Genomic DNA, 57,671 nt, shown 5'->3' on the forward strand with positions numbered 1-57,671 from the left:
GCTCGGGATCGAGGCAGATTATTTTCCCGGAAGCGATGAAGAGCTGAAGCAGCTCCTTGGAAAATTCGAATGGGATTACGTCATCGGCTCTGTACACTATATCTATGGCTGGGGATTTGACAATCCAGAGACGAAAGAGCAATTTGAAAATTACAATCTGGCAGATTTATATAAAAATTTTTTCAAAGTAGTAGAAGAAATGATCCGGAGCGGAATCTTTCAATTCGTGGCACATCTCGATAACCTGAAAGTATTCAATTACCGCCCAGACGAAGCATTGCTAATGCCGCTCTACGAAAAAATCGCACAAGCGCTCGTAGAAACCGACACTGCAACGGAAATCAACGCAGGCCTATACTATCGATATCCCGTACAAGAAATGTGCCCAAGCCCTAAGTTTCTAGACGTATTAATAGAAGCAGGAGTCCCATTCACCACATCATCCGACTCCCACTTCCCCGACGACATCGGCGCATACATCGACCAAAACACCAACACCCTGCTGCAAAAAGGAATCACCAAAATCGCCACCTTCCAAAACAAGCAGCGAACCATGAAACCCCTCGGATGAAACAAGGCGAACATGGGGTGCGAACATGGGGACGGTTCTCATGTTTCATATGAAAACTAGAGTGAAACAAAAGAACCGTCCCCATGTTTCAACTATAAACACGTAGGTGACTATATAAAAAAGCCGGCAGAAGAAAGGAACCTGCCGGCAAAATCACGATTTTATATTTTCTCCCGGTAGGGCATGTAAGGCGGAATCGGGACATTTATGATGGATAATGGTATTTCTAGCGTTTGCCCCATGGAGATTTGGTAATCGTTTGTGAGGCTGTTTGCTTCTTTTAAATCGGTAACGGACAAACCGTATTGTTCGGCAATGTATTCGAGTGACTCGCCGTCATCCACTTTATGCTCCTGGCGGATTTTTTCTATTTTACAGGCTGATTGCTTGAACACTGGTTGTTTGGATAGCGGGTCTGTGAAATCAGCGGTCAGCTCGTTTGCCGCCTCTTTTTTCTCCCAGCTTCCAAAGTGGAAGGGAACGAACACTAATCCTTTTTGGACGGAGTCTCCAACTCGGGCGGGAACCTGGATCCATCCCCTTGGTGAAGAGACTTTGACGGTCTCCCCTTGGACAATCGATAATGCTTTTGCATCCTCCGTATTGATTTCCACGTAGCCGTGCTGCGCTGCTACGTGAAGGTGAGGGGAGCGGGCGGTTTTCGTCCGGGTATGCCAATGCCATACAAGCCGGCCCGTTGTCAGCCAAATTGGATATTCATCATTAGGCTGTTCAGCAGGCTCCAAGTAATGGGTTGGATGGAGTATGGCTCTACCGTTTGCATTCTTCTGTTCAAATTCTTCCTTTGTCAAAGCACGGCCTGTAAACTGATCCTTTCCGAAGCTTTGTGTATAATCCACTGTTGTCGAGAAGTTAAAATCAGCATAAAGCCTTGGTGTCCCTTTAGATTGTTCATCTTTAACCGGCCAGCGAAGCCCTCGTTCCTTTTCAAGCCGATCATAAGACATTCCTGTTATGTCGCAAGGACGTCCCTTGGAAACCCTTTTAAATTCCTCGAAACATTCTTCAGGTGTGGTGTAAGTGATGAGCGGGTTGCCATCTTTATCTTTAAAATCCATCCTTCTGGCAAAATCAAGCAGGATATCAAAATCGGACTTTACACCTTCGGGCGGTTCGACAGCCTTTCTGACAATGTTGATCGTACGGTCTGCGTTCTCCATCGTCCCTTCTTTTTCACCCCACAATGCTGCAGGCAGCACCACATCTGCAACGGCAGTCGTTTCTGTTAAAAATGGATCCTGGACGACGACGAAGGTATTCTCCATCGCTTTTCTGGCACGCTGTCGGTTTGGCAGGGAAACCATGGAGTTTGTGCCAATATTCCAGAATAAGCCTATCTCTCCTTTTTCAATCATCGAAATTTGCTCTTCAATTCCTTTTTCCGGCCCGACTGGCAGGGTCATCATATCAACATTCCATAGTTCAGCGATCTCTCGAATATGTTTTGGATTTGAATGGTTGCGCTGAGCAGGGTAGGTTCCAACTCCTCCAGCTGTCCGGTTTGCTGACGAGCTCGGCTGCCCGGCCATATGAAGGGGACCAGATCCCGGCTTGCCAATTAAACCGCGTATTAAATGTAAATTATTGATACCAACGCATGCTGTTGTAGCATCAGCACTTTGGAACGTTCCCTGGAGAGTGGTGGAGACTAAGGAAGCTGTTGTTCCTAATTGGTGTGCAGCTTTTTCAAGCGTTTCAATCGAAATTCCCGTCACCTTCGAAGTTTTATCGAGGTTCCAATCGGCTACTGAAGCCTCCATTTCTTCGAAGCCAATTGTATGGTTGCTGATAAACTCCTCATCTACGTTTCTACTTTTTAAAATTTCGTTTACCAGCCCATTTAACAATGCGACATTGGTGCCTGGATAAAGCTGAAGATGAAGGTCCGCTTCCTTCGCTGTTAACGTTTTTCGTGGATCGACAACGATCAAATAAGGCTTGCCGGTCTTTTGCTTCCGCTCCATGATTCTCTCAAATAAAACCGTACCCGTCTCGGCTACATTATGACCGAACAGCATTAACGTATCGGTTTCATCTATATCATCAAAAGAAGCAGGGGTGCCATCTGCACCAAATGATTGCAGCAGACAAAACTCAGTTGTCGCTGTACAAAGTCTCGTATTGGCATCAAGTAAATGCGTCTGCAGCCCTGCTCGTCCAATTTTTGCGATTGAATAGTAATCTTCCATAAAACCCTGTCCAGTAGAGTAAATCGCGATGCTGTTCGTTCCTTTTTCCTTTATTGATGCCTTTGCCTTTTCGGCGATCAGATTCATGGCTTCATCCCAGGAGGCAGGTTTCAGCTTTCCATCAGCATCCCTGATCAACGGTGTTGTCAGCCTGTCCGTACTGTTATTGGCGTACCACTGGTTTTCCCCTTTAGGCCCCAGTCTTCCACGATTGGTCGGATGGTCTCCGTTTCCTTTAATACCGACTATTTTTCCATCTTTTACAGCAGTGTAGCAGCCGCAACCTACTGAACAAATGTTGCAGGTGCTATAAACCCACTTATCGACTTCCCCCTGACTGTAAACATTCATGTCAATTCTTTCATTTTGCCAAGCCATGTCCGATCCCTCCTAGCGAAGCGTCGGGATATAAAAGGACGGTACGACGAACTTTATATCTTCCGCTCCGTAAATATTCTCCAATTCAAGGGCAGCCTCTTCGAGATTTTCTTTCATCTTTTTAAATAATGGTTCCAAGTCAGAAGCTACATCCTTTGCAGGGAGCTTCATCCAATTCACAGCACGTTTCCATGCTTCGAACGTTGGCATTGCAATCTCATGATCATGATACACAATACTGATCCATTCTCTGATTACAGACAGCTTTGCGTTTTCTTCATCTCGTAATTCTGGCAAAAGCTTTTCAAGTGTGGCTCTTTGCTCTGTTAATATGGCTTTTAATCTGGCCAGTAAAGGATGTTCGTATTGATTCACACCATCAAGCACCGTATCTGTTTGGCTCAAAACATCCGAAAACAAACGCTCAAGCTTGGACATCTTCGCACCCGCTTTCAAAAATTCTTCTCCTTATCATCAATTCCCTTAATGATTTTTGTATAAACGAGATGAATTCATGGGGACGGTTCTCATGTTTCAATTGAAAACTTGAGTGAAACAAAAGAACCGTCCCCGTGTTCCTGAAACTTTGTGATTGACTTACTCGATGTGTGATGATAAATTAATCTCATTGGAAAACTCGGAATTAAATTTTCTTTTTCCGATTTACTGATAAAAAGGCTGTTTTTGTGGGAAATTAACTGCAAATTATGGTTGAAATTTAGGAGGATGTTAAATGAAGAAATTATCATTTCTTTTAGTGTTGATATTGTCTGCTGTTCTGCTTGTCGCAGGCTGCGGAACGCAGGAAAGCAAGAAGGATGACGTTCCTCAAGGGAAGGATGCTTCTGATAAGGAAAATGCTGTTCTTGCAAAGATTGAAAAGGAAGGAAAGCTTCTTGTTGGGACAGAGGGCACATACCCGCCGTTCACTTTCCATGATGAGAGCGGAGAACTGACAGGCTTTGATGTTGAGATTGCGAAGGAAGTAGCCAAGAGACTTGGTGTTAAGGCTGACTTCAAGGAAACTCAATGGGATGCGATGTTTGCCGGCCTTGATGCAAAGCGTTTTGATATGATTGCCAACCAGGTAGGAATCAAGCCTGAACGTGAAGAAAAGTATGCGTTCTCTAACCCGTATATTACATCTACAGGAGTTCTGATCGCTCACGAGGACAATACTGACATCAAGGGCTTTGAAGATTTGAAGGGTAAAAAAGCAGCACAATCGATGACGAGCAACTATGCGACTATGGCGAAAGATAATGGCGCAGAAATCGTTGGGGTGGAAGGCTTCAACCAGGCGATTGAGTTGATTATGTCTAAGCGTGCCGATGTTACGATTAATGACAACCTTTCTTTCCTTGATTTTAAGAAGGCAAAGCCAGATGCGAAGGTTAAAATCGTTGCAGAAAGCGAAGATGCTTCAAAGAGCGGCTTGATGTTCAGGAAAGACAGCGAAACACTTGTTGAAGCTGTAAACGGCGCTCTTGCTGATATGATCTCTGACGGTACGTATGACAAAATCTCCAAGAAGTGGTTTGGTGAAAATGTACTTGAATAATATCTTTGCCGACCCGGAAAAATTGGCGAGGCTGACGGAAATTGCCCAAAATTCATTGGTCCCCCTCCTGCAGGGGGCTATTTTTTACACCATCCCGTTAACGCTGATTTCATTCGTGTGCGGTTTGGGGCTGGCCATTCTGACGGCACTTGCGCGGATATCGGATGTAAAAATCCTGCAGATCATTGCCAGGGTATACGTATCAGCGATTCGTGGAACACCGTTGCTTGTACAGCTATTCATCCTGTTCTATGGTTTGCCGACCATCGGAATCGTGATCGATCCATGGCCGTCCGCAATCATCGGCTTCAGCCTGAATGTAGGGGCGTATGCGTCTGAAATCATCAGGGCTGCGATCCTATCGATTCCGAAAGGGCAATGGGAAGCGGGCTATTCCATCGGCATGAGCAGCAGGCAGGTGCTGAGAAGAATTATTTTTCCACAGGCAACAAGGGTGTCCATCCCGCCATTATCGAATACGTTTATTAGTCTTGTAAAAGATACATCTCTTGCATCAATGATTCTTTTAACAGAAATGTTCCGCCGGGCGCAGGAAATTGCTACCACGAATTATGAATTCCTTTTACTCTACACGGAAGCCGCACTCATTTACTGGGTGATCTGTTTCATCCTTTCCATCGCCCAGGGAAGAATCGAATCTAGGCTGGACCGGTATGTATCAAGGTAAACCAGAGAGGAAAGGAGGATCTTCATGATATCAATTAATGGCTTAAAAAAATCATTCGACCAGCTGGAAGTTTTAAAAGGAATTGACCTGGATATCGAGAAAGGGAAGGTCGTCGTCATTATTGGCCCATCCGGATCTGGTAAAACCACGTTTCTCCGCTGCCTGAATGTCCTTGAAACACCTACAGAAGGCAGAATCACAATTGGCGAACAGAGAATGGACTTTTCGGCAAAGGCTGCGCCAAAAGCTGTTTCCTCCTTCCGCCGCCTGACAGGGATGGTTTTTCAAGGGTATAACCTGTTCCCGCATATGACGGCGCTGGAGAATGTGATGGAAGGGCCGGTTACGGTAAAAAAAGAGCCGAAGCTCAAGGCGCGCCAGAAAGCGGAATACTTCCTTGAGAAAGTCGGGCTCTCCGACAAAAAGGATTATTACCCGTTCCAGCTATCAGGAGGCCAGCAGCAGCGAGTTGGGATTGCGAGGGCGCTTGCGATGGAACCAGAAGTCATGCTGTTCGACGAGCCAACATCTGCCCTGGATCCAGAACTGATTGGCGAGGTATTGAAGGTCATGAAAAATCTCGCCAACGAGGGCATGACCATGGTCGTCGTCACCCATGAAATGCGCTTTGCAAAAGAAGCAGCCGATGAAGTCATCTTCATGGACGGCGGCGTCATCGTCGAACGCGGAAAACCCGAAGAAATCTTCACCAATCCAAAAGCCGAACGGACAAAACAATTTCTGCGTATGATCCAGTAAGGAAGCATGGGGACGTTTCTCATGCTTCCTTTTTGTGTTTAATGAAGCGCAAGATACGTCCCCATGCTTCATAGGTTAGATAGGATAAGGTGAAGACGAGAAAGGCGTCGAGGATGTTCAGGATTAGGTGATGGGAGCTTTGCTGTAGTCCTAATTTTTTGAACATCATGTCGTTGAGATCGATGAAGAAAACATGGATTGCATAGATTCCGAGGGCGTTGCCGCCAATTCTGGTGATGAATGACCCTTTTCCAAGCTGCGGGCTGCTTAGTGCGAATGAAAAAAGAAAAACGGTAAGGAAAATCGTTGATAGAAAGTATTCCCCATGCTTTGCTTCCAGCGTTTTTTCCAGTGCATACCCTTCAGCAAATTGCAGGGCGGAGAAGCAGATAAACCAAAACAAGTATATCTTCGTATTCAATGACCGGATGTTTGGCTTAGCAAAGGCAAACCAGAATCCTAAAGTCGTATAAAACAGACTTATGTATAAGGCGGCCCGGGTCGTGCTGACTGGCAATGGGTCGAAAATGGAGTAGGATTGTCCAAACAGACCCAATAGATTGAGGCAGAACCCGATGACCAGCAGCAGCTTTATCTTTTTCATTCTGTAAAAGAAGTATAAAATGACCGTACTCCATACCAGCGAAATCACAAACCACAATTGATAGCCGCTTGTCCCTTGCCCGTAGTAAAAGAGATTCAGCGGGGTTAATCTCTCTATATATTTGGCCAACTCGATTTTCACATGATGATTCCCGATCAAAATCTTCATGACATCATAAGCCATATAAAAAACAAGCCAGGTAAAATAGATTTTAAGGATTTTTATGGTGTATTTTTTAAAATAGGCCAATGATTTTGGGTTATTGATTACCTTTAATCCGAACAAATAGCCAGAGGCTGCAAAGAAAAAAGGCACTGCAAACCTGGCGAAATTATCGAGAATGAAGTATCCAAGCTGATTGTCGCTCGGAAATGTGTGGATGACCACAACCGCCAGGATGGCAAAGAATTTTATAAAATCGATCGCGTAGTTTCGCTCCATTTATCTGCCTCGAATCTTATTTATAATCGGTGCTTATATTATTTCCTGATTGTGGGGTCTTTATTTTTCAGGATTTGTTAAACTTTATTGTTTGATAAACAGACGAAAAATGGAGGGAACCGTAATTGACGGTTCCCTCCAGCGTGCTGATTTTAACCAAAAGCCAAAGAGCTTATTCGGTGATGAATCGAAGGTACGATTGCTCGTTCGAGAACTGAGCATTTCGAATAAAATCTTCTGAAACAATGTAGGTTCCATACAAGCTGCCCTTCTTGATGTTGAAAAAGCAGACATCTGTTAAAATCGGACTTTTCTGTGGCTTTATTGTATCCCTTGCAATTTCTATCCAATTATCATCATTTTGATTTGTATCTTCTTGTGTAATTCGTTTACCCCATATTGTCCCATCGCTTTTTAAAAGGATTGCGATATTGCGTTTCTGCAAATGACCAGGATTCATATGAGCCACAATTGGATCTGCGTATGCGGCAATGAACCCGCCAACACAGTCTACCTGTTGTCGATCAATCACTTCCTGAATCATGATGGAATCCACCTTAATCAAATTGTATTAATCATCTATATAATAACACCTTTTTGAAATTTTGTGGGAATTTGTGGGAATGAACAGAGGGGATGTGACTTTCTTCATGAAATGAAACAAAAGCTTCAACAAGCTGCGAAAGGTTTGCTCATGCCTTTAACCCCAGGATATTTGTGATGATCTCCGTTTTGCAAAGATCAAAGGCTTTTATCAAAGATCAACATTTACTTTTCAGAGGCATTTTTAAAAGGGAATATCAAATAGTAGATATAGGGATAATAGGGCTGTGAAATACTTGATAGGCAGGTGGGCAACAGGTGGCTACGGATAATAGGCAGCAGGACAAAGCAGCAGACAGAAAAAAAGATACATTACCAAACCAGAAAGACAGTAACACAAATCCTCAAGCAGACGGATTCCGTTATGATTATGACGATTCTTCGGATGTAAAATAAAATAAAAAGAGGAAAAGCGAAGAAGTGTCTTCGTTTTTCCTCTTTTTAAGTCAACGGAATTGGGCTCTGAAAAGAATCGCTACAGTTTGCAGGTTAATCGCTACGAAAATGACAGTATTCACTACGAAATCATTGATATTCGCTACGGGTTACGCAAGAATCGCTACGGTTTTAACGATAATCGCTACTTCATCCAACTGGTGGAAAAGATATGGTAACCTCTTTTCACAACACTACTTTTTTCAACTGATAGAAAAATGACATGCTACCCTCTTGTCACCACATACGACTCTTTCCGCACTCGCCCCCGATATACAAACAGACCGCCATAGAGCAGCAATGTTCCCATCATCAAGATGATTCCAATGTACACACTCATCATGCTCGGCACTAAAAAGGCACCGACGATAATGGTGGAACGTGCGATCAAATCGGCACCGTTAAAGCTGATTCCGGAGAATGCGGAGTAGGAGCCGCGTTTATCTTCTGGCATCATGTTGGCTTTTTCAGCATTGGCAATCGGAGAATAGATGAGTTCGCCGATGGTTGCCACCAAATTAAATAGAAGCAATGCATACCAAACGTTGGCTGAAGTGATGACTGTATACCCGATGCCATACAAGATCAGCCCGGCCAGCAGCATTTTTTTCTTATCAAACTTGTCCGTGATTTTCGTGACGATAAACGTGAACAAGACTACGAGAAGCATGTTTTGGATGTTCAAAATACTCAGCATCCGGACACCTGAGATTTCAAAGCCTCCTAAAAACAACGGGCGGAACTCATCGGCTAATCGAACACCGATATAGCTGTTCAGTGAAAATTCGGCAGCGTAAATGCACATTCCGCCCACGACCGCCATGACAAACGGCTTATCCTGAAGCGCTATCTTGTAGTTAGCCAGCAGGTCGATAAAAATGTTCTTATGCTTTTTCATAAGTTGCAGGACGGTCGTATCCTGTAGCCAGATTCCATAGGCAATCGGCAGGCAGGCAGATGCAAAAGTGAGCACCAAAAATAATGTCAGCTGGTGATGGGCGTAAAATAACCCGCCGAGTGCTGCGCCAATCGCCATGGATAAATTCGTGAACCAATAGTCCAAAGCATAAATCGCTTTCCGGTTTTCAGCAGTGGTCGAATCGATAATGATTGCCTGCATTGCCGGGCGGCCAAGGCTGCTGGTGCCCATGAAAACCACATAAGCCACCGCGAAGACCGTAATCCATTTTTGCTCAGGAACTAAACTTGCTGCCATAGCACCAAACATGAGCGCGCTGAGAGTAGAGGTAATGAGCAGGATTGTTTTGCGGCGGAACCGGTCAGACATATAGCCGCCGATCAAATTGCCAAGGAATCCAATGAACACATTGAAGCCCAAGAATAGTCCCGCCCAGACAGCTCCTTTATGCTGGGCAAAAAACAGTGCCATGAACGGTAAAACAGCACTGGAAATCGCGCGGTTAAAAAATGAAGTAATAAGTCGGACTTTTAAATTTTGTGGGTATTCTTTCCATTTCATATTGCCAACCCCTTTCGATAATTTGTATATTAAAGGAGACGGAAATGATTAAAAATATCCTTTTTAAATAAATATGTCCACTTTTAAGGAGCAAGGCAAATGGATCATTATCTTTTAACTTTATGGAATAAGGTGAAATCGGGGCACATAAAAGTAGAAGAACTTTCGAATCAAATATTCCTCAGTTCAAAGCAAACTCGCCGCAAGCTGCAGCAATGGCAGGAGGAGGGTTGGCTTACTTTCCAACCGGGACGGGGAAGAGGGCATACTTCTTCGCTGAAATGGCTGCGGGATGTCGAGCAGGCGTATGAGCAGGATTTTTTTAAGAGACTAGAAAAAGAAGCGATTGAAAACGTGAGCAAGCTGTTGGTATTAGACTGGTCAGTAGAAGCGAAGCAGCGATTAATGACTGCATTTCAATCGAAGCTGGGATTCCATCAGGAAGGGCAGGACAGCCTGATCATCCCTAGGTTTTACAAGGTCGCAGCCGTCCACCCGCTCGAGGCAGCAGACGTCCATAGTGCGAACATCGTGAGTAATCTTTATAACAGGCTAGTGACCCTGACTGCAGACAATACGGTTACAGCTGAACTCGCCCACACCTGGGAATATACGGACACATCACTGCTCCTGTATTTACGCAAGGATATAGCCTTTCATGATGGTTCGATCCTCAAAGCGGAAGATGTGGTTCATTCATTACAGCGGATGAAGAAGGATGTCCATTTTAGTAAACTATGGGAGCCGATTACGAGGATCTCCACCCCTGCACCCCTTGTTTTAAAATTGGAGTTCCCGGCAGGATGTTCTTATGCTCTCCAGTTATTAGGGCTGATTTCGGCAAGTATTTTTAAAGAAGTAAACGGCAGATTGCTGGGGACCGGCGGCTTTTACCTTGGTGAAAACACCTCCGAAAAAACGGTGCTGTGTGCGTTTAAGCAATATTTTGGCCATCGTCCGCTGCTTGACCGTGTGGAGTTTATTCATATACCGAAAGAATTTCAGGTCGTCTATCATGGCGGGCAGGAAACGGAGGAAGTCGATACTTTTGAGGTTGAAAGTGATTCAGGGTTTGGGATTGTCATTCTGAATCCTTATCGGAACACGGATATGGCGCGAAAAGAAGTTAGAGATTACATTCATATGCTCATCGCCCACCACCGGCACGAGCTGCATGAAATCAATTCGCGAATAACCGGCAACAATGAAGGCTGTTTGATCGGGCAGTCAAAGACGTATACGATGCCCGAAATCCCAAAGCCAACCATCAGCAAACCACTGAAATTCAGATGGGTCAACTATACGACTGATACATCCCTTTGGCTAAAAGAAAAACTCGAGCGGGCGGGCATCGAAGTCGAGATGGAGGAAATCTCGTTTCACGATTCCCTTTATAATTTTGAGCTTAGGGCGGATACTGATTTGTTAATCCATGGAGAAATTTTTGAAATAAACCAAAGTCTATCTTACTTTTTCTTTTTGAAAAACAGTTTCTCACCAATTAACTTTCTAGTGGAAAGAGATAGATACTTGCAGGAAAAGGTCGAGGCATATCAAACGATTCCATTTGCAGACTGGAATGCCCATCACCTGAGGATTGAACAATATTTGCAGAGCGAATCCCTGTGCGTGCCGCTGTATTATACGAAACGGCAAATCCCATTTTCTATTAATCTTATGAATGTAGAGATCAAGCACTTTGGGTATGTAGACTTAACAAGACTGTGGACGAAACCGGAAGTTTAAATTTGCTCTATAAGAAAAAATGCCGATCTCTTGTTGGAATTCTAAGAGTCCGGCATTTTTCTTATTTTTCAATAGCTAACCTGAATACCAAAAGAGAGAGCAAGATCGTTAATGGAGTCATGACAATCGTTTCAAAGCTGGAATTAGAGGCGAAATTGCCGATTGTATTAAGCACCATCATTCCAAACAATACCCATGTACCGACATTCACCGTCTTTTTAAACCTACCCCTAAAAACATATCCTGCTTTTGCAGCAATAATAAAAATAAATAGGGTTTGCATAACGATGGAGATGCTTTCGAAAAGGATTAAATCTTCCTTACTCTTAAGGCGTCCTCCCCAGACAAAACCATGCGGCAATATATGAAAAAGAATCAGAACATGCATCAAAACCGCTATTGAATTAATTGTGATTATGATATTGCTAGCAAGTGGAACACTAATAAATTTTTTCATTATCCACCCCTTATACAAATTCAAATACGTTTATTCTCTAATGGATTATATTCAACAATTGAGGGTTTATGATTACTAGAAAAAGGAACATGGGGACGGTTCTCATGTTCCTGAAACGTGAGAACCGTCCCCATGTTCACCATGTTCAAGAAGGTGTTTTCTGTCATTTTATCGAAATATAGATAGGAAATAAGTTTGTATTTGGGGGATTTAGAAATGTACTTAGAAACAAATAGGTTATGGATTCGCAAATTTGAATTAGATGATTTACAGGCTGTATTGGAATATACTTCGGATGATGAAGTGATGGGATATATTCCTGAAGGTGTTTTTACTGAAAAAGATGCGGCCGATTTTATTGATAAAAATATGGGGGAAGGCGCTCAGAAATATGCTGTTGTTTTAAAGGATGAGAATGTTCTGATCGGCCATATCGTTTTTCATAAGTATTTTGGCGACCATACTTATGAGATCGGCTGGGTGTTCAACCCTAAATATTATAATAAGGGTTACGCTTCTGAGGCAGCATATGCCACATTGAAATATGGCTTCGAGGAATTGAAACTGCATCGGATTATCGCAACCTGCCAGCCGGAAAATACGGGTTCCTATCGTGTGATGGAGAAAATCGGCATGAGGAGAGAAGGCAATTTTATAAAGTGCATTCCTCATGGTGATGGATGGTGGGATGAGTACTATTATTCCATTTTAGAAGAGGAATGGAAGAGCTAGACCCTTGATACAAGAGGAGGAAGAAAGGTGACTAAAAAGAACCTTGTTTATTCAACAGTATTCATCATTCTCCTCGTCATACTTTTCACGATTATTTGGGCATATCATCACAAAATCATAGATGGTCATTATACTAGATTAACGATCAAGGAGATGGGCGGAACAACGAAGAGTATTAGCGATATCGACGAGATTAACAAAATCATGGACGACATCAATAATAGTCCGAGATCATTCAATCCGAACAATGGATTCCGATATGATTATTTGCCTCATGGCGTGTTAATCTTTGAAAATGCAGAGGAGAAGATTGAGCTTGGGTTCGTCATTTCCAAGGGAAACGTCGTAACGAAGAATTGGGAGATTGAAATAGGGTTTGAGTTTGAATAGAGCATGGGCTCGGAAGTTTAGGTGTGAAGCTTGCTGTTAAGCAAAGGAAAAAGTAGATACGAACTTTTATAGTACCAAGACCCATCTAAGGGTATACTGGCGGAAAGGATTTGAGACAAATTATGAAAGCGGATACGGCAGTTCTTTTAACAAAAGAGTACGCACAGCAATTGGATCAGGAAAATCCTCTTCAAGGATTCCGGGATGAATTTTACCTCCAAGAAGGGACCCTCTATATGGACGGGAATTCCCTTGGATTGCTGTCAAAGCGGGCGGAAAAATCGCTATTAAACTCATTGGAAGATTGGAAGAATCATGGTATTGATGGATGGATGTCTGGTAATCAGCCGTGGTTTGAGTTTTCGGAGAAGCTTGGTGCGCTCAGTGCTCCGCTTGTCGGTGCGAAAGCAGGAGAAGTGATTGTAACTGGTTCGATCACAACGAATATTCATCAAGTGCTGGCGACTTTTTACAAGCCAGAGGGTTCTAAAACGAAAATCCTTGCAGATGAACTTAATTTTCCCTCTGATATTTATGCGATAAAGGCACAATTGAAGCTGCATGGACTCGAACCGGATCAGCACTTGATCCAGGTGAAGAGCAGAGATGGCCGCACGATTTCCGAAGACGATGTCATTGCTGCGATGACCGAGGAAGTCGCGCTCGTCTGGCTTCCATCTGTCTTATACCGAAGCGGCCAACTGATGGATATGAAGCGATTAGCAGAAGAGGCGCATAAAAGAGGGATATTAATAGGTTTTGACCTGGCGCATTCGATTGGTGCGGTTCCGCATTCATTAAATGACTGGGGTGTGGATTTTGCTGTCTGGTGCAACTATAAATACTTGAACAGCGGTCCGGGCGGAGTCGGCGGGATGTTTGTCCACGAACGGAATCTCGGGACAGCTCCTGGACTTGCAGGCTGGTTCAGCTCGAAAAAAGAGAAGCAGTTTGATATGGAACACACCCTGGAGCATGCAGAAACAGCAGGAGCCTATCAGATTGGCACACCGCATGTGCTGAGCATTGCCCCGCTGCTAGGTTCTCTCGAAATGTTCGAAGAAGCAGGTATTGCTAGAATCAGAGAAACATCTTTAAAGATGACGGATTATATGATGGCTTTGATTGAACACGAGCTTGGCGATTTCGGTTTTCAGATTGGGAATCCAAGAGAGGACGAACGACGCGGAGGACATGTTTGCCTGGAGCATGACGAGGCGGCAAGAATCTGTAAAGCGCTTAAGGAAAACAAGATCATCCCTGATTTCCGCGCACCTAATGTGATCCGCCTGGCTCCAATCGCACTGTACACAACCTATGAAGATATCTGGAATACGGTTCGGATTTTAAAGCAAATCATGGTGAAAGAAGAATACAAAAACTTTGAGAATACTAGAAACGTAGTGGCTTAAACGGAACATGGGGACGGTTCTCGTGTACCAATTTTTTATTGGAGCATCAGGCTTAGGCTTGATGCCCTTTTTTATGAAAAAACTCTCCTGTTAAATCTATTTCTACTAATCAACTTGTCTCATCTCCTCTCTAATCTCACAGTGAAATCTGCGAAACTCTTCATTCATTCACACATTTTTACCATTAAAGAGGACAAGTTCCTATACACCTCCTTTCTGACTTGCATTGTATATAGCAAGAAAGGACAAGGAGGTGAGAAACAATGAAATGGAGTGATTTTTCTAAGTTCAAACAAAAAGGAGGAATTCAAGGAAAGGAACAAAAAAGTGCATTGCCAGCTGAGGTTATGAAGCAGATGATTGAAAAATTTGATGGGATCGACAAGGGAGAATTGAAACTGGGACAAGCCGCAGATGGTTCTTGCGAGGATTACTGGTGGTCACCTGTGTGTCTAACCCTTTGCGCCCCTTTATCCGGACTTCCTTTTGGATTGGACTTTACCTTGCAGACTGTTGATTGTAACTATGATGGCCACTGCAATACTCCTCAGATTTATATTGAGGGTGATAATGTTTGTGTCGTTCTTCCGGGATATGTATTCTACACAGTTACAGTTGGTGATGATCTAAGTATCTCATGTGCATACGCAGGCTTCTACTATGGCCTGTAATAATACCAGACTCAAATGACAACAAGGGTCCCAAAAGTATTTCTTTTGGGACTTTTGTTTTGTCATGGGGACAGTTCTTGTGCTTCGGTTTGGCAGGGGAAAGTTCATTAAAGCGGAATGCAATAAGTGTTTTATTGAGTAGTCTCTACAAACACTGTAAATTGGTTAAACGACTCTGTCCGAGTGGTTTCTTTTTGTTTGAAACTTTTATAGAGTGTCAACCGTTAATATATTTATCCAAATTAAAAGGGGAAAAAAGCATGAAGAACTTTTTTAAGGTAATTGCCGCAGTGGTTGTAGGTTTGCTGTTTTCTGGCGGGATAGACTTGGACGATCTGAAATTCAAAAGGAATATTCGGAAGCTGAAAAAGGAAAAGTGGTTTAAGGAACTCTGTGATGATGGGAGGTATTATGAAAGTATTTTTCAGAATGAAGAATTAAAAGACTATTTAACAGAAGAACGGATTGTAGAAAAAATCTTACATAATAATGAGGAAAAAGAGCGGTTTTTAAGCTTTATTTCGAGAAAGTATTAATTCTTTGAATGCTTGAATCTGAGAAAATTTTACTTTTGGGAAAATTAAATAGGATTTGCAGTGTTTTTTGGAAGTTAGCGTAAATGAATTTAGTGAAAATGATATGGAATATGGCAAGGCGATCCTCCTTACATTGGGAAATTATCAAATTAAACGATTCTTAACATTCCGTCAACATTTGTGTGCTAATTTAGTTAGGAATACACCAATAAGGAGTGAAAGCATGATTCGTCGAAGGTTCTCTATTTTTGCATTAGTCGCTATGCTTGTAGCACCGTCTTTGTACTTTTTTACACCTTTTGTATCTGCTGAAAATGCACTCGACCCTGCACCGCAGCTGCAGCCGGTCGGAACTGCGAATGGAAAGAAAATCTTATTTGATAATACCCATGGTCAAACCGCAGGTGCGGCTGACTGGGTATTGGATGGGGGATTCTCTGATTTTGCCAACGCTTTAGCGAATGATGGCTATTATGCAAAAGAACTGAGGAAAGCTACACCGATTACGTATCAGGATTTGCAGGACTACGATGTATTTGTCATTGGAGAAGCGAACGTTCCTTATAAGGCGGCTGAACAGGATGCGATGCTTCAATATGTTCAGAATGGCGGAAGTATCTTTTTCATTGGCGACCATTACAATGCTGACCGCAATAAGAATCGCTGGGATGCTTCGGAAGTATTCAATGGCTACCGCCGTGGTGCCTATTCTGATCCTGCCAAAGGGATGGGAACAGAGGAAGCATCATCTGCAGCGATGCAAGGTGTGACGGGTTCGGACTGGCTTTCATCTAACTTTGGGATCCGTTTCCGCTACAATGCGATTGGCGATGTCACAGCGAATGATATCGTGGCGCCGAGCCAGGCGTTCGGAATTACAAGCGGTGTATCCACAGTGGCCATGCATGCAGGATCCACATTAGCCATAACTGATCCAAACAAGGCGAAGGGGATTGTTTATCTGCCTCCGACAACGGCAGCCTGGGGCAATGCGGTCGACCAGGGTGTGTATAATGGCGGCGGAAGAGCAGAAGGCCCTTACGTAGCTGTTTCTAAAGTCGGTGCAGGGAAGGCGGCATTTATTGGAGATTCGTCTCCAGTAGAGGATGCTACCCCTAAATATCTCCGTGAGGAAACGGGCGGAAAGAAGACTACTTATGATGGTTTTAAAGAACAGAATGATGGTATACTGCTTGTAAATCTTGTAGATTGGCTGGCACAGCAGGAAAGCTATACATCCCTTGCGCAGGTAAGCGGCTTGCAGCTCGACCAGAAGACGACTTTACTTTCAATGGAAAATCCGCAAACCTCTACCGAACCTCAGGCGGAACCTTGGTCAGCTCCTGCTGCAGGCTATAAATGGTACGATCCTTCTACGTTCAAATCTGGTTCATATGGTTATGGTTCAGATGGATCTGGTGGCGGCGGGACGGCCACATTGAATGAGAAATTCGAATCTGGCACTAAAACAGCCTATACTTCCGGGAATGTTACATTATCAAGCGGATCTTGGTATTTTGATAATGCGCTGATCGGTAATTTAAGTACGGACAAGAAAAATGGCACCCAGTCCGCGCGTGTTCGAGCGAGCGGTGCCATTACGATGAACTTCAACGTGAGCGGGGCAACAAGCGTCCAAATTTCACACGCCAATTTCGGCTCTGACACTGGAGCCCGATGGCAGCTGCAAATGTCAACGAATAGCGGTTCCACATGGACGAACGTAGGCAGCTTGAATACGAGCACATCAAGTTTGCAGGTAAAAACGTTCACGTTGAGCCAGGCAACATCAGTCCGCTTCCGGATTGTTGTATCCGGCACTTCTGGGCACAGGCTTAACTTTGATGATATTGTGATTAGTAATTAAATAAATCAATAATAATAGGTTCAAACAAAAAAGCTTGCAGATGAGGCGAGAACGTCCTCTGCAAGCTTTTTTTTGTAGCAATTGAGTAGGATTAAGCGAAGAACCATTTAACATTTTATAAATATTATTTCGAGCCAGAAAAAAATAGATTAATCGCTTCACGATGGGATTAATTAGACATCTTCAGAACATAAATAATAAACGCTGTTTAGTATAAGAAGGTGAGTCAGGCTATTTTCCCAAGAACCCGTTACAGGCGAGCCGAATTCGGGATGGAACGAGAATAGAATAAGTTTTCCTTCCCCCGCAGTTGCTTCGACAGCGGCTGCTTTTCCTTTCAGGAACGAATTAAAACGCTCTTGTGATAATGGGTTGCTCCATTCAAGTGAATCAACAGCACATTGATTTTCTGAAACTGACCAGTTGGGCTTATCGCTTCCTGATGCAAGGAATTCTTTATAGGTAGCAAGGATTGTTATGTTGTCTGCGTCAATTGTTTCAATCCCAGGTCCTTCCCAATAGATAACATCCATCGTGCTAGGGTCACCATAAGAAATTCCGTACAAGCTGGGGTGATCATGCACATTAAGATTAATGCGCACAAACCCGGTTCCAGTTCTCCAATAATCGAGTCCTGTTGAGTCAGTGGCATTAATAATATTTAACCACATCCTAGATTGTGGTGTGCCCGGTTTTGCGGATAAAGGAAGGTAGGCACCTGCGCAGGAAGCCAGGTATTTCCCGCCATTTAAAACATACTGGCGAATTTCTTCCATTCCTTTTTTTCCTAGTCCAGCATAATAGGATTCCCCGGCATCTGGACCACCGGGAACTATAAATAAATCAATGTTATCCAATGCTCCTTGTCTAATCTGTTCATCAGATAGTTCTTCAAATTCAAGTTCGAATAAGTCCAAGACTGACTTGTAAGGATCAAAGCAGAAAGGTGCGCTGTTCAAACCATTGTAAACTCCAATGCGACTTGGAAGAGTTAATCTTTTTACTGAAACAAAATATTCATTTTTCCAATCAGTAAAATCAACAGTGATATCTGCTGGAGGAGTAATGTCAGTGTCCGCCAGGATCGTTCCGGCAGGGTAGATATGACCTTCAGGGAAATCGTTTGTTACTACTTCCAATTCATGTTTTGTTTGGTAAACGTTGCAGCCACTTTTCATTAGACTATGAATCCATTTATATGCTTTTATATGATTGGCTTGTCTGTTCGCCATTCCTAATCGTTCGAAGGAAAGTAGAAGCATGTCCTCACCTCGTTTCTATGCAGAAATATCGTTTTGTGATTCTTCATCAGACATAAGGCGCTCTGCAATCCGTGAAACTAATGCAGGGTTTAAAGCGGTAATTATTACACCAAGAACGATCCAGCCAATAACGATGTACGGGAAATAATTAAACGGTGCTGCTGGAATTGGGAATACGTTTGAATATAAACTATAGCCTAATCCAATTACTGCTAGTGCAGGAAGAATAAGAATAGGGCCCTTCCAAATCTTATTCTTAACAAAATAACGCATGCCGCCAATTGTTGTGACTAAATAGGTTAACAAGAGCGATAGTACTCCGATGGTGCCTAAATATCCAAAAATCAATCCCCCATCAAGGCCGATTCCTTTTAGAGGGAATAATGCAATTAGAGAAATGACCATGATCACACTCAACGCAATATATGGTGAGTGATATTTCTTATGGGTTGCCCCAACTTTTTGATGGATAAAACCGTCACGGCCCATTGAAAAAAGCATTCTTGAACCTGCTGTGGCACTTGCCAGCGCACAAGAGAAAGCAGATAAAAAAGCACCAAACATAATAGCAGCTGCGAATCCTCTCGACATATACATGTCAGCAAGATCAGCAAGTGGTGCAGATGATTTGGCGAAATTCCCGTTGCCTTCACTATCTAGACCAAATCCAATCGTAGTCGCGAAACTCACTATGATATAGAATAATCCTGTTAAAAATACTGCAGAGATAATGGCGATTGGGATGGCCTTTTTAGGATTCTTTGTTTCTTCACCTAAACTGGAAGCACCTTCAAACCCTGCGAAAGAAAGGAAGGCGAAGACAGTTGCTAATGCAATGGCAGGAATTGTGTTTTGTCCTGGTGAGAATGGTTTTACAAAAGATTCGCTGCTGAGATCAGCCTTGCCAAAAATTACGAAAACAAGGATTAAAATAAATAAGACCGAAATGCCTTCTAAAATTAAAAGGGCTCTTGTCCCAATTTTCACATCAGCAAAGGCGAAAATCCAAATAAGGACTGAGCTGACAAGGGCGATAGGGAACCAGTCAATTTCTATATTTAAGAGAGAGAAGAAGCTTTCGGCGAATGCACCTACTTCAGCAATGGAAGCAATTGTAAACATAACGTAGGTAAGCAGCAGCGCCCAGCCTGATAAGAAACCCATTTTAGGTCCTAAGGATATCCCAGTAAAATAATAGACAGAACCGCTATGTGAAAACTGTCTGTTAAATTGGATGAATGTGACTGCAACTAATCCAATTGTAATCATTGCTACCAGGAAAATAAGGGGGACTGATACTCCTGCTATACTGGCTGTCAGCGAGGTGTTCAAAGCCATAGCAGCCGTTGGAGCCATAATTGCAACTGATATTGCCATAGCTTCTACATAAGAGAGTTGATTTTTCTTGAGTTCACTCATAAAATTACACTTCCTTTCGATCTATTAAATTCATAATCTTTAGAAAAATAAATCAATCATACTAAAAAGCTTGCAGAGAGAAGAGGATTCCTTTACTCTGCAAGCTTTATGTTTTTAAGCCACGGAGTCACCAGTAAAGACAATCTTTAATCCAAATCAAGCGAAGTATCTTTTCTAAATACTTTCAAGACAATCAGATAAACAATGCCAATTCCGAGCCATACGAATCCTAGCTGTTTAGATAGTGGGTCGAGAGAAATCCACACATAGCCGATGATGATGAACCCGATTAATGGCAGCACAAGGTGCTTGAAGTAATCTTTACTCTTTTGCTTCTTGATAAAATAAATGACAACGGATGCGTGAAGGAACAAGAATGCTGATAATGCACCGAAGTTTACGACGGATGCCAGGGCACCGATGTGTGAAGCAAAGAATGCTGTTACAAGCAATGAGATTACTGCAACAAGCAGGGTGCTCACGTATGGTGTTTTGAATTTCGGGTGTACTTTGGACAGGATCTTTGGAAGCTTTCGGTCACGTGCCATGCTGTATAGGATACGGGAAATAGCGGCTTGGGCTACAAGAGCGTCTGCAATTCCCCATGCAATGGCTGTTGCAATAATCGTTGTCCATTTTAACCATGGACCGCCTGCAATCTCGGCAATTTGATAGAAGGCAACATCAGCATTTTCAAATGATGTATAATCTGGCCAGATCAACGCGGCTACCCATGTTTGAACGATGAACAGGACGCCGACTACTAGTAAGGAAAAGACAATAGCTTTACCAATTGCTTTACTGCCGCCTTTTGATTCCTCTGCCAATGTAGAAATGGCATCGAATCCTAAAAAGCTCAGTACGGCGATTGATACAGCTCCCATTACAGTACCCATGCTAAAATTATCTGCATCGTATAAAGGTTTAAAGGTAAACTCCGCTCCGTTAACACCCTTCATAATAGCGAAAATGCCAACGGCTACAAATACCACAAGAACGATAAGTTCTAAAATAACAATGATCTTATTTGCTTTGGCGGTAAATTCTATTCCCAGAACGTTTACTACTGTGTTGATTGCGATGAAAACCACGAGCCAAAGTAGAAGCGGTATTTCAGGAACGATATCGTGCAATGCAGCAGCACTGACTAAGTAAAGGAGTGCAGGAACAAAAATATAATCCAAAAGGATGAGCCAGCCCGCTATGAATCCAACAGAATCATTAATCCCGCGCTGTGCATATGCGTAGACTGAGCCTGCGATAGGGAAGGCCTCGGACATTCTAGCATAGCTTAAAGCTGTAAAAATCATCCCAACCATCCCGATGAGATATGCGAGGGCAACCATTCCGTTCGATCCCTGAGCTACAGCACCATAAATGCCGAATGGAGCGATCGGAACCATGAAAACTAGTCCGTAGATGAGCAGGTCCCAAAATGTTAAAGAACGTTTTAATTCTTGCTTATATCCCATGTTAGTCTGGGTTTGTGTTGTTTTTGAAAGTTCAGCCACAGTTTATTCCACCCCTTTGTTAAAAAGTTCGATATTGTAGGCTTCAAGGATGGATCTTGGCACAAAGAATCTTGCTGTCTTAAGAGGATCGACAATTTGGCTGATCTGGGCTTGGCCCGCTGCACTCATTAGCATCGTAAACTCTGCTAAAGATAGATCTGTCTGCGGCTGTAATAAATCGATCATCTCTTCTACAGCTACATTAGCTGCTTCATCCAATAATTCTTTCGAAACAAGAGTGGCAACGCCTTCTTCATTTTCCAAGACTGGATAATTCAAGCTGTATCCTTTGATCACTTCCAAAGTCACTTTTACTTTCGCGGGGATTTCAATACCAGAAACGCTGATTTCTCCGTCACCCATCGCTGCATGCAGGTCACCTAATGCGAAGAGTGCTCCTTCCTGAAAGACAGGGAAATAGAGGGTAGCGCCTGTAGTAATTAATTTTGTGTCCATGTTCCCGCCGTGTGGCCCTGGAGTACCGTTGTTAACCGCGTCTCCTTCAGGAGCAACGCCGATTACACCAATCATTGGGTTGAGGGGCAAGGAGATTTTTTCATTAAAAACGGCTTTTCCATCTTTTACAGGGATGATCTTCACTTCAAAATCTTTCAAACGATGTCCCATAACGCCGAGTTCAGGACCTACTACCATGACACCTTGAGTTCCTAATCTGATGTCATCAATCGTTACTTTTAAAATATCTCCTGGTTGAGCGCCCTCTACAAATACTGGTCCTGTTGCAGGATTGATTTGATTCCAGTCAATTGCGTTGAAGGTCGTATCTTCAGATGTAATCTGATCCTGGAAACAATCAAACGTTTCGATTTCGACTTGAGTGCCAGACTTCACTGTAAGAGCAGGCTCATTGTTTTTATCCATAGCATAAATATATGTTTGGGTTGATAACTGTGCAGTCATCGATTCGCCTCCTTAATCTTTTGTATTTTCTGAATACTTAAAATTCTAAATGTTATCGATTCGATATGTTTGCATAATTTCAATCTCTTTTTACAGGATTTTATCTATGTTTGAAAGATTTTGAACCTCGAGACGATCATCTGCACGATAAAAGAAAGGAGGGCGGATATCGGTGCGATCACCCAAATATTATCAATGCTGGCATTCATCCATAAACCGGTGATTCCCATCAGCCCAACAATTAGATTGTATTGCTTTTGGTGAAAGCTCCCTTTGAAGTAGGCAAAAATAAAGGGGACGCCCGCAGACGAAAAGAAAGATACAAAGTAGGGGAGCCATGCTTTGATATTAGGAGATAGCCAGACTGCAGAGAATCCTGTCATGATGGATAATATTATTCCTGCTAAATATGCTTGTTTTAATAATTGATGTGAACCCAGCTGTGTTTGTTGTCTGGATTTGGCATACAAAAATAGACTCACAAGTGAATAGAGTGAATGACCAGTTCCTATAGCCAGCATCGCAATCACAATATAGATGATAATATGGGACAATAAGCCGTTTATTTGCACCAATTGGGACAATGGCAATGCCTTAGATTGGACAACGATGTAAATCGTTAAAACGGCAAATGCTAACGATAAAGCAGCCCAAGAAAATAAAGAAAATCTTAGTGCTGACAAACGATGATTTGATTTTACATTATTAATAGAAGACCAAAAGGAAAAACTCGTCAGGGTATGGCCAAGCATGATAAAAAGGAAAGTCAAAAAGAATAATCCGTTTTCTGTAAAACCTCCCGTGAAAATCCCGTTCAAATAATAGTTGAATTGCTCATAAACCAGCCCGATACCTGTGCGTAGATAGAGTGTAAGCGCAGTAAAGGAAACGACGAAAAATATCGCAAATGAAAGCAAGGTGCCAATTTTGTTGACGCCATAATTTCCACCTAAGCCAAATAAAATAAATCCAAAGCTGAGGAAAAGAAAAACACCCAGGATGGGGGAATGATGAAATAAATCGCGAAAAATAATGGCAACCAGGGATGTGTGAATCAAAAAGCTTCCAAGGCTTGAAAAAGCGAAAATCAAAAGGTAATAAGGTGTTGCTTTCATTGAAATGTCTAGCTGAAACGGGAAGACTTGATTCAGCAATTCCTGGCTGGACGTCAATTTCACCAGCAAAAAATAAAGAAGGAAAGGGACTGTGCTCAAAATAAAGAAGCTGGACAACCCTCCTTTTTCAGTCAGGATAAACGGAAATAGGAAGGTTGCCCCAGATAGGAATTGAGTGAGCAATGAGTAGGTCCCTTCACTAAGCCCCATTTCTTTGCCTGGGTTCATGTAATCATAAATCGTTCGATGGCTGCCAATCTTTTCGAGAAAAAGAATAACGAGAGTAAAAGCAATGAATATCAGTAAGTACCAATCAATCATGAATGTTTCTCCTTAAATTGGCTTGGGGTGATTCCTTCGATTTTTTTAAATAAATTACTAAAGTGATGCTGGCTTGAAAACCCTACTTCTTCAGCAACCTGTAACAGACTCCATTCAGGATGATTAGTCATAAGCTGCTTGGCCTTTTGTATTCTAAAATTCGTAATATAATCGGTGAATTTGACTCCTGTCACTTCGGTGAATTTTTTACTCAAATAAGTCGGTGTGACGAACACCTTTCTCGCAAGATCAGTCAGCTGAAGTTTTTGACCATAATCCTCATGCACAATGTCCAGCACCTTGTTGATCAGGACAGATTTTGTTTCCATATAAGCATTCTTGGCTAAAAAATCCTCAATCACTTTGAGCAGTTCTTTTTCAATAACGGGTTTGACTAAGTAATCGAGAACATCCAGACGAATAGCTTGCTTTGCATAGCTGAAATCCTGATAAGCTGTAATGAGTACGACCTCTGTATCGTAATCATTTGTCCTTAGATATTCACAAAAATCCAAGCCGGTATCACCTGGCAGCTGAATATCGACAAAAGCAAGCGGAAAAGAGTGGGTCTTTAATAATTGCCTTGCTTCAAACGCATCCTCTGCCGTAAAGATGTCCCAGTTAGGGTATTGTTTCTTTACCAAATACGAAAGCTGTTCAAGCTCTAATGGTTCATCATCGATCATTAATAGTTTCATATTGTCATTCCCCCGGAGTATAAGGCCAGACTGCTTTTACTTCTGTCCAGTCCTGCTTTCGTTTCATTGAGACCTCTGTATATAAATCAAAAAGCAATTCCATCCGTTTGCGGATATTTTCCATTCCCGTCCCATCCCCATGGGTACTGATTCGTTCCAGGTCATTCTCACCATTATCCGTTACCTTTAAAATGACCCAATTACCATCCCGGCGGAGGTCAATAATCAAACGTTTTTCACCACGTTTGTTTTCCAGTCCGTGCTTGAAGGCATTTTCAACGAATGTCTGCAGAGTATAGGGAGGGAGCAAGGCATGAAGTGCGTTTTCATCAATCGAGAAGGCTATTTCAAGCTTTTGTCCAAAACGTAATTGCTGGATGGCTAAGTAGTTTTTCGTATGTTCCAATTCACTTTCAAAAAGAACAAGCGAGGTTTTGTCTTTATTTTGATATCTTAAAAATAATGAAAACTTCTCCATCGAATGAATGAGATCTTCATTACGATTTAATCGGGCCAATGACATCATGGCATTTAAACTATTGAATAAGAAATGCGGACGAATCTGCTGGCTAAGCTGTAAGTACTCCATCTGGTGCAGCTGTGTTTCTAGCTGGATCTGTTTATTCTCCATCTGCAAATAATCGAACTCTTTTTCCAATAGCTTCAGAATGCTTAGCATGACTAATGCAATAATAGGGAGAAGTAAGCATAGAAAGATGATAACCGAGAATATAGATGCGGCGCTAATCATAATTGATTCATCCTTTTTACTGGATTTAGCATGTTCCTATCAGAATAAGATTTAATCTGCAGAGACTCATTTAAGAAGTGATGCTGTTATTTTTATCTATATTACTCTTTTTTCTGGATGTGGTACAACCTATCATATAGGTGCAAATGTTTAATGAATCTGAAACTATTTATAAATTTTTCCAGAATCATTGTATAATACAAACTATCCACATTTTACATATAAAGAGAATTGAAGATAGACAGGGGGAGAGCGAAAATGGAATTATGGAATGTCTATGATCAATACAGACACATAACAGAGCGGATTCATGAACGCGGAGTTGAGATGAAGGACGGGGATTATCATATTGTTGTCCATGTTTGGATCTTGAATGACAAAGGACAATTCCTCATTCAAAAGAGGCAGCCGTGGAAAAAGGGCTGGTCGGATATGTGGGATTGTTCGGCTGCAGGGTCGGCCATTCTTGGGGACTGCAGTGAACAGGCTGCGGTCAGGGAAGCTAAAGAAGAGCTTGGAATCGATCTGGACATCGCTAGCGGGGAAAGGCTGTTTACAGTGAAATTCTCCTGCGGCTTCGATGATATCTGGCTGGTCAGGCAAAATATTGCGATTGAAGATTTGATTCTCCAGGAAGAGGAAGTAGCTGACGCTAAATGGGCAAGTGCGGACGAAATTAAGGATATGATCGCTGCTGGCGAATTCATTCCGTATGCTTATATTGATCTGCTGTTCCAGATGGCTCAATTACCAATATCCCTGATGAAGGCATCAAGCGAGGATGCTGAAGAATTGCTGGAGCTGCAGAAGGAAGTGTTCATGCCGCTTTATGAAAAATACAACGACCACGAAACAAGCCCAGTCACGCAGACAATGGAGAGATTTTTAACCCGGTTTGAGCGCGGGGATTATTACAAAATCACCTATGAGGGCCAATTGGCAGGAAGTGTGAATGTCTATCAGAAAACCCCGGGGCTAATGAGGCTTCATATCATTAATATACGCGATGCTTACCAAAACAAAGGCATTGCCCAGGAAGTGATGACACGCCTGGAGCTCATGTATCCGGAGGCAGAAGCATGGGAGCTGGGTACGATTCTGTCCGAGGAGCGGAATTGCTATCTGTACGAAAAAATGGGCTACAAACAGCACGGTGAGCTTAAGGTCATCAACGAAAAAATGACCCTAGTCAACTACCGCAAAGAGAAAAAGATAGCAAGATTACAGAGTCTTTAACACATTAAAGCGCCGGGGGTCTGACCCCCGGCGCTTTAATGTGTTAAAGTATTGTTATTTTATGCCTTTCATGTAGCCTTGGATTTTAGGAGCTAGCATGAACAGGATGATTCCCAGGACGATGGATGCTCCACCGATTGTTCCGAAGTATGTCATTTCGGTTTCTGGTGAGTAGAATTTAACGATTTGCGCGTTGATTGCTTGTGCTGCGGCACTTGCAAGGAACCAAAGGCTCATTGTTTGTGCTGAGAATGCTGCAGGCGCAAGTTTCGTTGTTGCTGACAGACCAACTGGGGAAATCAGCAACTCACCGAATACAACGATCAGATAGCTTAGAACAAGCCAGATTGGGCTAACCAATGCATCTGTACCTGTTAAATAACCAGGGATTAAGATGACTAGGAATGACAGACCAGCGAAAATCAATGAGAAAGAGAATTTCTTCGGTATTGATGGCTGGCGGTCACCCATCTTCACCCAGAATCCTGCAAAAATCGGTGCAAAGATAATGATGAATAATGGATTCAATGATTGGAAGAATGCTGGTGAAATTGTCATGCCAGCGAATTCTAATTGCGTACGCTTGTCCGCATAGTTAGCAAGGATTGTTGAACCCTGCTCCTGGATTGCCCAGAACATTACTGCTGCAAGGAATAGCGGGATGTATGCAAGTACCCTTGAACGCTCAACCTCTGTTGTTTTAGGGCTGCGGTACATCACGATGAAATAGATTGTCGGAATGACAATACCAAGAATCGTCACAATGTTGATAAAGCTTTCGAATGTTAAAAGTCCAGCTGGAACCAATACTGCTACAAGGATGGCTAAGACAACAAGCCCAATGCCAATCCAAGTGAATGTTTTCTTCTTTTCTTCTGGTGATAATGGATTTGCAACCATTGTACCTGCAAGGCCAAGGTTCTTTTTCTTTGTAAGCATGAAGACTACAAGTCCGACGAACATACCGATTGCAGCAATCGCGAAACCATAGTGGAAGTTGAATTTGTCAGATACTGCTCCAACGATTAGCGGTGCTAGGAATGCACCTGCGTTGATTCCCATGTAGAAAATCGTGAAACCTGCATCACGGCGCTGGTCAGATTCGCTGTACATCTCACCCACAACGGTAGAAACATTCGGCTTCAGCATTCCTGTACCGATTACGATCAAGACCATTGATACGAAGAACATTGAAACGCTGCCAGGAATCGCAAGGGCGATGTGTCCAAGCATGATCAATATTCCACCGTAGAACACGGCTTTAGAGGTACCGAAAATTCGGTCAGCTAGCCATCCGCCAATGATTCCGGACATATAGACTAGTGATCCGTATATGGACATGATAGAAAGCGCTAACGTTTCATCAAGTCCTAATCCACCTTTAGATACTTCATAGTACATGTAATAAACCAGGATGGCTCTCATTCCATAGTAAGAAAAGCGCTCCCAGAACTCAGTGAAGAAAAGTGTGAATAATCCCTTTGGATGTCCAAAGAAACCTTTTTGCGGAACACTATCCACAATTTTCTGCCTATTAAAGTTTGACATGTTTTTCCCTCCCTATTTTCTTATACTAGAATACTGATAACAGTATGAATTGTCAAAAACAATATTAGGAAATACCCCCTATAACCTTTGAGAAATATAGGTTTTTCATACTTTCATTTGATAAAAAAAGTTTATTTAAAATTATTCAATTTATATGAAAAGTATGAAAAGTTAGGTAATTTATGGTATGTATTTCCATTAGGCCGGCCCAATAGTGTTTACCCAAAATTCAATAAAGCAAACTAGGAATCCAGAGATTATTCATTAGGTGACTGGGTATGCATACTATATAGGTTAAATTAACTATTCAGGAGGTAAGTCAATGAAGGACAATTATGGAAGATTCGGTCTGATGGTTTTGACCTCGACGATCATCATGCTGATTCTTATGTATTTTAATACGTATAGTTTGGATCATGTTTTCTTTAGTGAAACGAGGTTTTACATGGCCCTTCTCATGGGAGCCGTAATGGCAATCGTCATGCTTGCTTTTATGCAAAAAATGTATACCAATAAGAAAGTGAACCTTGGCATTTATTTGGGCAGTGCCATCGTCATAGCTGTTTCTTTATTCCTTGTCCGCAGCCAGGTGACTGTAGATGACGAGTCGTGGATGAAGGCGATGATTCCCCACCATTCCATAGCGATCCTGACTAGTGAGCGTGCGAACATCGAGGACCCGCGTGTCCGCAAGCTTGCAGACGGGATTATCAAAACACAGCGAAAAGAAATTGCAGAAATGAAGGCATTGATTAAAGATCTTGAAGAAAACGAAGATTAACTGCATGTAAAAAGAGAGCCTGATCCTTTTGTGGATGAGGCCCTTTTTACGGCTAAGGAGGAAACCATGCATTTAATGAAGAATATCGATAAGGAGAAAAAAATAGATGGAGAGAAATTGATGAATACAAAATTAATTTTAGTAGAGGGTCTTCCTGGTTCAGGGAAGTCCACAACAGCCAAGCTGATACAGGAAATCCTTACGGAGCAGAATGTAAAGGCTGAGCTATTCATGGAAGGGAATCTGGATCATCCAGCAGATTATGAAGGCGTTGCTTTTTTTACCGAAGAGGAATTCGCACATCTTCTTGAAGCAAACAAGGGTCTCAGCCAGATTTTTCAGGAAAAAGTGATTGTTAAAAGAGGACGCAGGCTGCTTCCATATATGAAAATCAAAACGGAATTAGGTGACGAGTTTCCTGACAAGCTTCTGGAGGAGGTTTCGAAAAAGGATGTGTACGAGCTTCCGCTTGAGGAAAACATCGCCGTGATTGCGGAAAGCTGGGAAGAGTTCGCGAAACAAGCCGATGCTAATGACTTGGTCTATATTTTCGAGTGCTGTTTCATCCAGAACCCGGTTACGGTCGGGATGATCAAATATGGAGCCCCAGATGAAATGTTGATTCATTATGTGAAAAAGCTGGCTGACGCTGTGGGAGATCTCAATCCGTTGCTGGTATACGTCAAACAGGAAGACATTGATCAGTCATTCCGAAAGGCAGTAACCGAACGGCCAGAGGATTGGTTCAACGGATTTGTCCACTATTACACTGCTCAAGGCTACGGTTTGAAAAATGAACTGAATGGGCTTGATGGCACAATCGAAGTGCTAAAGGCGAGACAAGAATTGGAGTTCAAAATCCTGGAGCATTTGGATATGACAAAGGTGATCGTTGATAACTCCCGATTCGAGTTGGAGCAGCATAGGGAGGGGCTTGAGCAGATATTGATAAACGAGTGTTAAGTTAGAAGGACCTTCATTTTAGTGGAAGTAGTTCAGATAATGTGAACGAATAACAATCAAAATAGCAAGTAAAACAACATACTGATTAAACTAATTATCACAAAGTAAATTATCTCATAAAAAAAGCTAAGCACAGTTGCTTAGCTTTATTTCATTGATCTGTTATCAAGTCGATAAAAATTAACTTTGTTATTGAATAACCAAAATTCTAAAGATATGTTTCTTTTCTTATCTACAAAACCGATAATATCTGCACCTTGCTCTGTGCGAAAATAGTAGTTATCTCCATATGCTTGAACAATAGCCTTCTTTTCATCGCCAATTTTTATTCATTTAGCCGTTTTTAAATTACTGGCAGTTACAATAAATCTGGTGATTTTGTCTTCATTATTAACTGCTGCCTCAATTCCTTTAGTTAGTTCAAAGTAGTCATAGTTTTCAACATCACGACTTCGTTCTGTCCTCTCCCCATACTTTTCAGATATTTTTTTGCTGTAAAAGTCATCATTTACAAACAATCCATCAACATTTTCATTGCCTAAATTAGTGCTGCTTGCAATTAAATGATGATATGAACGAGGGAAGCTCTGATCTATTGTAAAGGCAAATAGCAAAAGAACAGCTCCGATTGCAGCTGCAAAAATAATAACTCGTTTCATAGAAAACTCCTTGATAAAATGATGGTAGTAAGATGATTTTACCATAATTTTCAAAAAAGTTATTTGATTAAATAACTTAACAGATAACTAGCACCCTTCCCTAATTGACAATAGGTCTCTTTTTTTACATAGAAGGAAATTCAAGATCTATAGAGAACATTAGATATTAAAATGATGCGGTGGTGAGAAGGATGAAGGGGTTTGAGTATAAAGCGTATGATGGGCTGGGTCTGGCAGAACTGGTGAAGCGCAAGGAAGTCCAGCCGGGGGAATTAGTTGAAGAGGCAATAAAAGTAATGGATACACTGAATCCGAAATTGAATGCAGTTATTAACAAGTTGTATGACAAGGCGCTTAAAGCGGCGGATGCTGAACGAACAGGTGCTTTCGCCGGGGTGCCAATGCTGCTGAAGGATATCTCGCAGGAAATTGAAGGAGAACCCATCACGGCGGGGTCGAAGGCCTTTTTAACTTACAGGGCAAAAACGGATTCTGAATATGTACGGAGATTGCGAAAGACAGGAGCCGTGTTCCTTGGCCAAACGAATGTCCCTGAATTTGCGCTGGTGGCATACACGGAGCCTGCTCATTATGGTCCGACTCGTAACCCGTGGAATCTTGATCATACACCGGGCGGTTCTAGCGGCGGATCAGCTGCTGCGGTGGCATCGGGAATGGTACCGATTGCCGGCGCTAATGATGGCGGAGGCTCGATTCGGATTCCTGCGGCCTATTGCGGCTTGTTCGGTTTAAAGCCAACGCGGGGCAGGACGCCAGTTGGCCCGAACTATGGACGAGCGTGGCAAGGCGCTTCAGCTGAACATGTGCTGACCCGGACGGTTCGTGATAGCGCGGCGATGCTGGACCAGCTGCATGGCCATGAAAAAGCAGGTGCATTCTCAATTCCGGTTTTTGAAGGCAGCTACCTCCAGGCTGCGAGCACTCCGTTGGATAAAAAGCTGATGATTGCTTACTCGGTCACGTCCCCAATCGGTACGGAGGTCCACCCTGAATGCCGGGAAGCAGTTTTAAAGACTGTCAGATTGCTAGAATCGATGGGACACCATGTGGAGGAGAAGGATGCCCCAGTCGACGGCAATAAAATAGCCAAGAGCTATTTAACCATGTACTTTGGAGAAACCGCAGCTCTTTTATCTTCATTAGAGGAAGTCCTCGGACGAAAAGCCACACCATCTGATGTTGAGCCCACAACCTGGCTGTTAGGTCTTCTTGGCAGAGCGACATCAGCGGAGGAATTTGTCCTAAGCATCAGGGAGTGGGATAAGGCGGCTTATCAATTGGAAAATTTTCATGAAACTTATGATTTTTACCTGACACCGACCACGGCCTTTCCACCTGCTCGAATTGGAGAGCTGGAACCGACATCAGCGGAAAAATTCTTAATTAATACAGTTGGTAAAATGGGGCTCGGCGGAATGCTGAAGAAGGCAGGGATCGTTGACCAAATCGCCCAGAAGAATCTCGCCCGAACGCCATTCACTCAGCTCGCCAACCTGACAGGGCAACCCGCCATGTCCATGCCGCTGCACCTGACAGCAGAAGGCCTTCCAGTCGGAGTGCAGGTCATGGCGGCTAGAGGACGGGAGGACTTGCTGCTGCAGCTGGCTGGTGAACTTGAACAGTCCGCACATTGGGTGGATGTGCAGAAGAATCCGTTGTTTTAGAAGGTTTCTTTATTTTCCTGAGGAGAAAAGAGCGTAATAAAAAGGAGGCAGCTTGGATACGCTGCCTCCTTTTGTAATTGGGACAAAGGGGTTACCTTCGTAATTCTTATAGTTTGAAATAGCTGATCGCATTCTTTAAGTCGGTAATTTCATCATTTAATGCTGTAGCTGACTGTGTGACGACTTGGATTGCGTTTTGTTGTTCTTCCACTGAAGCTGTAACCTCTTCTGTAGAAGCTGCAGTTTCCTCGCTGATGGCTGCAATGTGCTCAATTGAAGTGGTGAATTGCTCTTTAACTGCAGTAAGACCCTGCATTTCTTCATTGACTTCCTCGATTGCTTCATAAATTTTATCAATCGAGCGTGCAATCATGTTAAATGCAGCTTCGGTACCTGCTACGGCATCGCTTTGTTCCCTTACCGTCTCAGCTGTTTTTTCCATCTCTTTGTTAACGATACTTGTTTCATTTTCTATTCCTGTCAGTGTTGATCGGACTTTTTCTGTTGCGGAAGATGTTTGTTCAGCCAGCTTTCTCACTTCTTCGGCTACGACGGCAAACCCTTTTCCGTGTTCACCTGCTCTGGCGGCTTCGATACTTGCATTTAATGCAAGTAAATTGGTCTGGGCTGAAATTTCATTGATCGTTCCAAGGATGGATTCGATTTCCTTTACTTTATTTAAAAGCCCGGTGATGACTTCCTGAACCCCATTGATCAATAGTTGACTGTGCTCGGAAGTCGTTTTAAGCTGTTCAACAGAACCAAGGCCAGTTGTATTGGAATTCTGTACATCTTTCGAAGCATACAACATATTCTTGTTTTTTGATTGTAAACTTTCAATTTGTGAAGCTAATAAAAGGGTGACTTGGTGTGTTTCTTCTGTCTCGGTTGCTTGTTGAATGGAACCTCTGGATATTTCTTCGATCGCTCGGCTGATTTCTTCGCCGGATGCGGTTGTTTCTTCGGAAATGGCGCTTAGGTTCTCAGAGGTGAGGCCGATTTCGGATATAGATCCATCTACCTTACCGATTAACTGCTTTAAACTGTTCACCATCAGAGAAAATCCGGTTACTAAGTGGCCAATCTCATCGCTGCGTTTTAACTCTTTTAATTCGATAGCGAGATTTCCATGGGCTACTTCTTTCACTTGATTTGTAACCGCAATAATCGGGTCGGCTAGATGCTTTGAAAATAAGTACGTGATAATGCTTCCAATCAATAGCGCACCGCCAAGTGTGATGGCCAGCAAAGTCAGCAAATGGGTGGCGGCAGCGTTGAAATCCATCTTATAGGTTCCGGCACTGACAATCCAGCCCCAATTTGGTTCCAGCTCATTATAGGTTACCTTTTCAGCTACTTTGTTCGGGTCATCAGGCAGAGCCCATTTATATGAATAAAATCCACCACCGGATTTTCCAATCTTGATTTGTTCCTGGACGATAAGATTTCCATCGATGTCCTTTGTTTCCCAAACATTTTTCCCTTCAATCGTCGGGTGGGCGACTTCAAGTCCTTTTTCATCGTACACAAGGAAATACCCGTTTTCACCCAAGTCTACGGGGCTGTCAATCTTCCGTTTCCCGTCACCGATTTCGTGGCCGATCAGATAAGTTTTGACTCTTTCCTGTGCTTCTTCTAATGATAAATTTCCTGCTTTTACTTCCTGATCAAGTGAATCGATCATTTGGATGGCCATCTCGACCCCGTTTTTGAGGTTGGTCTGGCCTAATTCATTCAGACTGTCTTTGGCGGTGACGTATCCGACGATTCCAATAATAAGACTAGGGACGGCGAGCAATAACAACGACATACTAATTAACTTGAGTTTAAGCGACTGCATCTTGTTGATTCTCCTTTGAGGCTGTAATATACCGATCATACTTCCGTAAAGTCGATGGTAAATATATCGTCAGGTTTCTGGGAATTGTTATAGCCATCTCAAGAAAGTTGCAAAAGTAAATTAGATAAAGACCAGAATTTTTAATTGTCTCTTATTAAGTTTAGTCGAAAACCATTTTTTTCCTGTCCATTTTACAGCTAGAGAATCAATCTAGGAGTAATACATAATTGCTAATGCCGCAAAAGAGTCTGACCAGAAAGTGGCTTATGATTGGAGTCACGAATCATATGTATTGGAGTGTGGGTGCCAATACATGATTGGAGGATTTTTGATGATGAACTCATTAAGTCCTTCGCAAAAAAAAGCAAGGGATGAATCCCTCGCTTGTGTTTACGAATTTACCGTTTTCCTCATACCATCGCAAAAGCGACCCGCTTGATTCCAAAATAATCCCTCGTTTCTAGGACGATTTTCTCTTAATCAAACGTTTGATTAAATTGCGATGAAACCATGGCAGTGTTGCATTTCCTCGTTATCCCTCTGAAAGTTTTCCTTTCCTATCAGCACCAGACGATCACCCTATTAGGAGTCGTTTGCGCCGGAATACTGAAAGTCGAAGCTCCATATATAACAATGAGATTTCGGTTTGCGGGATTGCCGGTGAACCGCTGTCCGTTTGTTAATCGCAATCTTGTCGCTGGTGCCAGGTTCAGCTTGAGCATGCCATCGCTGCTAACTAGCTGACTGTTGAAAAAATCGACTTTTACATTTTGATTTTGAGTTTCTTTTACCATCACAAGCGCCCGATATTGCGGCGGATAAATGAGCGGTACCGGAGCGTTTCCGTCATAGTATCCGGTCACCCGGTCGCCAACCCTCACCATTGCGTGATCGACAAAATAAGTATTTGGTTCAATCACAAAATTAACCATATTCCCATTCCCGTTATCTACAGACATTAGCTTATAACAGCCTGATTGGTCATTGGCGGTTGTAAAAAAATCACCAATATTGGTCACGATCCCGCTGAAAAACTGAAATTTTACCATTCTTGTACCACCTTCACGAATAGACTCATGCCTATACAGATTATTCAATTGCGGGAGCCATTGTGACACATTGGCTTGTTAGAATTTCTTTCAGTCGGGTAAAACAAAGGAAAAAGGACTGGTAGTATGGCGTTTGATTACGACCTTGATTTTGAAACAATTGATTTTCGGAAGCAGCCGGAACAGTACCGGGTGGGCCGCGGGGAGCAGGGTGTACTGCTGGTTGAGCCCTATAAAAGCGAAATCCTGCAACATTGGCGTTTCAAGACTCCTGATATCGCCACGGTGTCATCTGAAAAAATCTATCAGATGTTTCTCGATTATAAAGATAAAAAGGATTTCGTCGGCATGGACATGGCGCGGAAGTTCCTGCAAATGGGCTATACACGAGCCCGGCGCTACACGAATTATAAGGGCGGCAGGAAGTATGATGAAGACGGCAAGGTGAAAGAACGCCAAATCGATCCGGTAAAAGCGAAGTCCGCAGCGATTTTCATGGATAAATGGAAGCTGGCCAGGACGGATGAAGATTATCTTAGGATGAAAAAAGAACACCAGAAAAACTATGGATAAAAAATAGCCTAATCCGCAGAAGGGGTTAGGCTGTATCAGATTGTAGACACAACTAAATAACAAGGCTGTCTACAAGCCTTGTTATTTAGTTGTATCTTTATATTTATAGAAGCTCTTATGACCATTCAGCAGAAAAACATTACAATGAGTGGTCATTATAAGGCCCCTTATGACCATTCAATGGGGAAACATTACGACGAGTGGTCATTATAAGGCCCCTTATGACCATTCAGTGGGGAAACATTACGACGAGTGGTCATTATAAGGCCCCTTATGACCATTCAGTGGGGAAACATCACGATGAATGGTCTTTACAAGGGCTCTCATGATCATTCAGGTTAGGCTAATCCACAAAAGGAATTAGACATTTTTGTTTGATGACATTCTATAAAGAGTGGAGCCGAAAGAATGAAGCGGGTCAAGCTCCTTTTCCAGGGTTAATCTGGAGCCACTTCGTAGCGGTGATGACTGTACCTTCTTCCGGAGAGGATTGGACGGTGAAATCATCCATCAGCCTTTTCGCGCCAGGGAGGCCTGACCCCAAGCCGCCCGAAGTCGTGTATCCATCGATCATAACTTTCGGAATATCCATGCCTGGTCCTTGATCTGCTGCAGTGATCTGCAAGCCTATTTTGTCACCGGTGTGGATAGAGGAGATGTAGATTTGGCCTTTTCCGGCGTATTTGTATATATTCCTGGCCAATTCACTGATTGTAACGGCTATTTTAGCCTGGTCAGATAAATTGAAACCGAGTTGCTTTGCTGCGCTTTTTCCCTGGGAGCGCGCTTCGATAATATCCCATTCATTCAGAATCCAGACGCAGTCCTGTCTATTCATGTATCCACATCACATCCTTCTGACTTGTTCATTATAGTTGAATTGGAAAGGATAAGGACAGTTTTCGAGAAGTTTTGGATTATTATTTAAAATATCCATCGTTATAAATGCGTAAACTTTCATCAAAAATAAGCCTGACCAAGCTGCCCGATCAGGCTTACTTTTGATGACTGAAATAGGATTTAATGTTTCCTGAGCTGAACTCAGAATAAATAAAATGGATAAAAAAATAGGGCCGGTTGCTCAACCGCCCCCAACAATATTTAGTAAGTATTCTTCCTTTTTTCAATCTTTCCAAAGGTGCTGCCATGAATGGCTTTTAGTACTGGTTCTGATGCAAGGAAATCGTGTGGGAAACCAAGTTCAATTTTGCTTGCTTCATTTAATAAATTCAAGTGTGTATCCGATAGCTTGAATTTCAGGCTGTCTAGATTTTCCTTCATTTGGTCCTCACGTTTTGCGCCAATCAAAGGAATGATTGTTCCGGACTGCTGGCGCACCCAGTTCAATGCTACCTGGGCGGGAGATGCCTCCAGTTCTTTTGCGATCTCTTCCACTACAGTCGCGATGGCACGGTTATGTTCATTCAGTCTTGCGCTTTGCGGAGACAGTCTGCCTTTTTCCGCTGAGGGTTTGTTGTATTTTCCTGTTAGTGCACCGCCTGCCATTGGTGCCCAGGCAGTCACGCCAAGATCAAGTGAACTGGCCATAGGGAGCAGGTCCCTCTCAGGTGTACGCTGCAGCAAGTTGTACTCAACCTGCAAGCCGATAAATGGTGTCCAGCCACGGAGTGTGGCAAGCATATTCCCTTGAGAAACGATCCATGCAGGCGTGTCTGAAACACCGATATAGAGGATTTTACCTGAACGCACCAGGTCGTCCAAGCCTCTCATCACTTCTTCGATCGGTGTCATGAAGTCCCATGCGTGCAGCCATAGTAAATCAATATAATCAGTGTTTAATTGCTTTAAGCTCTTTTCTACCGATTGAACTAGATTCTTACGATGGTTGCCCCCTCCATTAGGATCATCAGGAGAAGTATTCAAGGTGTACTTTGTTGCTATGACGAATCTTTCACGATTGTCGCGAATGAATTCGCCGACGTACTTTTCGATTGTTCCGTTCGTATAATTGACTGCCGTATCAATGAAATTCCCCCCGGCCTCAACGAAGGTATTAAAGATCTTCTGGCTCTCCTCTTTTGAAGCGCCAAAGCCCCAATCTTCTCCAAAGGTCATTGTTCCCAGTGCTAATTCTGAGACCCGCAGGCCGCTTCTTCCCAATAGTTTATAATTCATGAGCAAACTCCTTTCATCACCTTAAAATGATGCTTTTAGTTGTTCCACAAGTCTTTCCGCGCTTTCTTGAACTTCATCACTGGATAGGAAACGAACGCCCTGTACAGTAAACGTTGGCAAGAAGCGCATGCCTGTCAGGTTTGCCATTGCCTGGAATGGCTTTGTCAATTCACTCATGCTGTATTGATTATATCCGCCAGCCTGGTAGGCAGCTTCTGGACCGCCTGTTGAAATGGCCAGCATAAACTCTTTCCCATGCAATTTTGTTCCTTGTGAACCATATGCCCAGCCAAATGCAAGCACAGCATCCTGCCATTCTTTTAATAACGCAGGGCTGCTGTACCAGTAGAACGGAAATTGGAATACGATCCGGTCATGCTCAAGAAGGAGCTGTTGTTCACGTTCAATGTCAATCTTGCCATCAGGATATGCTGCGTACAATTCATGTACCGTAATTTCGCTTTCTTCCTGGCGGAGCCTTTCAACCCACGTACTGTTGATTGTTGAACCTTCCATGTTTGGGTGTGCTGCGATTACTAAAGTTTTCATTTAAAATCTTCTCCTTATGTTAAAAATATTTGTACATGCAAATGATAGGGCGGAAACAGACGAATCAATTGTATATAGAACGGGTGAACAAAAAACAGTTGTGCATGCAAATGAAAAGACGTAAAAATGACGGTTCCATTGTACATATAAATGGTGAATAAAGAACAGTTGTACATACAAATGAAAGATTAAAAAAAAGAACTATAGTTCTTTTTCCAATTTGACGCTCGCTTCGTGCAGCATTTTACTTAGATCCAGGCTGAATTCACGCCCTAATATCTCTGAATAACTATGGAAAAGCTCCTTTAATGAGAGACGGAACTGTGTGTACACTTTTTCTCCATCCTCAGTCAAAGAGATGAAGGTTTGTTTGCCATTGACCTTCCGATTGACAAGCTTTAACTTCTCCAGCTTATCAATGAATCTCGTGCTTGTGGAAGGTGCGATCGATAGTTTATGACACAGCTCTTTCTGAGTGATTTCCGGATGGAATTTCACAACCATGATCATATAGAGATAGGAGGGAGCAAGTTCACCAATTTCAAAATTCTGTTCTGCCATTTTGGTCATGTTGCGAGCAAAGCGACTTGCGGTAAAATATAAACAATGAATGAGTACTTGTTCTTCTTCGTTCATGACCGACAGCCCTTCTTTCCTCTCATTTGCATATACAAATTAACATATATTTAAAAGAAATGCAATGATCATTCATCAAGATAAATGATAATGGATTCATATTCATCGTGAATAACGCATTGTAAAATTAAGAAGGGAGCTTAGGATTTCATAAAATCGATGGAGGTCCAGCACTTCTTCATGCTGATCCCATTCATTTGTGCATATAGGTCACCCCATTTGCACATTTCAAATAAGGTGGTCTGCAACTTTTTACCAAGCTCAGTCGTGGAGTATTCCACGCGATGATCTTCATATGAAGTTCGTTCGATAAGACCGTGAGATTCCAGTTCTCTCAGCTGCTGGGTCAGCATTTTCTGTGTGATGCCAGGTATTGAAGTTTTAAGCTCATTGAAGCGTTTGGTGCCTTCATTCAAGTTCCATAAGATCAGGACCTTCCATTTGCCTCCGATCAGGTCGATGACCAGATCAATCGCACAATCGTATTGTTCGTATAACTGTTTCATGAATGAATCCTCCAGGTTTCCAATTGGTGCCTTGTTGTGATGTGGTTCAGTATATATTATAAACCTTGTTAGCTAAAACTAGTTCTCGAAGGAGATGACAAATAGATGAAAGCATTGCTTTTACACGATAAAGGTCTTTGGAAAGAAATGAAGGTCGAAGAAATTCAAACACCACAGCCAGGTGAAGGTGAATTATTGATTGAGGTTCATGCCGTCGGCTTGAATCCCGTTGATTATAAGACAGCGACAAATGGCAATCCGAATTGGACGTACCCTCATGTCCTTGGGCTGGATGTAGCAGGCGTGGTTGCTGAAACTGGTGATGGAGTCACTCGATGGAAGAAAGGTGATCGAGTGGTATACCACGGAAACCTGTTGAAAAAGGGAGGATACGCAGAGTACACAATTGCCCAGGCTCATGCTGTTTCCCGTATTCCTCAGGAAGTCAGCTTTGAAGATGCCGCCGCTATCCCTACAGCAGGATATACGGCGTATCAGGCACTCTACAGAAAGCTTCCTTTCGATCAAATTGAGTCAATCGTCATCCATGGCGGTGCCGGCGGGGTAGGAGGCTTTGGCGTCCAATTGGCCAAGCTTGCCGGTAAAACGGTTATTTCCACAGCGTCCAGTTCAAATCATGAATATGTTAAGTCATTAGGAGCTGACTATGTCATTGATTACACAAATGAAGATGTTGTTGCTCGGGTCATGGAGATTACCGGAGGGCATGGTGTAGACGCCGTGGTCGATGCCGTCAGCAGGCAGAGCTCGACAGCCTCACTGGACATGCTTGGCTATATGGGACATATCGTGTATATTTCCGGCCCACCAGAATTCACAAAGATCCCAGGATTCACAAAAGTACCTTCCTACCATGAAATCGCACTGGGTGCTGCCTATCAACACGGCGGCTTGAAAGCTGAGAAAGACCTTGCAGTGATGGGCGATGCGATGCTGAGCCTGATGGCAGAAGGCAAACTAACCTCCATGCTGAAAGAAGTCATTCAACTCGAGGAAGTTCCTGCAGCATTAGAACGTTTAGCGGAACGCCATGTTAAAGGAAAGATCGTAGCGAAGGTAAAATAATACGGTTCTATCCGTGAACTTTAGTTGCCAGCATAATCTATTTAAGAAAATACAACCCATACGAAGATAAGCAAGAAGACAAGCCGCCATTGAGGACGGCTTGTTTTTTTCCTATATAAAAAAAGAAAGAAATTCATGCATATAAGAACATTCAAAATTGTACGGCATCCCTAAAACTAGTACGATTGTAATAGACAATGAAAATAAAGGTAATTTTAGTAGAGCTAATTAAAAAGAAGAGGATGACAGCGATGTTGATGAGTACTCCGGTAAAAAGCACACAGGTTTTTGAGGACGGCGCTGTCTTGGCTGCCATAGAGACGTCACTAGCGATGATCGAATTTGATACGAATGGACAAGTGCTCTGGGCGAATGAGAACTTTGCCCGGACGATGGGATATCGTGTGGAAGAAATGCCTGGCCTGCTGCACAAACAATTTTGTACAGAAGAATTTGCAAGCAGTCGGGCATACCAGGAATTATGGAGGAATTTGCGCCAGGGCAAGAGCTTCCAGGAAAAAATCCAGCGTGTTACAAAACGCGGAAACCTTCTTTGGCTAGAAGCCACCTATACACCGGTTTTTGATGCGACCGGTAAGATGGCCGGAGTTGTGAAAGTAGCGACTGATATCACGGAACGGGAAATGAATACAGGCAAAGTAGCGGCCCAGCTGCAACAGATGTCAGAGGAGCTTAGCGACAGAGCGGAAAAGGGGATTAATAGGAGTGAAGAGGCGGCACTGGCTACGAGCAAGCTTGTTGAAGAATCGAAAGAAAACCTGGAAATCCTCGAATCATTGAAATCCCAGGCTAAATCGATTGGCAGCATCGTTCAGACCATCCGGGAAATTGCAGCCCAAACCAATCTATTGGCTTTAAATGCAGCGATTGAAGCAGCACGTGCAGGTGAACACGGTCGAGGATTTAACGTAGTCGCGGGAGAAGTCAGAAAGCTCGCAACTCGAGTCCAAGATTCCGTCCAGGAAGTCAACTCCCACATCGAAGGTATATCCGGCGAAATCAATAAAATCAGTGATGCTACCATCCGCTCCCAGTCCGGCATCTCTAATAATCAGGTACTCAACGAACAGGCCGTAAACACCTTTAAAGAAATAGGAAGTGCAGCCCGCCAACTGGATGAACAAGCTAAAGCTTTTAAAGAAATTTTATAGGTTAAATTAGTCATGGTTTTGATAGAGAGAAACCCTACTTCAATACTCGCACATGCCAAAGAATGGTCCTCACCTGCGATCAGTCAGGAATTCAATGTAGTGTGGGAATTGATTCTTACTGGAATATCAAATTAATACTTTAACAGGAAACACCGAAGCGATTCAGTTTATGCTGATTTGTTTCGGTGTTTTTTATTGGCTGAAATAAAGGAAAAGGATATTCGAGGGAGAATTATTTGCTTGTAGAAACAACTGGATTCACGATGGGAGACTCGGTGATGAATATTCTCGGGTTTTTTTTCATTTCTATAATTTTTAATTTAATTTTTAATAAAAAAATTTAAAGGCTAAATCTTTTTCCAAAAAATCTCGTTAGCTTATCGGAGGTGAGGATATGACCGATCAGGAATTGATTGCTGAGGTGTTAAACGGCAGCAGGGCGAGCCAGGAAGTCCTTGTAAGACGGCATTATAAGCTGGTATACGGCTTTTTGTACCGGATGGCCGGAGATAAGGAACTCGCGCTGGACCTGACTCAGGAAACATTCATCAAGGTGTTGAACAATCTATCAAAATACAGGGGATCCGCGGAATTCAAAAGCTGGGTTCTGACAATCGCCAGCAACCATGCGAAGGATTATTTCAAAAGCAAGGCTCACAAAAATAGCCGCAATACATATGAACTCCAAGACCGGGATGCGAAAACGGAAAAGAGTGTATCCTCTATTTTTGAAAAAAATGAAAAGCGTAAAGAAATCAAAGAGGCTCTTGATGAGCTGCCGGATTTCCAGCGTGAGGCAATCCTGCTGAAATACTACAATGATTTAAAAATATCCGAAATCGCCCGGGTGACCAATGCGACGGAGTCAACGGTCAAATCCCGGCTGAAACAGGGGCTTGGAAAGCTGAAACTATATTTGAACAGGGGTGAGATGGATGAACGAAACACCAATTGATTATGACGTAAAAGAATATCTCGATTCCTATAAAGTTGATTTTCCGAATGAAGATGAGATTGAAGCTTCCATTGAGTTCATCATGGCGCAGGTACCTGTAAAAGAAAGGAAATCTGCCATACTGGCCAGGAAAGCTAAAGTGTTAGTGATGAACAGCTCACGCGAACTGATGAATTTCAGCTGGCTGTTCTGGGGCTTAAACGGATTATTCCTGCTGCTGGGAGTCATCAGCCTTCTGAATGTTCATTTCAACCCATATATGACCGTATTCGCACTTGCGCCACTGCCATTTTTCACAGGCATTTTTGAAATCCTCAAAAGCAAGGATGAGGGGCTGGTCGAACTGGAGCTGACATTGAAATATAATGCCCAGCAAATCCTGACCTCAAGGCTGCTGGTGGTCGGGTTCTACAACTTCGCTGTGAACATCGTCATCTCTGCGATTACAGTTGCTGTATATCCAGAAGTTTTGTTCGCAAAGCTTTTTCTAGCCTGGACCATTCCGTATGTATTTGTAACAGGAGTGGCGTTCTTCATCGCTTTAAAGACGAAAGGGATTGTCGCAAGCGGTTCGACCATCGCCATCTGGTTTGTTTTTTGCTACGGGGGCCTGATGAACCCGGAAGTTACTGAGTTTATCCACGAAATAAACCTATTTCCGGCAGCTGGATCGGTCCTGCTGGGAATCGTTATCTGGATTGCTATCATTGTAAATGTTAGAAAAATCGAGATTGGGAGAGAGCGTTATGAAGCTTAAAATAGAAAATGTTACGAAGGTATTTGGCGAAAAGCATGCTGTCGATGGTGTAACGGTGGAGCTGACGAATGGCGTGTATGGATTCCTTGGAGCGAACGGTTCAGGAAAAACAACACTCATGCGCATGCTTGCTGCAGTATCAAGGCCGACCACGGGAACGATTACCCTTAATGGAGAAGAAATAGGCAAAATGGGCGACCGTTACCGCGACCTGCTCGGCTATCTGCCGCAGCATATCGGCTATTACAAGCATTTTACCGTTGAAAAGTTCCTTTATTATATTGCCAGTCTAAAAGGTCTGGAAAAACATGCGGCTAAGGAAAAGGTGACGGAGCTGCTTGAAACGGTCAATCTGACGGAAAAAAGAAAAACAAAGATGGGGAAGCTCTCAGGTGGGATGAAGCAGCGCGTCGGCATTGTTCAGGCGCTGTTGAATGATCCGAAAATCCTGATCGTCGATGAACCGACAGCGGGTCTGGATCCAAAGGAAAGAATCCGCTTCAGGAACCTGCTGGCGGCGATTGCAAAGGACCGGATCGTTCTGCTGTCCACTCACATCGTTTCTGATATTGAATACATCGCCAAGGAAATTTTAATCATGAAGAACGGCAGACTGATTGAAAAAGATACGCCGCAAAACCTGATCCACTATATTCAGAAGAAGGTATGGTGTGTCACAGCCGGAGAAGCGGAAGTTCCTGTTTACCAATCAACCTTTAAAGTTGGCAATATCTCAAGACAGCCTGAGGGGATTGAGCTCAGAATCATTTCTGAGGAAAAACCAGCAGCCAATGCCGTCAATGTTCCTGTGAACCTTGAGGATCTCTATCTCTATTATTTTGACGAGGAGGTAGGAGCATGAGTTTGATTAAGTGGGAATTGACGAAGATTTTTAAGCAGAAGAGCCTGTATTTCGTGGCATTATTCTTGTTTGGGTGGTTTACTCTTGTTCTTTTTACAAATATGCATGAAACAACGGTCACCCGTGAGGTGTTTAATGAGTGGGAAGGTCCAATCACAACAGAGAAACTAGCTGCTGCCGAAAAATTGAACGCTGAAGTGAATGAATTTTTTTCAAAAGAAAATGCGGTAAATGAGCGAAAAAGCGCAGAGGCTGGTTTAACGGAAACGATTGCGATGTCCCAGAATATTGCTTCGACGATTAAGGAGCGTGAGGATGACCTCAATCAACTGATCAAAAATGCAGAGGCGAATGGGAACCATTCGTTGGCCGCCAAGTTGAAATTGCAAAAGGACATGTACAATGAGGTTAAAATCAATAAAATTTCTTATTATAAAGCGCCTCAGGAAGCAGTCGATTTCGTCAATGTGTTCGGACTCATTTTAACGGGAGCCTTTCTGCTGATTGGCTTATGCGGCATTTACTCAAATGAGCATGCCTCAGGAGTCGAGAATTATATCCTCAGCGCAAAGAAAGGCCGGAAAGCGACAATGCAGGCTAAGCTGATGGCAGCGTCTATTTTTGCGGTTGCAGTAGTTGTGTTATGGGAGGCGTTCAACCTGATATCCAGGACGGCCGTGTACGGAACAAAGGGCTGGGATCTGCCAATTCAGTATTCCTTCAAATACTTTTTCTCTCCATACAGCCTGACTTTCATGGAGTACCATATCATCCAAATCGCTCTTCATATACTCGCTGCGATTGCCTTTGCGGGGCTGATTGTCCTTGTATCGACCCTGTCAAAATCAACGGTCATCTCATTCTTTGTTTCCGGATTCCTATTCGGAACGCCGATCCTCGCGCAAAGCATCATGAACGTTGAAACAATATGGGTGAACAAAATGCTCACTTTGACTCTTACGAACATCATGAAAGTAGAAGAACTGTTCATGAACTTCATCTCCTACAATGTGTTTGGCTATCCAATCCTCGCTCCTTATGTGGGAATAGCGATCGCGGTGGCTGTACTGGCTGGCGCTGCCGTTTTAGCTGTGGTGCTGATTGAGAGAAAACAAATCGTTTGATGGAAACTGAGAGGGTTGGGGCCCTCTCAATTTTTTTGGAGTAAAATTGTCAGATCTCTTTCAGGAAACGAGTAATCAAATGGCCGCAACCAGTGAAAAAATCAGTCTAACCGTTAATAAAACTGCTCCAACCGTTAATAAAACTGTTCCAACCGTAGATAAAATTAGGTCAACCGTAGATAAAACTGAGCTAACCGGTGAAATCACCCATTCGTCGAATCAGCTGGGTGAAGACCACTATGAAAAATGACTCTTTACTAGCAAAAATTTACTCAACGGGGAGAAAAAATCATGCAACGGTGAGAAAAATGACATCTACGGCGAGAAAACCAGCTTCAACGGCGAGAAGTTGCCTCCCAATCGTTAGAAAACCGAGTTCAATAAGTAGAAATATGTTCTTAAATCAATAGAAAACTGGCTCAACTAGGAAACAGCCGTCTCATTTAGCAAAAGCCACTCTCTAAAGTGAAGTGCGCCTGCCCAAAAGATTGAAATTCCCCGAAATTTCAGCAACTTTTCCCCGCTAAGAATATTCTCATATACAAACGGTATATCATTATTTGTTGAATTCCCTAAATTGTGATATATTTTAAGGACTAAAATCCCCTATTTCTCCATTAAATTTCCTCACTATTCTTCATTAAAAAGATTCCAGTGGGAATTGATGATACAGGTATAAATATAAACAGGAGCTGAATTATGGAAACGAAACTAAAAAAGGATCTCAAGATTTTCGCGTTAGGCGGTCTGGGTGAGATCGGTAAGAACACGTATGTAATCGAATATAAAAATGAAATGGTACTCGTGGATTGCGGAATTAAGTTCCCGGACAATGAATTGCTCGGGATCGATTATGTGCTCGCGGATTACACGTATTTAAAACAGAATCAAGACAAGCTTGTCGGAATTTTTGTAACACATGGTCATGAAGACCATATCGGCGGCTTGCCATTTTTACTGCAGGATGTAAAGGCACCGATTTACGGTGGTGATTTTGCTGTAGAACTAATTAAATCAAAGCTTACAGAGCATAAAATAAAAGGCGTTACGTTCCATCAAATCAACAATGATACGGTTGTGGAATTCCAGAATATTAAAGTCCGCTTTTTCCGGACAACCCACAGTATCGCTGATTCATTTGGCGTCGTTGTCACTACGCCAGAAGGAAATATCGTCCACACAGGCGATTTCAAGTTTGATTTGACCCCAGTGGGACAGGGGACTGATTTTCAAAAAATCGCGGAAGTCAGCAGTGAAGGCGTGCTTTGCTTACTGTCTGACAGTACAAACTCTGAAGTGCCAGGTTTCTCTGTTTCGGAAAAAAGAGTCGGAGAAGCAATCGAGGATATTTTTCAGACTGTTGATGGCAGGGTTATTTTTGCAACATTTGCGTCGAACATCGACCGCATCCAGCAGGTTGTGAAGTCATCGTTAAAGCATAACCGCAAAATGGCTGTAGTTGGACGCAGCATGGAAAAAACGCTTGAGATTGGCAGACGCCTAGGTTATATCACGGCGCCGGACGAGGCTTTTATCAGCATCAATGAAATCGGACAAACTCCAAGCAACGAGCTTACCATCATTTGTACGGGCAGCCAGGGAGAACCGATGGCGGCACTTGCAAGGATCGCTAATGGAACGCACCGCCAAATTTCGGTCATACCGGGAGATACGATTGTGTTCTCGTCTTCACCGATTCCAGGCAATACAATCAGTGTTAACCGCGTGATTGATAAGCTTCACCGCATCGGTGCGGAGATCATTCACCATAAAATCAGCGAAGTCCATACTTCCGGTCACGGGAAGCAGGAAGAGCAGAAGCTGATGATCAAACTGTTGAATCCAAAGTATTTCATTCCGATTCACGGTGAGTACCGCATGCTTGATCAGCATGTGAAACTCGCTGAACAATGCGGGATCCCACGTGAAAATTGCTTTATTTTAGACAATGGAGATGTTCTTGAGCTTTCTGCAGACGGCGGCCAGGTAGGCGGGAAAGTCCCTGCACAGCCTGTCTATGTGGATGGAAGCGGCATCGGAGACATCGGAAACATTGTGTTAAAAGATAGAAGAGTTCTGTCACAGGACGGGCTCGTGATTGTCACCATGATGATTGACCGCGAGAAAAACCAGCTTGTCAACAAGCCGACGGTCGTAACAAGAGGATTCGTCTACGTCAGAGAATCTGGCAACCTTATGAAAAATGTTGAAGAGGTCATCAATGATAAAATCGTTACTGAACTCGCCAGCGGTACGAAGGATTGGTCGAGCCTTAAAAAAGCAGTAATCGACGTGGTCAATCCATTGCTATATAGCAAGACTGGCAGAAGGCCAATGATTTTGCCAATCATTATGGAACTTAAATAAAAATCTGAGCACACTAAACATAAACCGTTTAGTGTGTTTTTTTGTGGCTGTGTTACTGTTCTATGTTGATTCGGAGAGAAAATCAACATAGCCCTTTGATTAATGAATTCAAAAACTGGAATTGCCTTAAGGAAACTTTTTTGCCTACCTGTCACGAACATGGATAAGGGTAAAAAGATTGCTATAGACCCACACATAAATCGATTGTTAAAATGTTTTAGCAGTTGATTGGAGGATTTGGCATGGATGAACAACGTTATCAAAATTTGAAATTAGGCGAGCGGGGAGCAATCATCAGCATCGCTGCGTACATAATTTTATCCGCGTTAAAATTATTTGTCGGATACATCAGTGATTCAGAGGCTTTAATGGCCGATGGATTGAATAATACAACCGATATTTTAGCATCCGTTTCCGTTTTGATCGGATTACGGCTGTCGCAAAAGCCGGCAGATGACGATCATTTATACGGGCATTGGAAATCTGAAATGGTCGCTTCGATGGTCGCGTCCTTTATTATGATTCTTGTTGGACTACAGGTTTTATACAGCGCGGTCACTTCGATTTTCGAGGGAGGAAACGAAGCTCCGGATCTAATTTCTGCTTGGACAGGCATGTTTGCAGCCTTGATTATGTATTTGGTCTATCGCTATAATCGCAAGCTTGCTCTTAAAATAAAAAGCCATTCCGTTATGGCCGCTGCCAAAGACAATCTGTCCGATTCCTGGGTAAGTATCGGAACAGCTGTCGGCATCATCGGATCACAGTTTGGTTTGCCATGGCTGGATCCTGTAACGGCCGTCATCGTTGGCGGACTTATTTTAAAAACAGGCTGGGATATCTTCCGGGAAGCCTCCCACCAGCTTACAGACGGGTTTGATGTTGATTTAATCAAGGAATATAAAGAAACGATCTGCGAGGTTCCAGGTGTAAAAGGAATCAAAGACTTAAAGGCGAGAAGCTATGGTAACAACATCGTCGTCGATACCGTCATCACCGTGAATCCCACCTTGGATATCAGCACAGCACACGATATCTCTACAAGAGTCGAGCAGAAGCTAGTAGATAAATTTGAAATCTATGATGTTCATGTACATGTGGAGCCGGATTGAAGCAGATAAGGAAAAATTATTAAATCATTATAAATGGTTCATGCTATACTTAGGTCTATTCGATTTTGAAGGGTAAGGTACCTATTCATGAAATTTGTAAAATCACAGATGAAGCAGTTGATCAAAGAAAATCCAGAACTGCAAACGCGTTTGAGCAGCTTGATAAAAGAACACGAGCTTGAGAAAAACTTTGCCCTGAAGGCTTTATATCATTCCGAAGTTGCTGAAGGCGGAAAGTATCAGCTCGCATACCAGGCACTTGACCCGGTGAAAGATTAAGATATTTTTAAAAAAAGAAGGCAACATTCCTCCAACGGGTGTTGCCTTTTTTCATGGAATAAAAATAATTTTCATATGAAAATTGAATATTTATTCTGAAAATTATCCTATAATAAGGATGGTATTGTGCAACAGAAAAAGGATCATAGGTAAAATGCTGAATTCTCAAAGACCTCAAGATATACATAATTACCACATTAGACTGAAGAAAAAAATCAAATTTATCTTAGGAGGTTATCATGGGGAGATTAGTTCATTTTGAAATTCATGTGAGTGATATGGAACGAGCAAAGAAGTTTTATGGTGAGGTATTCGGGTGGTCTTTTCAGGATTGGAGCGAGTATGCCGGGATGCCGTATTTTGGTGCAGTCACTGGAAATGATGATGAACCTGGAATCAATGGCGCTTTGATGCAAAGGAGAGGTGCTCCGCCTGAAGCAAATGCAGCTATGAATGGATTTGCATGTACAATGGGAGTCGAAAATTACGATCAAACAGAAGCGAAAATTCTCGAGCATGGAGGCAAGGTCGCACTGCCAAAGCATGCGCTCCCTGGAATGGCTTGGCAAGGCTACTACCTCGATCCGGAAGGCAATGTATTCGGAGTTCATCAACCCGATGAGAATGCAAAATAGAATCGCAGATAGATAAATAAATACTGAACACAGCAGGCAAGCTTGAAAATGTGCGCGCCATCTTTCTTGCTCTGCCTGAAGCTATGGAAAACATTGGTCAAAACTGGGATTGAGATGAATGATTAATGAAGAAAGGCGGGTATTTGCCTTTCTTTATTTTTTGCTTCCTTTCCAGCTGTATCCAGATGCTTTTTTCCTGTAAACTAGTATAGTTATGGAATGGAAACAGGAAGGAATGGGACAATTTGAATTACAATCAACTTGAGCCACGCTCTTTTATATACAATTACGCTTTACCAGATGAAGAAAGAGAGTTATGCGCTCTGGAAATGCGCTCATTTTTTGGCGTGGATACGGATTCCAGCATGCTTGAAAGTACGATAAAAATAGACCCGAGCAGAAGCCCGTTTATGAGAGGTCGTTTGGATGTCTTTTTTGAAGGCGAAAAATCAGAGGACCTTATTGAACAGGTAAAACAGCTAGAGCTGAATGGCTCCACTTTTAAAGTGATGTATGTAAAAGTCACCGGCCCGGATAAAGTAAGTTTTAAAGAGAGACGTCAAATCGAACGTGAAGTCGGCCTGAACATTCCTGGGGAACCGGATTTGAATCATCCAGAGATTGTGTTTGCTCTCATAAATACAGGAGGACGCTGGGTATTTGGTGAATATCACAGCAGTGAAGCAGTGTGGCTGCATCACCAGCAGAAGCCTCATAGCTATTCTACTTCTCTCAGCACACGTGTTGCCAGGGCAGTAGCGAATATTGCCGTTCCTAATCCAACCGGAGTTAAAGCAATCGACCCATGCTGCGGTATTGGAACTGTTGTCGTGGAAGCACTGTCGATGGGAATCGATATGGTCGCTAGTGACATCAATCCGCTTATCCTCCCAGGTACTCGGGAAAATATCGCGCATTTCGGTTATTCGACGGAAGTGGAATTCAGGGATATTCGCGAAGTGACCGGAAATTATGATGTAGCCGTTATTGATATGCCCTATAATCTGTGCTCCGTTATTACGCCAGAAGAGCAGCTCGAGATGCTGCAAAGCACTCGCGAATTCGCGAATAAAGTCGTGATCGTTACGATTGAACCGATCGATTCGATCATCGAAAATTCCGGCTTCAAAATAACAGATCGATGTGTTGTGAGAAAAGGGAGCTTCGAACGCGAGATTATTGTTTGTGAAAAATAGATAAAAAGAAAGGACGATTATGGCTGGCATAATCGTCCTTTTTTATGGTTTCTATTAAGGCAATTTTGCAAATTGCTCTCCAAAAGTAGCCTTATTTAATCGCCTTACTCACCCTAAGCTTCTTTCCTTTAATCGTCGCGTCCTCCATCGCCTGGATGACCAACGACCCTTTTCCGTTAAGGATATCGACATACGTCATCGTATCGTGAATCGTGATGATACCGATATCATCTGCGGTTACACCAGGGATTTTTGCGATCGTTCCAACAAAGTCCACTGCGCGGAGCTTTTTCTTTTTTCCGCCGCTAAAATGAAGCTTCGTAATGCCCTGGTTGATGCGGGCAGTTTTGTTATTTTTGACGACGCGGCGCCCGCCGATTTTTTCATCAAATGCAGCCTGGTTGCTGGCAACCTCCTGCGTGCTCGGAGCTTCTGCCACAGGAATCTCAAAGCCAATGTATCGTTCGATGGCTTTAATGAATTTCCCTTCATAAGGGGTAGCGAGCGTAATCGCTTTTCCTTTATTTCCAGCGCGACCCGTTCGGCCTGTACGGTGGACATAGCTTTCTTTTTCCATCGGAACATCATAGTTGATGACAATCGATACATTGTCTACATCAATTCCCCTTGCGGCAACGTCGGTGGCCACAAGATAGCGGAAATTGCCCATTTTAAAACCATTCATAACGGCAAACCGATCTTCCTGCTCCAACCCGCCATGAAGCCTTTCAATCGAATAATTGGCTGCGTCTAGCTGAGCGTAGACGGTGTCGACATTCTCCTTCGTCCTGCAAAAAATAATGCAGCTGTCAGGGTTTTCAACAACCGTAATATCCTTAAGCAGCGCAATTTTCTCTTCTTCTTTTACTTCTATCAATGAATGTTCGATCGTACTCGTTGTCCCTCCGGTAGAGGCAATTTCAATCTGAACAGGTTCCTTCATATATTGATGACAAAGATTTTCAACATCCTTAGGAAGGGTTGCCGAGAAAACCATCGTCACTCTGTCCTCTGGAAGCTGTTCGATGATCCATTCAACTTGTTCAATAAACCCCATGTTCAGCATTTCATCTGCTTCATCGATGATCAAATATTTGATCTTGTCTAAAAGCAGCGTTTCTCTTTCGATATGATCAATCACACGGCCGGGGGTGCCAACAACGACATGCGTTTTTTGCTTCAGTTCTTCTTTTTGCTTGGAAAACGGTTCTTTTCCATAAACAGCTGTCGCTTTAATCCTTTTAAATCTGCCGATATTCGTGATGTCTTCGCGGACTTGAGCAGCCAGCTCCCTTGTTGGCGTAAGAATCAGCGCCTGAGGCAGCTTTTCTTCCCATTCAATCATGTCGCAAATCGGAATCCCGAATGAAGCCGTCTTTCCGCTACCTGTCTGTGATTTCACGACAAGGTCCTGGTTTTGCAATGCTAATGGAATCACTTCAGTTTGGACCTCTGTGGGATTTTCATATTTAAGCACACTAAGTGACCGTTTGATTTCATCGCTTAAATTGTAACCCTCAAAACTTTTTTCGCTCATGTAGTAACCTCATTTATTTTTTATTATTCCACTTATATATAGGATTCTCGCAAAGAATTATCATATGCATAAACTGAATAGTATTCATTATACTTGAAATGCCGGACTAAGCGAATGTAAAAAGAAGGGCAGCTATGGTATGAGCTGGGGTACTTTCGCTCTCACATGGATAAAAATGCCCATTCTATAGAAGGTTTCACAATTTCACAATAAATCGACAGATACCTAATGGGGTTCATAAGATATAATGAAAACAAGAAAAGAAAACGATTACATTTTACAGGAGGGTGTTAGGAATGGACTATCAGGAAGTAAAATCAAAGTTAGAGGCATTGCAGATGGCACTCGTAATGAAAATGCAAAATCCAGATCTATCCCTGGAAGAAAAAGAAGACATTCTCAAATCAATTGCTAATTATGAGTACATTATTGAACTGACATGCATGAATCATTTTGAGCGCGGGAAATTAATTCAATAAAAAAATATTTCAAATGACTTGGTGCCGGATATCTGGTGCCATTTTTTATTACCTGGGGAGTTGCACAAAATAAAATCGGCAGATCTTCGTCTGCCGATTTTTGGACTATAATACTCCACTCAATGGCTTCATGCTGAAGGAATCCAGCGCATAATTAACCTGGTGGATGTTGTATATTTTCTTTTCAATGCAAAATTGAATGATCAGGTCGGATGTATCGCTGTCCGACAAGGAGTAGCCGGCAGAGCTTAAGAGCTTGTCGGTTTCTTTTTTGTTCAGCTCGAGTGCAAGCGCCAGCGCGAGCACTGTATTTTTTCCTGGTCTGTAATCCGGTTTGGAGCGGATTTTAGAAAAAAGGCGCCGGTCCAGGCCAGCCTTCTTATAAACCTCAGCGTCCGTTGCTCCTTTTTTATCGATAAAGCCAAAAAGAACATCCTGCAGCGTGGGCTGCCGCTTGTTATTGATAAACATTTCGATATCAAGCGGAGAGATGCTTTCCATGACGGAGTCCATGTCCATGGATTCATTAGGGCTATAAAGGATGATTTCCTTTTCCAACATGACAGCCAGGCTGAGCTCGAGATATTCCTGCAATTCTTCCAGAATCTTTTTATCTAGCATATGGTCAGCTCCCCGAAAATGTCGCTTACCAGGCGACCAAATTATCGATGATTCTAGCTATGATTATATCAGATTAAACATAGGAGGTTGACGATGATGAACAACAATTTAACCGAAATCATCTTCCTGCTGGACCGAAGCGGTTCGATGGCAGGACTTGAAAGTGACACAGTAGGAGGTTTCAATGCTTTTGTAAAAAAACAGTCTGAACTCGATGGAGACACCATCCTGACAACGGTACTGTTTGATGATGAATACGAGGTTTTATGGAACGGAATTGATGCTCGAGAAGTAAAACTTACTGAGAAAGAATACTTCGTGCGGGGGACGACAGCCCTGCTAGATGCAATCGGCAAGTCCATCCTCGATGTCGGCATCAGGCTTTCGAAAACAAGTGAGGAACGTCGTCCAGGGAAAGTTATTTTTGTGATCACAACAGATGGAATGGAGAATGCAAGCCGTGAATTCACTTATGAAAAAGTAAAGGAACTGATCAGGCATCAGCAGGAAAAATACAACTGGGAGTTCATCTTTATGGGTGCCAATATCGACGCTGCAAAAGAAGCTGACAGTCTGGGAATTGATATCGAAAACTCGTATAACTTCGAAGCATCCCATAAGGGTGTCGAAAACATGTATGAAATGATTTCCGAATCGATCACTGAAAAGAGAATGAAACTTTAAAACTGGGAGGATATGAAAATGAAAAAACCTTTTTATAAAAAGTGGTGGGTGTGGCTGATTGCGATTATTGCAGTGATTGCCATTGCAGGTAGCAGCGGAGAAGACGAGGAATCCACCCCAAAGGTAAAAAGTGACGCTGCAGAAACTTCAGCAGCTGAAAAGACAACAAAGAAGGAGGAAACAAAAGCTGAGCCTGTAAAAGAAGAATTTGCAGTGGGGGAACAAGTACAACTAGGAGACAATGTACTGACCGTAACAAAGGTTGAGAAATCAGCCGGCGGAGACTTTGACCAGCCAAAGGATGGCCACGAGTTCGTCATCGTAACTGTCGAAATCAATAATGCAGGTGACGAGAACATTTCCTATAATCCATTTGACTTCAAAATGTCCAACAGCCAGGGACAAATCGTCGATCAGGCTTTCACTACAGTTGATACAAACACAGCACTGCAATCTGGTGAACTGGCACCAGGCGGAAAAGTTTCCGGTACGATCGCCTTCGAACAGCCAGCAGGAGACACGGGTTTGCAGCTTCAGTACAACCCAAGCTTCTGGTCAGACAAAACGATTAAGGTGAATTTGCAATAACGATGGGGAGCGGCCTAGCCGTTCTCTTTTTTATGTTTGCTGTTTTTGGTAAATAAATTGCTACTGCTTCTAACTAATCTTTTTCTAATAATCTGGCAGGTTATTTAATAAATATGATGAATTTAATGAAAAGAAAAAATTAATAAATTCAATCGGGAATGAGGAGCATTAAATTGTTTGTTGTAAAAGAAGGTGCCTTATATTCAGACAGCATATTAGATCTAAAAGTTAAATTACTGTATTCGGGATATGGAGAATATGGAAAGGTCCCATTTTATGGTTGTGTTTTATTTTTAGCAGGAACTGATACAAGAGTTGGCTCCATTGTCTTAAGGATTGGTGATATTATGGCCACAAAAGAATATTACTATGATTGTCATATCGGCTACCATATTGAAGAAGAGTTTAGAGGAAAAGGCTTTGCTGCAAGAGCTTGTAAGCTTATAAGTGAGGTAGCATTATTGCATGATATGACTGAAATTTTTATTACGTGCAATGTTCAAAATGCTGGGTCGATTAGAGTAATAGAAAAACTTGGTGCTGAATATTTAGAAACTATCGTAATTCCAGATGAGCACCTGGATGAACATGATCAAAGTAATAAAAGACATCGATATAAATGGATAATAGAATAAAGAAATATTCAACTCCTGTTATTTGTCTTACGAAGTAATTTTAGGACCCGAGAATACTTTATTTCATTCAAGCTGCCAAAAAACCTGGCAGCTTTTTCAGTTGATTCACAAAAAAATGGTGGAAGTATTATACCGGTTTAACATATAATGTAATCATTAGTGTAATATTACACTTTTTCACTCAGGGTGGAGGCGGATCTCTTGAAACTATCAAGTATAACGAACAATAAATACGCAATCTATAAAAATCCATTTTTTCTTGGAATGATTGTAAGTGTGTTTGTTGTTTTCGTATTTTTGAACATCCCTCTTGAAAAAAGAAAATACGGCCTCACTCAAAGTAATCTGGCAACGGATTATACTGGGCTGCTCCCTGAACGGATCGAAGGGCTTATTAAAGCAGGGAATCGTGCTGAACTGCAAAAGATTGTGAAGGAAGCAAATGAAAACGGCCAGCATATTTCAGTTGCAGGCCTGCAGCACTCGCAAGGCGGCCACACCTATTATAAGGATGGTGTGGTATTAGATATGAAGACGTTCAACAAAATCCTGGGAATAGACAAACAGAATAAAACCATAAAAGTAGAAAGTGGAGCAACGTGGGAAGACGTCCAGGAAGCCATTCAGCCTTTGGGGCTGGCATTAAAAGTCACCCAGTCACAATCGATTTTCACGATTGGCGGATCACTTTCAGTCAATGCCCATGGGCGGGATATCCGGTTTGGCCCAATGGCTGGAACTGTTAAGGAAATGACCATCCTGACCCCGACTGGAGAATTGAAGACCGTCGCTCGCAGTGACTCTGAGGAATGGATGAAGTATGCGTTAGGCGGTTATGGCTTATTTGGTGTCATTTTAGATGTCACTTTGGAATTAACTGAAAATGAAATTTACACCATCCATACAGAAGAACTTCAAACGAAAGAATATGAAGCCTATTTTGCCAACCTATTAAAAAATGATGATACAGCTATGCATTATGCAAGGGTTAGTGTTGCCCCGGAGTCCTTTCTAGACGAAATGTATGTGATTGATTACAATTCGACTGGGAAACAGGATCACGAGACACCGCTAAAAAAAGAGCACGGTGCCCGGATAGGCAAATTGGCGATGGATCTTGGCAGGCAGGGCGGGGGTTTGGAGGATCTTTTCTGGGAAAATCAAAAGCTGCTTATTAAGTCACTTGATGGAGACAAGATTACCCGGAATAATGTGATGCGGGGGAATTCGGAATTTATGGAATTCACGGAGTCTGGGCGGGTGGAAGTCCTTCAGGAGTTTTTCATTCCGGTAGATCAGTATGAGGAATACATCAGTGATATAAAGAGATTTCTCCCTGCAAATGATAAACGTGAAGATTTTAAAATTCACAATATTACTGTTCGTTACGCTGCAAAGGACGATTATACAAGTTTGAAATATGCAAAAGAAGATATGTTTGGACTCGTCATTTTAATTCAACATGGATTAAAAGAAAACGAAATTCATAACGCAGAAGCCATCATTCAGCAATGGACGGATGTAACACTCAAGCACGGCGGAGTGTATTATCTCCCTTATTATCATTATCAATCAAAAGAACAATTCAGAAAGTCCTATCCAGATTGGGAGAAGTTCCAAGATGAAAAAGTAAGAAGAGATCCAAACGGTGTTTTTCAAAACATCTTTTATGACTACTATTTTAGAGAAGGAGCATCACATGACTAAAAAGAGTGAACGGTACATCCCGCTCGTAGTATCGGTAGGCCAGGTTGCCATTTTCCCGTATTACATACTTTGGCTAAAACAAGCCTCGCTCACATTCACCCTATTTACCTGGCTTTTTGCAGCGTTCTCTTTTACGGCTGCCCTAGGATACCGTGTCTTTCAATCGAGAAAAAGT

59 protein-coding genes (2 of these 59 only partly in view) are annotated in these 57,671 nt (G+C 42.7%); 35 read left to right on the forward strand and 24 right to left on the reverse strand.

Going from position 1 to position 57,671, the window contains the following annotated elements:
• Positions 1-571: the 3' portion of a histidinol phosphate phosphatase domain-containing protein gene (locus AABM38_RS03240; RefSeq protein WP_423409109.1), read on the forward strand. The gene continues 428 nt to the left of window position 1, outside the view; only the last 571 of its 999 coding nucleotides appear in the window; its start codon lies off the left edge, out of view; the stop codon is at positions 569-571.
• A 161-nt stretch (positions 572-732) separates the two neighbouring features.
• On the opposite strand, the gene AABM38_RS03245 is transcribed toward AABM38_RS03240, so the two are convergent.
• Both AABM38_RS03245 and AABM38_RS03250 read right to left on the reverse strand, forming a co-directional pair.
• Complete coding sequence (locus AABM38_RS03245) at positions 733-3,159, reverse strand: molybdopterin-dependent oxidoreductase (RefSeq protein WP_423409110.1); 2,427 nt, start codon at positions 3,157-3,159, stop codon at positions 733-735.
• A gap of 12 nt (positions 3,160-3,171) precedes the next feature.
• The gene (locus AABM38_RS03250; RefSeq protein WP_423409111.1) at positions 3,172-3,615 is read right to left on the reverse strand and encodes a hypothetical protein; all 444 of its coding nucleotides are present in this window, start codon (positions 3,613-3,615) and stop codon (positions 3,172-3,174) included.
• Between the two features lie 277 nt (positions 3,616-3,892).
• On the opposite strand from AABM38_RS03250, the gene AABM38_RS03255 reads away from it, so the two are divergent.
• The 3 genes from AABM38_RS03255 to AABM38_RS03265 are packed head-to-tail and all read left to right on the forward strand — an operon-like array spanning position 3,893 to position 6,167.
• Positions 3,893-4,720: an amino acid ABC transporter substrate-binding protein gene (locus tag AABM38_RS03255; protein WP_423409112.1), complete on the forward strand. Its 828-nt coding sequence runs from the start codon at positions 3,893-3,895 to the stop codon at positions 4,718-4,720.
• Complete coding sequence (locus AABM38_RS03260; RefSeq protein ID WP_423409113.1) at positions 4,707-5,408, forward strand: amino acid ABC transporter permease; 702 nt, start codon at positions 4,707-4,709, stop codon at positions 5,406-5,408. The genes AABM38_RS03255 and AABM38_RS03260 overlap by 14 nt, the downstream gene beginning before the upstream one ends.
• Positions 5,409-5,432: 24 nt before the next feature.
• Positions 5,433-6,167 carry an amino acid ABC transporter ATP-binding protein gene (locus AABM38_RS03265; protein ID WP_423409114.1) on the forward strand — a complete coding sequence of 245 codons (735 nt, stop codon included), beginning with the start codon at positions 5,433-5,435 and terminating at the stop codon, positions 6,165-6,167.
• Between the two features lie 19 nt (positions 6,168-6,186).
• On the opposite strand, the gene AABM38_RS03270 is transcribed toward AABM38_RS03265, so the two are convergent.
• Together AABM38_RS03270 and AABM38_RS03275 are read right to left on the reverse strand one after the other, a co-directional pair.
• Positions 6,187-7,212, reverse strand: a complete 1,026-nt coding sequence (locus tag AABM38_RS03270) for an acyltransferase (protein WP_423409115.1) — start codon at positions 7,210-7,212, stop codon at positions 6,187-6,189.
• A gap of 172 nt (positions 7,213-7,384) precedes the next feature.
• Entirely contained in the window at positions 7,385-7,756 is a 372-nt protein-coding gene (locus AABM38_RS03275; protein ID WP_423409116.1) for a hypothetical protein, read from the reverse strand.
• A gap of 317 nt (positions 7,757-8,073) precedes the next feature.
• Here AABM38_RS03275 and AABM38_RS03280 point away from each other — a divergent pair, with 317 nt between their 5' ends.
• On the forward strand, positions 8,074-8,211 hold the full coding sequence (locus AABM38_RS03280; protein ID WP_423409117.1) for a hypothetical protein: 138 nt from the start codon (positions 8,074-8,076) through the stop codon (positions 8,209-8,211).
• Between the two features lie 265 nt (positions 8,212-8,476).
• On the opposite strand, the gene AABM38_RS03285 is transcribed toward AABM38_RS03280, so the two are convergent.
• On the reverse strand, positions 8,477-9,730 hold the full coding sequence (locus tag AABM38_RS03285) for an MDR family MFS transporter (RefSeq protein WP_423409118.1): 1,254 nt from the start codon (positions 9,728-9,730) through the stop codon (positions 8,477-8,479).
• A 99-nt stretch (positions 9,731-9,829) separates the two neighbouring features.
• On the opposite strand from AABM38_RS03285, the gene AABM38_RS03290 reads away from it, so the two are divergent.
• Positions 9,830-11,476 (forward strand): ABC transporter substrate-binding protein, encoded by a 1,647-nt coding sequence (locus AABM38_RS03290; RefSeq protein ID WP_423409119.1) that lies wholly within the window; start codon positions 9,830-9,832, stop codon positions 11,474-11,476.
• A gap of 61 nt (positions 11,477-11,537) precedes the next feature.
• Here AABM38_RS03290 and AABM38_RS03295 read toward each other — a convergent pair whose 3' ends face one another.
• Positions 11,538-11,933, reverse strand: a complete 396-nt coding sequence (locus AABM38_RS03295; protein ID WP_423409120.1) for a hypothetical protein — start codon at positions 11,931-11,933, stop codon at positions 11,538-11,540.
• Between the two features lie 216 nt (positions 11,934-12,149).
• Here AABM38_RS03295 and AABM38_RS03300 point away from each other — a divergent pair, with 216 nt between their 5' ends.
• The 6 genes from AABM38_RS03300 to AABM38_RS03325 all read left to right on the forward strand — a co-directional run bounded on the left by AABM38_RS03300 (position 12,150) and on the right by AABM38_RS03325 (position 17,541).
• Positions 12,150-12,665 (forward strand): GNAT family N-acetyltransferase, encoded by a 516-nt coding sequence (locus tag AABM38_RS03300; protein ID WP_423409121.1) that lies wholly within the window; start codon positions 12,150-12,152, stop codon positions 12,663-12,665.
• 27 nt (positions 12,666-12,692) lie between these two features.
• Positions 12,693-13,055, forward strand: a complete 363-nt coding sequence (locus AABM38_RS03305) for a hypothetical protein (protein WP_423409122.1) — start codon at positions 12,693-12,695, stop codon at positions 13,053-13,055.
• A gap of 122 nt (positions 13,056-13,177) precedes the next feature.
• Positions 13,178-14,467 (forward strand): kynureninase, encoded by a 1,290-nt coding sequence (gene kynU / locus AABM38_RS03310; protein WP_423410636.1) that lies wholly within the window; start codon positions 13,178-13,180, stop codon positions 14,465-14,467.
• Between the two features lie 263 nt (positions 14,468-14,730).
• Positions 14,731-15,138 (forward strand): hypothetical protein, encoded by a 408-nt coding sequence (locus AABM38_RS03315; RefSeq protein ID WP_423409123.1) that lies wholly within the window; start codon positions 14,731-14,733, stop codon positions 15,136-15,138.
• A gap of 260 nt (positions 15,139-15,398) precedes the next feature.
• Positions 15,399-15,674 carry a hypothetical protein gene (locus AABM38_RS03320; protein WP_423409124.1) on the forward strand — a complete coding sequence of 92 codons (276 nt, stop codon included), beginning with the start codon at positions 15,399-15,401 and terminating at the stop codon, positions 15,672-15,674.
• Between the two features lie 223 nt (positions 15,675-15,897).
• Positions 15,898-17,541, forward strand: a complete 1,644-nt coding sequence (locus tag AABM38_RS03325; protein WP_423409125.1) for an Ig domain protein group 2 domain protein — start codon at positions 15,898-15,900, stop codon at positions 17,539-17,541.
• A 173-nt stretch (positions 17,542-17,714) separates the two neighbouring features.
• On the opposite strand, the gene AABM38_RS03330 is transcribed toward AABM38_RS03325, so the two are convergent.
• The 7 genes from AABM38_RS03330 to AABM38_RS03360 form a co-directional block, all read right to left on the reverse strand.
• Positions 17,715-18,803, reverse strand: a complete 1,089-nt coding sequence (locus AABM38_RS03330; protein ID WP_423409126.1) for a BPL-N domain-containing protein — start codon at positions 18,801-18,803, stop codon at positions 17,715-17,717.
• 15 nt (positions 18,804-18,818) lie between these two features.
• A complete protein-coding gene (locus tag AABM38_RS03335) occupies positions 18,819-20,222 on the reverse strand; it encodes an APC family permease (RefSeq protein ID WP_423409127.1) in 1,404 nt (467 codons plus the stop codon).
• Between the two features lie 146 nt (positions 20,223-20,368).
• Positions 20,369-21,694 carry an APC family permease gene (locus tag AABM38_RS03340; RefSeq protein ID WP_423410637.1) on the reverse strand — a complete coding sequence of 442 codons (1,326 nt, stop codon included), beginning with the start codon at positions 21,692-21,694 and terminating at the stop codon, positions 20,369-20,371.
• A 42-nt stretch (positions 21,695-21,736) separates the two neighbouring features.
• Positions 21,737-22,654: an acetamidase/formamidase family protein gene (locus AABM38_RS03345; protein ID WP_423409128.1), complete on the reverse strand. Its 918-nt coding sequence runs from the start codon at positions 22,652-22,654 to the stop codon at positions 21,737-21,739.
• A 104-nt stretch (positions 22,655-22,758) separates the two neighbouring features.
• Positions 22,759-24,090, reverse strand: a complete 1,332-nt coding sequence (locus AABM38_RS03350; protein ID WP_423409129.1) for a hypothetical protein — start codon at positions 24,088-24,090, stop codon at positions 22,759-22,761.
• The gene (locus AABM38_RS03355) at positions 24,087-24,788 is read right to left on the reverse strand and encodes a response regulator transcription factor (protein ID WP_423409130.1); all 702 of its coding nucleotides are present in this window, start codon (positions 24,786-24,788) and stop codon (positions 24,087-24,089) included. The genes AABM38_RS03350 and AABM38_RS03355 overlap by 4 nt, the downstream gene beginning before the upstream one ends.
• 4 nt (positions 24,789-24,792) lie before the next feature.
• Positions 24,793-25,539 (reverse strand): sensor histidine kinase, encoded by a 747-nt coding sequence (locus AABM38_RS03360; protein WP_423409131.1) that lies wholly within the window; start codon positions 25,537-25,539, stop codon positions 24,793-24,795.
• 258 nt (positions 25,540-25,797) lie between these two features.
• Between AABM38_RS03360 and AABM38_RS03365 the strand changes: the two genes are divergently transcribed.
• Positions 25,798-26,775: a GNAT family N-acetyltransferase gene (locus AABM38_RS03365; protein ID WP_423409132.1), complete on the forward strand. Its 978-nt coding sequence runs from the start codon at positions 25,798-25,800 to the stop codon at positions 26,773-26,775.
• 54 nt (positions 26,776-26,829) lie between these two features.
• On the opposite strand, the gene AABM38_RS03370 is transcribed toward AABM38_RS03365, so the two are convergent.
• Entirely contained in the window at positions 26,830-28,323 is a 1,494-nt protein-coding gene (locus AABM38_RS03370; RefSeq protein WP_423409133.1) for a peptide MFS transporter, read from the reverse strand.
• 322 nt (positions 28,324-28,645) lie between these two features.
• Between AABM38_RS03370 and AABM38_RS03375 the strand changes: the two genes are divergently transcribed.
• Positions 28,646-29,104: a DUF305 domain-containing protein gene (locus AABM38_RS03375; protein ID WP_423409134.1), complete on the forward strand. Its 459-nt coding sequence runs from the start codon at positions 28,646-28,648 to the stop codon at positions 29,102-29,104.
• A 120-nt stretch (positions 29,105-29,224) separates the two neighbouring features.
• Positions 29,225-30,067, forward strand: a complete 843-nt coding sequence (locus tag AABM38_RS03380; RefSeq protein ID WP_423410638.1) for a hypothetical protein — start codon at positions 29,225-29,227, stop codon at positions 30,065-30,067.
• Between the two features lie 329 nt (positions 30,068-30,396).
• Here AABM38_RS03380 and AABM38_RS03385 read toward each other — a convergent pair whose 3' ends face one another.
• Entirely contained in the window at positions 30,397-30,726 is a 330-nt protein-coding gene (locus AABM38_RS03385; protein ID WP_423409135.1) for a hypothetical protein, read from the reverse strand.
• 191 nt (positions 30,727-30,917) lie between these two features.
• Between AABM38_RS03385 and AABM38_RS03390 the strand changes: the two genes are divergently transcribed.
• Positions 30,918-32,411, forward strand: coding sequence for an amidase (locus AABM38_RS03390; RefSeq protein ID WP_423409136.1), 1,494 nt, complete (start codon positions 30,918-30,920; stop codon positions 32,409-32,411).
• Between the two features lie 106 nt (positions 32,412-32,517).
• Here AABM38_RS03390 and AABM38_RS03395 read toward each other — a convergent pair whose 3' ends face one another.
• Together AABM38_RS03395 and AABM38_RS03400 are read right to left on the reverse strand one after the other, a co-directional pair.
• Positions 32,518-34,251, reverse strand: coding sequence for a methyl-accepting chemotaxis protein (locus AABM38_RS03395; RefSeq protein WP_423409137.1), 1,734 nt, complete (start codon positions 34,249-34,251; stop codon positions 32,518-32,520).
• 560 nt (positions 34,252-34,811) lie between these two features.
• The gene (locus tag AABM38_RS03400) at positions 34,812-35,300 is read right to left on the reverse strand and encodes a hypothetical protein (RefSeq protein WP_423409138.1); all 489 of its coding nucleotides are present in this window, start codon (positions 35,298-35,300) and stop codon (positions 34,812-34,814) included.
• A 126-nt stretch (positions 35,301-35,426) separates the two neighbouring features.
• On the opposite strand from AABM38_RS03400, the gene AABM38_RS03405 reads away from it, so the two are divergent.
• Positions 35,427-35,873 carry a DUF4385 domain-containing protein gene (locus AABM38_RS03405; RefSeq protein ID WP_423409139.1) on the forward strand — a complete coding sequence of 149 codons (447 nt, stop codon included), beginning with the start codon at positions 35,427-35,429 and terminating at the stop codon, positions 35,871-35,873.
• A gap of 418 nt (positions 35,874-36,291) precedes the next feature.
• Here AABM38_RS03405 and AABM38_RS03410 read toward each other — a convergent pair whose 3' ends face one another.
• The 5 genes from AABM38_RS03410 to AABM38_RS03430 all read right to left on the reverse strand — a co-directional run bounded on the left by AABM38_RS03410 (position 36,292) and on the right by AABM38_RS03430 (position 39,700).
• A complete protein-coding gene (locus AABM38_RS03410) occupies positions 36,292-36,711 on the reverse strand; it encodes an anti-sigma regulatory factor (RefSeq protein ID WP_423409140.1) in 420 nt (139 codons plus the stop codon).
• A 263-nt stretch (positions 36,712-36,974) separates the two neighbouring features.
• Positions 36,975-38,009: an aldo/keto reductase gene (locus tag AABM38_RS03415; RefSeq protein ID WP_423409141.1), complete on the reverse strand. Its 1,035-nt coding sequence runs from the start codon at positions 38,007-38,009 to the stop codon at positions 36,975-36,977.
• Positions 38,010-38,030: 21 nt separating this feature from the next.
• Positions 38,031-38,558: an NAD(P)H-dependent oxidoreductase gene (locus tag AABM38_RS03420; protein WP_423409142.1), complete on the reverse strand. Its 528-nt coding sequence runs from the start codon at positions 38,556-38,558 to the stop codon at positions 38,031-38,033.
• A gap of 201 nt (positions 38,559-38,759) precedes the next feature.
• Positions 38,760-39,194, reverse strand: coding sequence for a MarR family winged helix-turn-helix transcriptional regulator (locus tag AABM38_RS03425; protein WP_335378056.1), 435 nt, complete (start codon positions 39,192-39,194; stop codon positions 38,760-38,762).
• Positions 39,195-39,334: 140 nt separating this feature from the next.
• Positions 39,335-39,700 carry a winged helix-turn-helix transcriptional regulator gene (locus tag AABM38_RS03430; RefSeq protein ID WP_423409143.1) on the reverse strand — a complete coding sequence of 122 codons (366 nt, stop codon included), beginning with the start codon at positions 39,698-39,700 and terminating at the stop codon, positions 39,335-39,337.
• A gap of 105 nt (positions 39,701-39,805) precedes the next feature.
• Here AABM38_RS03430 and AABM38_RS03435 point away from each other — a divergent pair, with 105 nt between their 5' ends.
• The 12 genes from AABM38_RS03435 (at position 39,806) to AABM38_RS03490 (ending at position 51,245) form a co-directional block, all read left to right on the forward strand.
• Positions 39,806-40,786 (forward strand): zinc-binding dehydrogenase, encoded by a 981-nt coding sequence (locus tag AABM38_RS03435; RefSeq protein ID WP_423409144.1) that lies wholly within the window; start codon positions 39,806-39,808, stop codon positions 40,784-40,786.
• Positions 40,787-41,037: 251 nt separating this feature from the next.
• The gene (locus tag AABM38_RS03440; protein ID WP_423409145.1) at positions 41,038-41,958 is read left to right on the forward strand and encodes a methyl-accepting chemotaxis protein; all 921 of its coding nucleotides are present in this window, start codon (positions 41,038-41,040) and stop codon (positions 41,956-41,958) included.
• 394 nt (positions 41,959-42,352) lie between these two features.
• Entirely contained in the window at positions 42,353-42,913 is a 561-nt protein-coding gene (locus AABM38_RS03445) for an RNA polymerase sigma factor (protein ID WP_423409146.1), read from the forward strand.
• Positions 42,894-43,670: a hypothetical protein gene (locus AABM38_RS03450; protein ID WP_423409147.1), complete on the forward strand. Its 777-nt coding sequence runs from the start codon at positions 42,894-42,896 to the stop codon at positions 43,668-43,670. Before AABM38_RS03445 ends, AABM38_RS03450 begins: the two co-directional genes overlap by 20 nt.
• Positions 43,660-44,532 (forward strand): ABC transporter ATP-binding protein, encoded by an 873-nt coding sequence (locus AABM38_RS03455; RefSeq protein WP_423409148.1) that lies wholly within the window; start codon positions 43,660-43,662, stop codon positions 44,530-44,532. Before AABM38_RS03450 ends, AABM38_RS03455 begins: the two co-directional genes overlap by 11 nt.
• Positions 44,529-45,656 carry a hypothetical protein gene (locus AABM38_RS03460; RefSeq protein ID WP_423409149.1) on the forward strand — a complete coding sequence of 376 codons (1,128 nt, stop codon included), beginning with the start codon at positions 44,529-44,531 and terminating at the stop codon, positions 45,654-45,656. The genes AABM38_RS03455 and AABM38_RS03460 overlap by 4 nt, the downstream gene beginning before the upstream one ends.
• A gap of 46 nt (positions 45,657-45,702) precedes the next feature.
• Positions 45,703-45,906, forward strand: coding sequence for a hypothetical protein (locus AABM38_RS03465; protein ID WP_423409150.1), 204 nt, complete (start codon positions 45,703-45,705; stop codon positions 45,904-45,906).
• Positions 45,907-46,355: 449 nt separating this feature from the next.
• Positions 46,356-48,023: a ribonuclease J1 gene (rnjA, locus tag AABM38_RS03470; RefSeq protein ID WP_335378047.1), complete on the forward strand. Its 1,668-nt coding sequence runs from the start codon at positions 46,356-46,358 to the stop codon at positions 48,021-48,023.
• 242 nt (positions 48,024-48,265) lie between these two features.
• Positions 48,266-49,135 carry a cation diffusion facilitator family transporter gene (locus tag AABM38_RS03475; protein ID WP_423409151.1) on the forward strand — a complete coding sequence of 290 codons (870 nt, stop codon included), beginning with the start codon at positions 48,266-48,268 and terminating at the stop codon, positions 49,133-49,135.
• Positions 49,136-49,222: 87 nt separating this feature from the next.
• Positions 49,223-49,414: a hypothetical protein gene (locus tag AABM38_RS03480; RefSeq protein WP_423409152.1), complete on the forward strand. Its 192-nt coding sequence runs from the start codon at positions 49,223-49,225 to the stop codon at positions 49,412-49,414.
• Between the two features lie 239 nt (positions 49,415-49,653).
• Complete coding sequence (locus tag AABM38_RS03485; protein WP_423409153.1) at positions 49,654-50,049, forward strand: VOC family protein; 396 nt, start codon at positions 49,654-49,656, stop codon at positions 50,047-50,049.
• Positions 50,050-50,378: 329 nt separating this feature from the next.
• Positions 50,379-51,245, forward strand: coding sequence for a TRM11 family SAM-dependent methyltransferase (locus tag AABM38_RS03490; RefSeq protein ID WP_423410639.1), 867 nt, complete (start codon positions 50,379-50,381; stop codon positions 51,243-51,245).
• A 91-nt stretch (positions 51,246-51,336) separates the two neighbouring features.
• Here the strand turns inward: AABM38_RS03490 and AABM38_RS03495 are convergent, their stop codons facing one another.
• Positions 51,337-52,782, reverse strand: a complete 1,446-nt coding sequence (locus AABM38_RS03495) for a DEAD/DEAH box helicase (protein ID WP_423409154.1) — start codon at positions 52,780-52,782, stop codon at positions 51,337-51,339.
• Between the two features lie 296 nt (positions 52,783-53,078).
• Between AABM38_RS03495 and AABM38_RS03500 the strand changes: the two genes are divergently transcribed.
• Positions 53,079-53,261 (forward strand): DUF3896 family protein, encoded by a 183-nt coding sequence (locus AABM38_RS03500; RefSeq protein ID WP_423409155.1) that lies wholly within the window; start codon positions 53,079-53,081, stop codon positions 53,259-53,261.
• A gap of 105 nt (positions 53,262-53,366) precedes the next feature.
• On the opposite strand, the gene AABM38_RS03505 is transcribed toward AABM38_RS03500, so the two are convergent.
• Positions 53,367-53,882 carry a hypothetical protein gene (locus AABM38_RS03505; RefSeq protein ID WP_423409156.1) on the reverse strand — a complete coding sequence of 172 codons (516 nt, stop codon included), beginning with the start codon at positions 53,880-53,882 and terminating at the stop codon, positions 53,367-53,369.
• 93 nt (positions 53,883-53,975) lie between these two features.
• Here AABM38_RS03505 and AABM38_RS03510 point away from each other — a divergent pair, with 93 nt between their 5' ends.
• From AABM38_RS03510 to AABM38_RS03530, 5 genes are all read left to right on the forward strand, one after another.
• Positions 53,976-54,566, forward strand: a complete 591-nt coding sequence (locus tag AABM38_RS03510; RefSeq protein WP_423409157.1) for a vWA domain-containing protein — start codon at positions 53,976-53,978, stop codon at positions 54,564-54,566.
• Between the two features lie 18 nt (positions 54,567-54,584).
• On the forward strand, positions 54,585-55,154 hold the full coding sequence (locus AABM38_RS03515) for a DUF4352 domain-containing protein (protein WP_423409158.1): 570 nt from the start codon (positions 54,585-54,587) through the stop codon (positions 55,152-55,154).
• A gap of 173 nt (positions 55,155-55,327) precedes the next feature.
• Positions 55,328-55,789: a GNAT family N-acetyltransferase gene (locus tag AABM38_RS03520; protein WP_423409159.1), complete on the forward strand. Its 462-nt coding sequence runs from the start codon at positions 55,328-55,330 to the stop codon at positions 55,787-55,789.
• Positions 55,790-55,990: 201 nt separating this feature from the next.
• Entirely contained in the window at positions 55,991-57,496 is a 1,506-nt protein-coding gene (locus AABM38_RS03525) for an FAD-binding protein (RefSeq protein WP_423409160.1), read from the forward strand.
• Positions 57,489-57,671, forward strand: the 5' end (the start) of a protein-coding gene (locus AABM38_RS03530; RefSeq protein WP_423409161.1) for a hypothetical protein. Its footprint extends 336 nt past the window's final position; the window shows 183 of its 519 coding nt (coding positions 1-183); it begins with the start codon at positions 57,489-57,491; its stop codon lies beyond the right edge, outside the window. Before AABM38_RS03525 ends, AABM38_RS03530 begins: the two co-directional genes overlap by 8 nt.

It is taken from the genome of Heyndrickxia sp. MSNUG (assembly GCF_049532715.1).
GTDB lineage: Bacteria > Bacillota > Bacilli > Bacillales > Cytobacillaceae > Mesobacillus.

Coding starts and splice junctions, on each gene's coding strand:
- AABM38_RS03355 (WP_423409130.1), bottom strand. CDS start 24,788: ATGAAACTATTAATGATCGATGATGAACCATTAGAGCTTGAACAGCTT.
- AABM38_RS03365 (WP_423409132.1), top strand. CDS start 25,798: ATGGAATTATGGAATGTCTATGATCAATACAGACACATAACAGAGCGG.
- AABM38_RS03390 (WP_423409136.1), top strand. CDS start 30,918: ATGAAGGGGTTTGAGTATAAAGCGTATGATGGGCTGGGTCTGGCAGAA.
- AABM38_RS03430 (WP_423409143.1), bottom strand. CDS start 39,700: ATGAAACAGTTATACGAACAATACGATTGTGCGATTGATCTGGTCATC.
- AABM38_RS03495 (WP_423409154.1), bottom strand. CDS start 52,782: ATGAGCGAAAAAAGTTTTGAGGGTTACAATTTAAGCGATGAAATCAAA.
- AABM38_RS03295 (WP_423409120.1), bottom strand. CDS start 11,933: ATGAAAAAATTTATTAGTGTTCCACTTGCTAGCAATATCATAATCACA.
- AABM38_RS03480 (WP_423409152.1), top strand. CDS start 49,223: ATGAAATTTGTAAAATCACAGATGAAGCAGTTGATCAAAGAAAATCCA.
- AABM38_RS03455 (WP_423409148.1), top strand. CDS start 43,660: ATGAAGCTTAAAATAGAAAATGTTACGAAGGTATTTGGCGAAAAGCAT.
- AABM38_RS03395 (WP_423409137.1), bottom strand. CDS start 34,251: ATGCAGTCGCTTAAACTCAAGTTAATTAGTATGTCGTTGTTATTGCTC.
- AABM38_RS03335 (WP_423409127.1), bottom strand. CDS start 20,222: ATGAGTGAACTCAAGAAAAATCAACTCTCTTATGTAGAAGCTATGGCA.
- AABM38_RS03265 (WP_423409114.1), top strand. CDS start 5,433: ATGATATCAATTAATGGCTTAAAAAAATCATTCGACCAGCTGGAAGTT.
- AABM38_RS03420 (WP_423409142.1), bottom strand. CDS start 38,558: ATGAAAACTTTAGTAATCGCAGCACACCCAAACATGGAAGGTTCAACA.
- AABM38_RS03260 (WP_423409113.1), top strand. CDS start 4,707: ATGTACTTGAATAATATCTTTGCCGACCCGGAAAAATTGGCGAGGCTG.
- AABM38_RS03380 (WP_423410638.1), top strand. CDS start 29,225: ATGAATACAAAATTAATTTTAGTAGAGGGTCTTCCTGGTTCAGGGAAG.
- AABM38_RS03360 (WP_423409131.1), bottom strand. CDS start 25,539: ATGATTAGCGCCGCATCTATATTCTCGGTTATCATCTTTCTATGCTTA.
- AABM38_RS03290 (WP_423409119.1), top strand. CDS start 9,830: ATGGATCATTATCTTTTAACTTTATGGAATAAGGTGAAATCGGGGCAC.
- AABM38_RS03375 (WP_423409134.1), top strand. CDS start 28,646: ATGAAGGACAATTATGGAAGATTCGGTCTGATGGTTTTGACCTCGACG.
- AABM38_RS03505 (WP_423409156.1), bottom strand. CDS start 53,882: ATGCTAGATAAAAAGATTCTGGAAGAATTGCAGGAATATCTCGAGCTC.
- AABM38_RS03385 (WP_423409135.1), bottom strand. CDS start 30,726: ATGAAACGAGTTATTATTTTTGCAGCTGCAATCGGAGCTGTTCTTTTG.
- kynU (WP_423410636.1), top strand. CDS start 13,178: ATGAAAGCGGATACGGCAGTTCTTTTAACAAAAGAGTACGCACAGCAA.
- AABM38_RS03275 (WP_423409116.1), bottom strand. CDS start 7,756: ATGATTCAGGAAGTGATTGATCGACAACAGGTAGACTGTGTTGGCGGG.
- AABM38_RS03330 (WP_423409126.1), bottom strand. CDS start 18,803: ATGCTTCTACTTTCCTTCGAACGATTAGGAATGGCGAACAGACAAGCC.
- AABM38_RS03340 (WP_423410637.1), bottom strand. CDS start 21,694: ATGGGATATAAGCAAGAATTAAAACGTTCTTTAACATTTTGGGACCTG.
- AABM38_RS03325 (WP_423409125.1), top strand. CDS start 15,898: ATGATTCGTCGAAGGTTCTCTATTTTTGCATTAGTCGCTATGCTTGTA.
- AABM38_RS03515 (WP_423409158.1), top strand. CDS start 54,585: ATGAAAAAACCTTTTTATAAAAAGTGGTGGGTGTGGCTGATTGCGATT.
- AABM38_RS03405 (WP_423409139.1), top strand. CDS start 35,427: ATGGCGTTTGATTACGACCTTGATTTTGAAACAATTGATTTTCGGAAG.
- AABM38_RS03320 (WP_423409124.1), top strand. CDS start 15,399: ATGAAGAACTTTTTTAAGGTAATTGCCGCAGTGGTTGTAGGTTTGCTG.
- AABM38_RS03350 (WP_423409129.1), bottom strand. CDS start 24,090: ATGATTGATTGGTACTTACTGATATTCATTGCTTTTACTCTCGTTATT.
- AABM38_RS03485 (WP_423409153.1), top strand. CDS start 49,654: ATGGGGAGATTAGTTCATTTTGAAATTCATGTGAGTGATATGGAACGA.
- AABM38_RS03460 (WP_423409149.1), top strand. CDS start 44,529: ATGAGTTTGATTAAGTGGGAATTGACGAAGATTTTTAAGCAGAAGAGC.
- AABM38_RS03490 (WP_423410639.1), top strand. CDS start 50,379: ATGCGCTCATTTTTTGGCGTGGATACGGATTCCAGCATGCTTGAAAGT.
- AABM38_RS03400 (WP_423409138.1), bottom strand. CDS start 35,300: ATGGTAAAATTTCAGTTTTTCAGCGGGATCGTGACCAATATTGGTGAT.
- AABM38_RS03245 (WP_423409110.1), bottom strand. CDS start 3,159: ATGGCTTGGCAAAATGAAAGAATTGACATGAATGTTTACAGTCAGGGG.
- AABM38_RS03425 (WP_335378056.1), bottom strand. CDS start 39,194: ATGAACGAAGAAGAACAAGTACTCATTCATTGTTTATATTTTACCGCA.
- AABM38_RS03510 (WP_423409157.1), top strand. CDS start 53,976: ATGATGAACAACAATTTAACCGAAATCATCTTCCTGCTGGACCGAAGC.
- rnjA (WP_335378047.1), top strand. CDS start 46,356: ATGGAAACGAAACTAAAAAAGGATCTCAAGATTTTCGCGTTAGGCGGT.
- AABM38_RS03450 (WP_423409147.1), top strand. CDS start 42,894: ATGAACGAAACACCAATTGATTATGACGTAAAAGAATATCTCGATTCC.
- AABM38_RS03270 (WP_423409115.1), bottom strand. CDS start 7,212: ATGGAGCGAAACTACGCGATCGATTTTATAAAATTCTTTGCCATCCTG.
- AABM38_RS03445 (WP_423409146.1), top strand. CDS start 42,353: ATGACCGATCAGGAATTGATTGCTGAGGTGTTAAACGGCAGCAGGGCG.
- AABM38_RS03255 (WP_423409112.1), top strand. CDS start 3,893: ATGAAGAAATTATCATTTCTTTTAGTGTTGATATTGTCTGCTGTTCTG.
- AABM38_RS03440 (WP_423409145.1), top strand. CDS start 41,038: ATGTTGATGAGTACTCCGGTAAAAAGCACACAGGTTTTTGAGGACGGC.
- AABM38_RS03500 (WP_423409155.1), top strand. CDS start 53,079: ATGGACTATCAGGAAGTAAAATCAAAGTTAGAGGCATTGCAGATGGCA.
- AABM38_RS03315 (WP_423409123.1), top strand. CDS start 14,731: ATGAAATGGAGTGATTTTTCTAAGTTCAAACAAAAAGGAGGAATTCAA.
- AABM38_RS03285 (WP_423409118.1), bottom strand. CDS start 9,730: ATGAAATGGAAAGAATACCCACAAAATTTAAAAGTCCGACTTATTACT.
- AABM38_RS03345 (WP_423409128.1), bottom strand. CDS start 22,654: ATGACTGCACAGTTATCAACCCAAACATATATTTATGCTATGGATAAA.
- AABM38_RS03370 (WP_423409133.1), bottom strand. CDS start 28,323: ATGTCAAACTTTAATAGGCAGAAAATTGTGGATAGTGTTCCGCAAAAA.
- AABM38_RS03410 (WP_423409140.1), bottom strand. CDS start 36,711: ATGAATAGACAGGACTGCGTCTGGATTCTGAATGAATGGGATATTATC.
- AABM38_RS03415 (WP_423409141.1), bottom strand. CDS start 38,009: ATGAATTATAAACTATTGGGAAGAAGCGGCCTGCGGGTCTCAGAATTA.
- AABM38_RS03300 (WP_423409121.1), top strand. CDS start 12,150: ATGTACTTAGAAACAAATAGGTTATGGATTCGCAAATTTGAATTAGAT.
- AABM38_RS03435 (WP_423409144.1), top strand. CDS start 39,806: ATGAAAGCATTGCTTTTACACGATAAAGGTCTTTGGAAAGAAATGAAG.
- AABM38_RS03475 (WP_423409151.1), top strand. CDS start 48,266: ATGGATGAACAACGTTATCAAAATTTGAAATTAGGCGAGCGGGGAGCA.